This is a genomic window from Streptomyces sp. NPDC031426 (genome assembly GCF_055581585.1).
Window position 1 is genome coordinate 1 of the sequence record NZ_JBVIJE010000022.1, and the last position, 55182, is coordinate 55182.

52 protein-coding genes, 1 tRNA gene and 1 pseudogene (1 of these 54 only partly in view) are annotated in these 55182 nt (G+C 71.7%); 28 read left to right on the forward strand and 26 right to left on the reverse strand.

Going from position 1 to position 55182, the window contains the following annotated elements; all coding sequences use genetic code 11:
- Window positions 1-154: 154 nt before the first annotated feature.
- Window positions 155-622: a GatB/YqeY domain-containing protein gene (locus tag ACZ5NH_RS33255; protein ID WP_388623587.1), complete on the reverse strand. Its 468-nt coding sequence runs from the start codon at window positions 620-622 to the stop codon at window positions 155-157.
- Window positions 623-862: 240 nt separating this feature from the next.
- Between ACZ5NH_RS33255 and ACZ5NH_RS33260 the strand changes: the two genes are divergently transcribed.
- The 5 genes and pseudogenes from ACZ5NH_RS33260 (at window position 863) to ACZ5NH_RS33280 (ending at window position 3711) form a co-directional block, all read left to right on the forward strand.
- Entirely contained in the window at window positions 863-1786 is a 924-nt protein-coding gene (locus ACZ5NH_RS33260) for a metallophosphoesterase (RefSeq protein WP_468780577.1), read from the forward strand.
- 86 nt (window positions 1787-1872) lie between these two features.
- Window positions 1873-2631, forward strand: a complete 759-nt coding sequence (locus ACZ5NH_RS33265; protein WP_468780579.1) for a Pr6Pr family membrane protein — start codon at window positions 1873-1875, stop codon at window positions 2629-2631.
- Between the two features lie 74 nt (window positions 2632-2705).
- Window positions 2706-2779: transfer RNA gene (locus ACZ5NH_RS33270), tRNA-Pro, on the forward strand.
- Window positions 2780-3084: 305 nt separating this feature from the next.
- A pseudogene (locus tag ACZ5NH_RS33275) lies at window positions 3085-3266 on the forward strand (IS110 family transposase); the annotation flags it as partial.
- A 175-nt stretch (window positions 3267-3441) separates the two neighbouring features.
- Window positions 3442-3711 carry a DUF3761 domain-containing protein gene (locus ACZ5NH_RS33280; RefSeq protein WP_388623563.1) on the forward strand — a complete coding sequence of 90 codons (270 nt, stop codon included), beginning with the start codon at window positions 3442-3444 and terminating at the stop codon, window positions 3709-3711.
- Window positions 3712-3776: 65 nt separating this feature from the next.
- Here the strand turns inward: ACZ5NH_RS33280 and ACZ5NH_RS33285 are convergent, their stop codons facing one another.
- The gene (locus ACZ5NH_RS33285) at window positions 3777-4043 is read right to left on the reverse strand and encodes a hypothetical protein (RefSeq protein ID WP_468780581.1); all 267 of its coding nucleotides are present in this window, start codon (window positions 4041-4043) and stop codon (window positions 3777-3779) included.
- A 364-nt stretch (window positions 4044-4407) separates the two neighbouring features.
- Here ACZ5NH_RS33285 and ACZ5NH_RS33290 point away from each other — a divergent pair, with 364 nt between their 5' ends.
- Complete coding sequence (locus ACZ5NH_RS33290) at window positions 4408-7062, forward strand: WD40/YVTN/BNR-like repeat-containing protein (protein WP_468780583.1); 2655 nt, start codon at window positions 4408-4410, stop codon at window positions 7060-7062.
- A gap of 112 nt (window positions 7063-7174) precedes the next feature.
- On the opposite strand, the gene ACZ5NH_RS33295 is transcribed toward ACZ5NH_RS33290, so the two are convergent.
- Window positions 7175-8011 carry an undecaprenyl-diphosphate phosphatase gene (locus ACZ5NH_RS33295; RefSeq protein ID WP_451552811.1) on the reverse strand — a complete coding sequence of 279 codons (837 nt, stop codon included), beginning with the start codon at window positions 8009-8011 and terminating at the stop codon, window positions 7175-7177.
- Between the two features lie 150 nt (window positions 8012-8161).
- On the opposite strand from ACZ5NH_RS33295, the gene ACZ5NH_RS33300 reads away from it, so the two are divergent.
- From ACZ5NH_RS33300 to ACZ5NH_RS33315, 4 genes are all read left to right on the forward strand, one after another.
- Entirely contained in the window at window positions 8162-8551 is a 390-nt protein-coding gene (locus tag ACZ5NH_RS33300; RefSeq protein ID WP_468780585.1) for a BlaI/MecI/CopY family transcriptional regulator, read from the forward strand.
- 78 nt (window positions 8552-8629) lie between these two features.
- Complete coding sequence (locus ACZ5NH_RS33305; protein WP_468780587.1) at window positions 8630-9571, forward strand: M56 family metallopeptidase; 942 nt, start codon at window positions 8630-8632, stop codon at window positions 9569-9571.
- Between the two features lie 226 nt (window positions 9572-9797).
- Window positions 9798-10382, forward strand: coding sequence for a hypothetical protein (locus ACZ5NH_RS33310; protein WP_468780589.1), 585 nt, complete (start codon window positions 9798-9800; stop codon window positions 10380-10382).
- 96 nt (window positions 10383-10478) lie between these two features.
- Complete coding sequence (locus ACZ5NH_RS33315; protein ID WP_468780591.1) at window positions 10479-11390, forward strand: hypothetical protein; 912 nt, start codon at window positions 10479-10481, stop codon at window positions 11388-11390.
- A gap of 74 nt (window positions 11391-11464) precedes the next feature.
- Here ACZ5NH_RS33315 and ACZ5NH_RS33320 read toward each other — a convergent pair whose 3' ends face one another.
- The 3 genes from ACZ5NH_RS33320 to ACZ5NH_RS33330 are packed head-to-tail and all read right to left on the reverse strand — an operon-like array spanning window position 11465 to window position 13784.
- The gene (locus ACZ5NH_RS33320) at window positions 11465-12316 is read right to left on the reverse strand and encodes a phosphatase PAP2 family protein (protein WP_468780593.1); all 852 of its coding nucleotides are present in this window, start codon (window positions 12314-12316) and stop codon (window positions 11465-11467) included.
- Entirely contained in the window at window positions 12313-13134 is an 822-nt protein-coding gene (locus tag ACZ5NH_RS33325) for a polyphosphate polymerase domain-containing protein (RefSeq protein WP_468780595.1), read from the reverse strand. Before ACZ5NH_RS33325 ends, ACZ5NH_RS33320 begins: the two co-directional genes overlap by 4 nt.
- Entirely contained in the window at window positions 13131-13784 is a 654-nt protein-coding gene (locus ACZ5NH_RS33330) for a DUF4956 domain-containing protein (RefSeq protein ID WP_388623533.1), read from the reverse strand. The genes ACZ5NH_RS33325 and ACZ5NH_RS33330 overlap by 4 nt, the downstream gene beginning before the upstream one ends.
- A 152-nt stretch (window positions 13785-13936) precedes the next feature.
- Between ACZ5NH_RS33330 and ACZ5NH_RS33335 the strand changes: the two genes are divergently transcribed.
- Window positions 13937-14608, forward strand: coding sequence for a response regulator transcription factor (locus ACZ5NH_RS33335; protein WP_468780597.1), 672 nt, complete (start codon window positions 13937-13939; stop codon window positions 14606-14608).
- A complete protein-coding gene (locus ACZ5NH_RS33340) occupies window positions 14605-16011 on the forward strand; it encodes a sensor histidine kinase (RefSeq protein WP_468780599.1) in 1407 nt (468 codons plus the stop codon). Before ACZ5NH_RS33335 ends, ACZ5NH_RS33340 begins: the two co-directional genes overlap by 4 nt.
- A 44-nt stretch (window positions 16012-16055) precedes the next feature.
- Here the strand turns inward: ACZ5NH_RS33340 and ACZ5NH_RS33345 are convergent, their stop codons facing one another.
- Window positions 16056-16211: a hypothetical protein gene (locus ACZ5NH_RS33345; RefSeq protein ID WP_468780601.1), complete on the reverse strand. Its 156-nt coding sequence runs from the start codon at window positions 16209-16211 to the stop codon at window positions 16056-16058.
- Window positions 16212-16353: 142 nt separating this feature from the next.
- On the opposite strand from ACZ5NH_RS33345, the gene ACZ5NH_RS33350 reads away from it, so the two are divergent.
- From ACZ5NH_RS33350 to ACZ5NH_RS33365, 4 genes are all read left to right on the forward strand, one after another.
- Window positions 16354-17925 carry a Na+/H+ antiporter gene (locus ACZ5NH_RS33350; protein WP_468780603.1) on the forward strand — a complete coding sequence of 524 codons (1572 nt, stop codon included), beginning with the start codon at window positions 16354-16356 and terminating at the stop codon, window positions 17923-17925.
- 275 nt (window positions 17926-18200) lie between these two features.
- Complete coding sequence (locus tag ACZ5NH_RS33355; RefSeq protein ID WP_468780605.1) at window positions 18201-20159, forward strand: APC family permease; 1959 nt, start codon at window positions 18201-18203, stop codon at window positions 20157-20159.
- A 111-nt stretch (window positions 20160-20270) separates the two neighbouring features.
- On the forward strand, window positions 20271-20789 hold the full coding sequence (locus ACZ5NH_RS33360; protein WP_388623518.1) for a hypothetical protein: 519 nt from the start codon (window positions 20271-20273) through the stop codon (window positions 20787-20789).
- Window positions 20790-20808: 19 nt separating this feature from the next.
- The gene (locus ACZ5NH_RS33365; protein ID WP_468780607.1) at window positions 20809-23961 is read left to right on the forward strand and encodes an ATP-binding protein; all 3153 of its coding nucleotides are present in this window, start codon (window positions 20809-20811) and stop codon (window positions 23959-23961) included.
- Window positions 23962-24016: 55 nt separating this feature from the next.
- On the opposite strand, the gene ACZ5NH_RS33370 is transcribed toward ACZ5NH_RS33365, so the two are convergent.
- Window positions 24017-24811: an ABC transporter permease gene (locus tag ACZ5NH_RS33370; protein WP_468780609.1), complete on the reverse strand. Its 795-nt coding sequence runs from the start codon at window positions 24809-24811 to the stop codon at window positions 24017-24019.
- Complete coding sequence (locus ACZ5NH_RS33375; protein ID WP_388623509.1) at window positions 24808-25779, reverse strand: ATP-binding cassette domain-containing protein; 972 nt, start codon at window positions 25777-25779, stop codon at window positions 24808-24810. Before ACZ5NH_RS33375 ends, ACZ5NH_RS33370 begins: the two co-directional genes overlap by 4 nt.
- 159 nt (window positions 25780-25938) lie before the next feature.
- Here ACZ5NH_RS33375 and ACZ5NH_RS33380 point away from each other — a divergent pair, with 159 nt between their 5' ends.
- A complete protein-coding gene (locus ACZ5NH_RS33380; protein WP_468780611.1) occupies window positions 25939-27987 on the forward strand; it encodes an NAD(+) synthase in 2049 nt (682 codons plus the stop codon).
- 23 nt (window positions 27988-28010) lie between these two features.
- Here the strand turns inward: ACZ5NH_RS33380 and ACZ5NH_RS33385 are convergent, their stop codons facing one another.
- The 3 genes from ACZ5NH_RS33385 to ACZ5NH_RS33395 all read right to left on the reverse strand — a co-directional run bounded on the left by ACZ5NH_RS33385 (window position 28011) and on the right by ACZ5NH_RS33395 (window position 30842).
- On the reverse strand, window positions 28011-29027 hold the full coding sequence (locus tag ACZ5NH_RS33385) for a hypothetical protein (RefSeq protein ID WP_468780613.1): 1017 nt from the start codon (window positions 29025-29027) through the stop codon (window positions 28011-28013).
- Between the two features lie 85 nt (window positions 29028-29112).
- Window positions 29113-29835: a TIGR03943 family putative permease subunit gene (locus ACZ5NH_RS33390; RefSeq protein WP_388623501.1), complete on the reverse strand. Its 723-nt coding sequence runs from the start codon at window positions 29833-29835 to the stop codon at window positions 29113-29115.
- Entirely contained in the window at window positions 29832-30842 is a 1011-nt protein-coding gene (locus ACZ5NH_RS33395) for a permease (RefSeq protein WP_468780615.1), read from the reverse strand. Before ACZ5NH_RS33395 ends, ACZ5NH_RS33390 begins: the two co-directional genes overlap by 4 nt.
- A gap of 162 nt (window positions 30843-31004) precedes the next feature.
- Between ACZ5NH_RS33395 and ACZ5NH_RS33400 the strand changes: the two genes are divergently transcribed.
- Window positions 31005-32942, forward strand: coding sequence for an NAD-binding protein (locus ACZ5NH_RS33400; RefSeq protein WP_468780617.1), 1938 nt, complete (start codon window positions 31005-31007; stop codon window positions 32940-32942).
- A 7-nt stretch (window positions 32943-32949) separates the two neighbouring features.
- Here ACZ5NH_RS33400 and ACZ5NH_RS33405 read toward each other — a convergent pair whose 3' ends face one another.
- A complete protein-coding gene (locus ACZ5NH_RS33405; protein WP_468780619.1) occupies window positions 32950-34767 on the reverse strand; it encodes a S9 family peptidase in 1818 nt (605 codons plus the stop codon).
- An 83-nt stretch (window positions 34768-34850) separates the two neighbouring features.
- Between ACZ5NH_RS33405 and ACZ5NH_RS33410 the strand changes: the two genes are divergently transcribed.
- Together ACZ5NH_RS33410 and ACZ5NH_RS33415 are read left to right on the forward strand one after the other, a co-directional pair.
- Window positions 34851-35690, forward strand: coding sequence for a class I SAM-dependent methyltransferase (locus ACZ5NH_RS33410; protein WP_468780621.1), 840 nt, complete (start codon window positions 34851-34853; stop codon window positions 35688-35690).
- A 43-nt stretch (window positions 35691-35733) separates the two neighbouring features.
- Window positions 35734-36528, forward strand: a complete 795-nt coding sequence (locus tag ACZ5NH_RS33415; RefSeq protein WP_468780623.1) for an SURF1 family protein — start codon at window positions 35734-35736, stop codon at window positions 36526-36528.
- A gap of 69 nt (window positions 36529-36597) precedes the next feature.
- Here the strand turns inward: ACZ5NH_RS33415 and ACZ5NH_RS33420 are convergent, their stop codons facing one another.
- The 4 genes from ACZ5NH_RS33420 to ACZ5NH_RS33435 form a co-directional block, all read right to left on the reverse strand.
- Complete coding sequence (locus tag ACZ5NH_RS33420) at window positions 36598-37722, reverse strand: hypothetical protein (RefSeq protein ID WP_468780625.1); 1125 nt, start codon at window positions 37720-37722, stop codon at window positions 36598-36600.
- A gap of 128 nt (window positions 37723-37850) precedes the next feature.
- Window positions 37851-38531, reverse strand: a complete 681-nt coding sequence (locus ACZ5NH_RS33425; RefSeq protein WP_468780627.1) for a SigE family RNA polymerase sigma factor — start codon at window positions 38529-38531, stop codon at window positions 37851-37853.
- Between the two features lie 316 nt (window positions 38532-38847).
- The gene (locus ACZ5NH_RS33430) at window positions 38848-39906 is read right to left on the reverse strand and encodes an aspartate-semialdehyde dehydrogenase (RefSeq protein WP_388623479.1); all 1059 of its coding nucleotides are present in this window, start codon (window positions 39904-39906) and stop codon (window positions 38848-38850) included.
- Between the two features lie 31 nt (window positions 39907-39937).
- Window positions 39938-41209, reverse strand: coding sequence for an aspartate kinase (locus tag ACZ5NH_RS33435; RefSeq protein ID WP_351602530.1), 1272 nt, complete (start codon window positions 41207-41209; stop codon window positions 39938-39940).
- Window positions 41210-41412: 203 nt separating this feature from the next.
- On the opposite strand from ACZ5NH_RS33435, the gene ACZ5NH_RS33440 reads away from it, so the two are divergent.
- A complete protein-coding gene (locus tag ACZ5NH_RS33440) occupies window positions 41413-42141 on the forward strand; it encodes a sulfite exporter TauE/SafE family protein (protein WP_468780630.1) in 729 nt (242 codons plus the stop codon).
- On the opposite strand, the gene ACZ5NH_RS33445 is transcribed toward ACZ5NH_RS33440, so the two are convergent.
- The 4 genes from ACZ5NH_RS33445 to ACZ5NH_RS33460 all read right to left on the reverse strand — a co-directional run bounded on the left by ACZ5NH_RS33445 (window position 42131) and on the right by ACZ5NH_RS33460 (window position 45035).
- Entirely contained in the window at window positions 42131-42709 is a 579-nt protein-coding gene (locus ACZ5NH_RS33445; protein ID WP_468780631.1) for a Uma2 family endonuclease, read from the reverse strand. The two genes, ACZ5NH_RS33440 and ACZ5NH_RS33445, sit on opposite strands and share 11 nt — an antisense overlap.
- 50 nt (window positions 42710-42759) lie before the next feature.
- Window positions 42760-43734, reverse strand: coding sequence for a hypothetical protein (locus tag ACZ5NH_RS33450; protein WP_468780633.1), 975 nt, complete (start codon window positions 43732-43734; stop codon window positions 42760-42762).
- Between the two features lie 276 nt (window positions 43735-44010).
- Window positions 44011-44193 (reverse strand): DUF397 domain-containing protein, encoded by a 183-nt coding sequence (locus ACZ5NH_RS33455; protein WP_468780635.1) that lies wholly within the window; start codon window positions 44191-44193, stop codon window positions 44011-44013.
- Window positions 44190-45035, reverse strand: a complete 846-nt coding sequence (locus ACZ5NH_RS33460) for a helix-turn-helix domain-containing protein (protein WP_468780637.1) — start codon at window positions 45033-45035, stop codon at window positions 44190-44192. The genes ACZ5NH_RS33455 and ACZ5NH_RS33460 overlap by 4 nt, the downstream gene beginning before the upstream one ends.
- A 36-nt stretch (window positions 45036-45071) precedes the next feature.
- Between ACZ5NH_RS33460 and ACZ5NH_RS33465 the strand changes: the two genes are divergently transcribed.
- Entirely contained in the window at window positions 45072-45506 is a 435-nt protein-coding gene (locus tag ACZ5NH_RS33465; protein WP_451554034.1) for a hypothetical protein, read from the forward strand.
- On the opposite strand, the gene ACZ5NH_RS33470 is transcribed toward ACZ5NH_RS33465, so the two are convergent.
- From ACZ5NH_RS33470 to ACZ5NH_RS33480, 3 genes are read right to left on the reverse strand one after another with little or no spacing between them, the layout of a single operon-like run.
- Entirely contained in the window at window positions 45457-46119 is a 663-nt protein-coding gene (locus ACZ5NH_RS33470; RefSeq protein WP_388623460.1) for a DUF5063 domain-containing protein, read from the reverse strand. The genes ACZ5NH_RS33465 and ACZ5NH_RS33470 overlap by 50 nt on opposite strands.
- Window positions 46112-46711 (reverse strand): recombination mediator RecR, encoded by a 600-nt coding sequence (gene recR / locus ACZ5NH_RS33475; protein ID WP_468780639.1) that lies wholly within the window; start codon window positions 46709-46711, stop codon window positions 46112-46114. The genes ACZ5NH_RS33470 and recR overlap by 8 nt, the downstream gene beginning before the upstream one ends.
- A 51-nt stretch (window positions 46712-46762) precedes the next feature.
- A complete protein-coding gene (locus ACZ5NH_RS33480) occupies window positions 46763-47107 on the reverse strand; it encodes a YbaB/EbfC family nucleoid-associated protein (protein WP_055705749.1) in 345 nt (114 codons plus the stop codon).
- Window positions 47108-47372: 265 nt separating this feature from the next.
- On the opposite strand from ACZ5NH_RS33480, the gene ACZ5NH_RS33485 reads away from it, so the two are divergent.
- Complete coding sequence (locus ACZ5NH_RS33485) at window positions 47373-48122, forward strand: SLATT domain-containing protein (RefSeq protein WP_388623457.1); 750 nt, start codon at window positions 47373-47375, stop codon at window positions 48120-48122.
- A gap of 7 nt (window positions 48123-48129) precedes the next feature.
- Here the strand turns inward: ACZ5NH_RS33485 and ACZ5NH_RS33490 are convergent, their stop codons facing one another.
- Window positions 48130-50034, reverse strand: a complete 1905-nt coding sequence (locus ACZ5NH_RS33490) for a serine/threonine-protein kinase (RefSeq protein WP_468780641.1) — start codon at window positions 50032-50034, stop codon at window positions 48130-48132.
- A gap of 252 nt (window positions 50035-50286) precedes the next feature.
- Between ACZ5NH_RS33490 and ACZ5NH_RS33495 the strand changes: the two genes are divergently transcribed.
- From ACZ5NH_RS33495 to ACZ5NH_RS33515, 5 genes are all read left to right on the forward strand, one after another.
- On the forward strand, window positions 50287-51642 hold the full coding sequence (locus ACZ5NH_RS33495; protein ID WP_468780643.1) for an aminotransferase class III-fold pyridoxal phosphate-dependent enzyme: 1356 nt from the start codon (window positions 50287-50289) through the stop codon (window positions 51640-51642).
- Window positions 51643-51754: 112 nt separating this feature from the next.
- On the forward strand, window positions 51755-52450 hold the full coding sequence (locus tag ACZ5NH_RS33500; RefSeq protein WP_468780645.1) for a GntR family transcriptional regulator: 696 nt from the start codon (window positions 51755-51757) through the stop codon (window positions 52448-52450).
- Window positions 52451-52512: 62 nt separating this feature from the next.
- Complete coding sequence (locus tag ACZ5NH_RS33505) at window positions 52513-53163, forward strand: hypothetical protein (protein WP_388623446.1); 651 nt, start codon at window positions 52513-52515, stop codon at window positions 53161-53163.
- Between the two features lie 78 nt (window positions 53164-53241).
- Window positions 53242-53481, forward strand: a complete 240-nt coding sequence (locus ACZ5NH_RS33510; RefSeq protein WP_388623443.1) for a DUF6400 family protein — start codon at window positions 53242-53244, stop codon at window positions 53479-53481.
- The gene (locus ACZ5NH_RS33515; protein WP_388623440.1) at window positions 53468-53659 is read left to right on the forward strand and encodes a hypothetical protein; all 192 of its coding nucleotides are present in this window, start codon (window positions 53468-53470) and stop codon (window positions 53657-53659) included. Before ACZ5NH_RS33510 ends, ACZ5NH_RS33515 begins: the two co-directional genes overlap by 14 nt.
- Before the next feature lie 3 nt (window positions 53660-53662).
- Here the strand turns inward: ACZ5NH_RS33515 and ACZ5NH_RS33520 are convergent, their stop codons facing one another.
- Window positions 53663-55182: the 3' portion of a bifunctional metallophosphatase/5'-nucleotidase gene (locus ACZ5NH_RS33520; protein WP_468780648.1), read on the reverse strand. It continues 298 nt past the right edge of the window; the window shows 1520 of its 1818 coding nt (coding positions 299-1818); the start codon falls outside the window, past its right edge; its stop codon occupies window positions 53663-53665.

Here is a 55182-nt window from a genome sequence, read left to right on the forward strand (position 1 = left end):
CCCCCCCCCCCCCCCCCCCCCCCCCCCCCCCCCCCCCCCCCCCCCCCCCCCCCCCCCCCCCCCCCCCCCCCCCCCCCCCCCCCCCCCCCCCCCCCGCCGCCGTATCTGCCCGTTCGGTGTGCCCGCGATGCGCCGGCGCCCGTGGTGCCCGGGGTCAGCCCTGGAGGAGCTTCTTCACCGCGGCGGCCACCCGGCCGCCCTCGGCCTGGCCGGCCACCTTCGGGTTCACGATCTTCATGACGGCACCCATGGCCCGCGGCCCCTCGGCGCCGGCCGCCCTGGCCTCATCCACGGCCTGGGCGACGATCGCGTTCAGCTCGTCGTCGGACAGCTGCTTGGGCAGGTACTCGGCGAGCACCTCGCCCTCCGCCTTCTCCCGCTCGGCCGACTCGGCACGACCACCCTGCGCGAAGGCCTCGGCCGCCTCCCGGCGCTTCTTCGCCTCTCGGGTGATCACCTTGAGGATCTCGTCGTCGGAGAGCTCCCGCTTCTCCTTGCCCGCGACCTCCTCCTTGGTGATCGCGGCGAGCGTCAGCCGGAGCGTCGAGGAGCGGAGCTCGTCGCGCTCCTTGATCGCGGCGTTGAGGTCGTCGTGCAGCTTCGACTTGAGCGTGGTGGTCATGGGATCGATTGTCTCAGGTGTGCGGCCGTGAACGCCCGTTGATTTAGGGGGAACACCCGTCGAGTCAAGGGGAACGCCTGTCGGGTCAGGGGGAACACCCGTCGAGTCAAGGGGAACGCCTGTCGGGTCAGGGGGAACGCCCGTTGACTCACGGGGGACGTCTGTGGACTCAAGAGCGACGTCTGTTGATCGGGAGACGGCCGGTCTCGTCGGCGTCCGTGCGTCTGACACGATGGACGCATGCGCGCGCGATACGGAGTACCCCTGGGAATCATGGCGGCAGGCGCCGCCGGTCTGGCGTACGCGGCGGGCTTCGAGGCCCGCTCCTTCCGCCTCCGACGGGTGACGGTCCCGGTCCTCCCGCCGGGCATGCGTCCGCTGCGCGTGCTCCAGGTCTCCGACATCCACATGGTGAGCGGCCAGCGCAAGAAGCAGCGGTGGCTGCAGTCGCTGGCGGGCCTGCGCCCGGACTTCGTGATCAACACGGGCGACAACCTGTCGGACCCCGAGGGCGTGCCCATGGTGCTGGACGCCCTGGGCCCCCTGATGGAGTTCCCGGGCGCGTACGTCTTCGGATCCAACGACTACTACGGCCCCAAACTCCGCAACCCCGCCCGCTACTTGCTGGAGAAGGCGAGCGGCCGGCACGGCCTGAACGGCAACCCGCCGGCGGTCGGCGTCATCCACAACCCGTGGGAGGACCTGCGCGACGGCTTCGACGAGGCGGGCTGGCTGAACCTGACGAACACCCGGGGTGTCCTGAAGATCGAGGGCGTCTCGATCGAGCTGACGGGCCTCGACGACCCCCACATCAAGCGCGACCGCTACGCCCGGGTGGCCGGCGGTCCCTCGGCGCCGTACGACTTCTCGATGGGCGTGGTGCATGCGCCGTATCTGCGGGTGCTGGACGCGTACGCAGCGGACGGCTACCCCCTGATCCTGGCCGGCCACACGCACGGCGGCCAGCTGTGCATCCCGTTCCACGGCGCGCTGGTCACCAACTGCGACCTGGACACGGACCGCGTGAAGGGCCTGTCCACCCACACGGCGGACGGCCACACCTCCTACCTCCACGTCTCGGCGGGCTGCGGCACCAACCGCTACACCCCTGTCCGCTTCGCATGCCCACCGGAGGCGACGCTGCTGACGTTGGTGGGGCGGTAGCGGTCCGGCCGTAACCCGCCCGGGGTCGTAACCCACCCGGGCCAAGCCGAATGGCCGCACCCCTCCCCCGCTCCTAGCGTGAGGGCATGACCGCCCCGATACCCAGGGACATCCCGGACCTGCCCGCGGTGCCGGGCCCGCCCCTGCTGCTGCCCTCCCCGGTCCCGGCCACGGCTGTGGTGGCGCCGATCCGCCGCCCCATGGTCGCGCTCTTCCGCCTCCTGACCGCCCTGGTGGCGGCGGGAGGCGTGGCCCTGGAGCTCCTGCTCGGCGCCCCGGCCCGCATCCTGAGCTACTTCGGCGTCCAGGCCGCCCTCCTGCTGGCCATCGCCATGCTCATGTCGGCATCGAGGGCCTGGCGCGCCCGCCGCCCCCTGTCCTCCGCCGTGACAGGCGCCGCACTCCTCTACGTCGTGATCTCGGCGCTCGTCTACCACCTGCTGCTGGCCCACACGACGCCCCCGTTCTCCATGACCGGCGCGACGACGCTCCCGGAGCGCTGGCACGGCTCATGGGCGACCCTCCAGATCCTGCACACGCTGACACCGGTGGCGGCCGTGCTGGACTGGCTGCTGCTGACACCCGCCGCCCGTCTGCACCTCCGCCAGGCGGCCGGCTGGCTTCTCTACCCTCTGGCCTACCTGGCCTTCTACCTGATCCGAGCGGCCTTCCTCGCCCCCACGAACCCGGCCCGCTACCTCTATCCCTTCCTGGACGTGGCGACCCACGGCTACCGCAGCATCCTGGCCAACGCCCTCCTCCTGGGCCTCGCGATGTACGCCCTCGCCGTCCTCCTCGTGGCCCTGGACCACACCCGCCCCAGCCCGGTCCGCCGCCGCGTCTAAACCGGATTTCGTCTACAGCCACCGGTGGGCTAAAGTAAACGTCGTCGCCGCGAGAAGCAGGACTGCAGCGACGCCGGGGTGTAGCGCAGCTTGGCAGCGCGCTTCGTTCGGGACGAAGAGGTCGTGGGTTCAAATCCCGCCACCCCGACAGCCAAGTAGCAGGTCAGAGGGCCCTTACCGATTTGGTGAGGGTCCTCTGGCTTTGCTGCGTGTCCATCTGCGTGACTATCGATTTCTGAGGGATTCCCGCGTGGCTACGGCCGCTGTGGATCAGCGCCGAAGATCCCGTCCATGACCGACCGAGTCGCGAGACCTCTTCCAGCGGGATGCCCCCGGTCGGACAGCATGGCCGCGAAGCTGGGCCGCAACTCCCTCGCCCGTGTTCCTCCCACCTGTCCTCGGCGGCGAGCCGATCCCATCCCTGATCTTCGAACTGCTGTCGGCCACGGCGAACAGATCGTCTACGTGCCCGGCCGAACGGTCACCCGCATGTCCGCCGCCTACCGGGCGAGGCCAAGACCGACGCCCGCGACGCCTATGTCATCGCCGACGCCGCCCGTCCGCGACGGGACTTCGCCCCCGTCGACGTCCCCACACACCTGGCCGCTGAACTGGCACTGCTCACGACCCACCGCTGAGAGCTGACTGCCGGCCGGGTCCGTCTGCTCAATCGCCTGCAACGAGACGTGGACGCGCCTGGTCCAGACCCAGCGGCTCACCACTGTTGGATAGTCCGATAAGAGTCACTGATCAGTTGAAACCCGTATAGAGTCCCCTCTGCACTTGCTCGATTCAAAAGGGGGGGTCCCTTTGCGTGCTCGTCTTGCCGCCTCGGCTGTGGCTGTCGCCGTGGCCGGCGTCTTCTTCAGCGCACCCACCGCGTCTGCGGTGACGTTGCCGTCCACCAACACCGCCCACCACTGCGTCCACCACACCACGGGCGTGTGTGGCTGGACGCACCACCAAAAGCCCAAGGACAAGTACGAGACCGCGAAGTGCGTGGATGCCACGCTGTCCTACTCGCGGCACTCGCAGGGCACTTGCTCCCACCACCACGGCGTCCGCTACTGGTTCAAGTAGGCCGCCGCCCACACGGTGCGTAACACGAGGGCCCTGACTGGCGGTCAGGGCCCTCTCGTGGCCGACTACACCTCGTTGAAGCCACGCGAGGCGTCGTAGATGTCAGCCTCGATGATGACCACAAAGAAGCTGGTCACGACGTAGTGGACCATTACCTGGTCCTCCCAGGCCGCGCGCGTAACAGTGTCGGTCCTGTAGGCGAGGTGACTGTCGGCGCCTTCAGGATCGGCTGCGATCCTGTCGACGAGCCGCAGGAACTTCTCCCGATCTGCGGTCGGCATGTAGTCACGGAACCGCACCACCTGCTCGGTGAACTGCACGCGTCTCTTCATCGGGGCAGGATTCCATGGACACGGCGCGGGCACCTGCACGGAATCTCAGTCGAGGCCTGCCCGCCTGCACATCGTGCGGGGAACCACCGTGGACCCTGGTGATCGTCCACGACCACTCCGTGTCGGAGTAACGGAGAACCGGCCCCCTGCGCTGCAAGCAATGAGGCGTGCTCCCGCTCCGGAAGGGTGGAATGGCCAGCGGGGCGGTTTTTCACAATCGTTACGTTTGTTGGGCTATAAAGTCGCTGTAAACCCCTGTGGTTGGGGGAGGGCACAGGAGTAGCGTTCCGGCGCTCGGCAGTAGGAGATCAAGTGCGGCCGTAGGGGCGGCTGCCACTTACGCCGAAGAAGCCGGAGACAGTCCATGCGTGTGTATTCCGCACGGCGCAGATCGCGCCGCGGGACGGAGGGTGGTGGGCGGTCGGCTTTCGCCGTCGTCGCCGCCGCGCTTCTGATAGCGGGGACGGGACCCGTCGCCGCATACGGAGTGGACAGCGACTCGGGAACCGGCCGCCATGACGTGGCGGGCCAGGAGTCCCATGAACTGATGGAGTCCCTCGACTCGTTCAACGAGCCGAGGCTCTCACCCAGCGCGCAGATCGCGCCGGGCGCGTACGCCGGCGCCTGGGCGCACATCAAGAACATGCCGGTCGGGTCGGGCAGTTGGAGCGAGGTCACCACCTCGCCGTACAACGAGGACGCACTGCACTACCGCGACCGGTCCGCCTCCAACTCCGGGGGTGGCGCGGGGCATTCGGCCGGTCGTATCGCCGCCCTGGCCACCGATCCGACGCATCAGGGGGTCGTGTACGCGGGTGCCGCGGGCGGGGGTGTGTTCCGGTCCGCCGACAACGGCAAGACCTGGACGCCGATCGCCGACCGGCTGCCCGCCCTGTCCGTGGGCGCCCTCGCGGTCGCGCCCGACGGCTCGCTGTGGCTGGCCACCGGTGAGGCGACCACCGCCTCCGACAACTACCTCGGCAGCGGCGTCTACCGGCTCGCCGACCCGGTCAGCGGCAGCTTCAGCGAGAGCGACAAGGTGGGCGGCACCGAGCTGGACAGCAGCTCCGTCCACACCCTGACCTTCGACAAGGCCGCCGGTTACGTCTTCGCGGCCTCCTCGCACGGCGTCTTCCGGCGCCCGCTGTCGGCCGGGCAGGACGCCGCCTGGTCCAAGGTCCTCGCCCCGTGCGCGGGCGTCGGCATCAGCGGCGTGGCCTGCGGGGTGGACAGCCACTACGCGGACATCGCCAACGACATCGCCGTACAGCCCGGCAGCGACGGCAAGGAGCTGCTGGCCAACGTGGCCTGGCGCAGCGGCGCCGACTACAACGGCTTCTACTACTCCGACGACGCCGGCACCACCTGGAAGCGGTCCAACCCGACCGGCGCGATCAACCCCGCCGAGATCGGCAACGCCGCCTTCGCCTACGCGGCCGACGGCAGCAGGCTGTACGTCTCGATGGAGTCCCCCAAACTCCTCAACAAGACGTCCGGCTCCGGCGTGTACTCGGTGCTCGCCGGCGTGTACGTCAGCCGGAGCGGCAACGCCAGCGGCTCGTTCCAGCAGATCGCGACCTCCTCCTCGCTGTCGGCGAGTGGTTCCGCGATGAAGATCAACGCGATCGGCTCCGGCTACCAGCCCGGCTCCCAGGCCTGGTACGACCAGGTCATCGCGGTGGATCCGAGCGACCCGAACCATGTCTACCTGGGCCTTGAGGAGATGTTCGAGTCCCGGGACGGCGGCGCCACCTGGAAGGCGATCGGCCGGTACTGGAACTTCGGCATGAAGTGCTTCTCGTACGACCCGGCCGCGAACTCCTGCGACGGCGACGTGATGCACTCCGACCAGCACGCCCTCGCCTTCTCGCAGTGGAAGGGCAGCACGCCGGAGGTGTTCGTCGGCAACGACGGCGGTGCCTACGCCCGTCCGACCGCGCAGACGACCGCCGGCTGGCGCAACCTCAACGAGTCCGGCACCCTCCGCGACCTCCAGTACTACTCCGTGCGCGCGGGCAGGACGACCGACGGCAGCGGCGACGCCGTCTGGGGCGGCCTGCAGGACAACGGCGTCTCGCTGCTCGCGCCCAAGGGCGCCACGTACCAGGGGCAGCAGCTCAACCCGGACGGCGAGATGGTCTCCCCGTTCGGCGGTGACGGCGGCGACCAGCTGGTCAACCCGGACAACGGCTGCCAGGCGGTCGGCGAGTACGTCGACCTCGCGCTGCAGATCACGAACAACTGCGGCTACACCGCGAGCGTCGACGGCTCCGAGGACGTCATCACCGACATCGCACCCGGCGACCCGGGCGCCCGCTTCATCGCCCCGTTCAGCGCGGACGAGACCGACCCGAACGGCCTGTGGGTCGCGGGCGGCCAGTACGTCTGGGGCAACACCAGGACCTGGAACAGCACCTCCGGCGCCGACTGGACCAAGATGTACGACCTGGGCGCCGGCCACTCCGCCTCGGCGGTCGCCAGCCGCGACCATGTGACGTGGGCGGCCTGGTGCGGACCCTGCTCGAAGGTCGACGGCACCTTCGGTCGCGGTATCGCCACCAACTACGGCGGCACCTGGCACCAGGTGAGCCTGCCCGCCGCCTTCCCCAACCGGTACATCTCCGGTCTGGCCATCGACCCGTCCGACGCCTCCGGCAAGACGGTCTACGCGGTGATCAACGGCTTCTCGCGGCACTGGAACGAGGGCCCCGGCGCCGGCTACGGCCACGTCTGGAAGACCACCGACGGCGGCACGACCTGGACGGACGTCAGCGGTGACCCCGCGGCCTCGGACTCCTTCCCGGACGCCCCGGCCAACTCGGCGCTGATCACCGGCAAGGGCACCCTCGTGGTCGCCACCGACCTGGGCGTGTTCACCAGCACCTCGGCCGGCCACTGGACGCGCCTGGGCACGAACCTGCCCACCTCGCCGGCGGTCTACCTCTCGCCGAGCCCGGACGGCAGCCAGGTGTACGTGGCCACGCACGGCCGCGGCATCTGGAAGACCCGGACGCCGTAACACCGGCGACAGCGCAGGGGCCCCGGACCGCCGGCTCGGTCCGGGGCCCCTTGCTGTGACTGGCCCACCGAAGTCCGCCCGCTGACGGCCGTCGGGCCGGCGGCCCGTCCGGTCAGGCGCTCAGCACCCCGGTGGCCAGCAGGCCCAGCAGACCCACGCCGATGACGATGCGGTAGATCACGAAGGCGTTGAAGGAGTGCTTGGCGACGAACTTCAGCAGCCAGGCGATGGAGGCGTAGGCGACCACGAAGGAGACGGCGGTGCCCACGGCGAGCGGGACGACGCCGACTCCGGCGCCGACGGCGTCCTTCAGCTCGTACAGGCCCGCGCCGGTCAGGGCCGGGATGCCGAGGAAGAACGACAGCCGGGTGGCGGCGACGCGGTCGAGGTCCAGGACGAGCGCGGTGGACATAGTGGCGCCGGAGCGGGAGAAGCCGGGGAAGAGCAGGGCGAGGATCTGGGAGCAGCCGACCCACATCGCGTCCTTGAAGGTCGTGTCGTCCTCGCCGCGCTTGTGCCGGCCCATCTGGTCGGCCGCCCACATCACGGCCGAGCCGACGATCAGCGAGCCGGCCACCACCCACAGCGAGCCCAGCGGGCCCTCGACCAGCTTCTTGGCGGCCAGGCCGACCACGACGATCGGGATGGTGGCGTAGATGACCCACCAGGCGAACTTGTAGTCGTGGTGGTAGCGCTCCTCACGGTTGCGCAGTCCGCGCCCCCAGGCGGAGACGATCCGCACGATGTCCTTGAAGAAGTAGAACAGCACGGCGGCGATGGCGCCGACCTGGATGACGGCGGTGAACCCGACGACCGAGGTGTCCTCGACAGGGATGCCCATCAGCCCCTCGGTGATCTTCAGATGACCGGTCGAGGAGACGGGCAGGAACTCGGTCACCCCCTCGACGATGCCGAGAACAACGGCCTGACCGAGGCTTATGGCGCTCATCGGGGTCCTTTCGTGGCTCGCCGCCCCGCCGTCCGCCGTCCCGCCTGTCCCCGGGCCGGGGACACATGGCACACTCGGACGACGGCAGCATTTACACGGCCGTAGAAGTTCTACACGACTGTAGAAGATCAGCGGGAGAACGACAAACCCATGGGCGCCCACACACAGGGACGCGGCCCGAAGCGGGCCAACGGAGTGCGCGAGGCCGAACTCCTCGGCCTGCTGCAGCGGGCCGAGGGCGCGCTGACCCCCGGGGAGGTCGCCGAGCGGCTCGGGGGCGAGCTGACGTACAGCAGCGTGGTCACGATCCTCACCCGCATGCACACCAAGGGCCTGCTCGGCCGCACTCCCCGCGGCCGGGCCTACGCCTACGCCCCTGTCACCGACGACGCCGGGCTCGCCGCCCGCCGGATGCGCACCGTCCTGGAGGAGCGGCCCGACCGCGAGACCGTCCTCGCCCGGTTCGCCGACGAACTGTCCGACACGGACGCCGAGTTGCTGCGCCAGCTGCTCGGCCCCGACCAGCACCCCGGCCAGTAGGACCGGCAGGAACCGGTAGGACCGGCAGCAACCGGTAGGACCGGTAGGACCGGTAGGAACAGGAAGGGGCCGCTCGGAATGCATGTCGCCGTCTATCTGCCGCTGCTGCTCTCGCTCATCGCCCCGCTCGGCGCCCGCCCGCTCGCCGAACGCTGCGAACCCCGCCTCGCCACCTGGCTGCTCACCGCCTCGTCCCTGGTGCTGGGCGCGGCGAGCACGACATCCCTGGGCCTGCTGGCCGTGGCCGGACTGATCCGTGTCCCGCAACTCGCCGCCCTGGGCCACTGGTCGGCCGGCACCGCACAGCACGACGCCCCCGCCGCGCTGTCCGTCTCGCTGATCGCCGGCCTGCTGCTCGGCGGCGCCGTGCTCATGGCGGCACGGATGCTGTGGCGCCGGGCCCGTTCACTGGCCGCCGCCGCGTGGGATGCCGCCTGCATGCCCGCCCGGGACGGTCTGGTCGTCGTCCCCGACGACGCCCCCGACGCCTTCGCCATCCCCGGACTGCCCGGCCGGGTCGTCGTCTCCACCGGCATGCTGCACACCCTGGAGGAGTCCGAGCACGACATCCTGCTCGCCCATGAACGCGCCCATCTGACCGCCCACCACTACGCCTTCGTCGCCCTCGCCCAACTCGGCGCCGCCGCCAACCCGTTCCTGCGCCCCTTCGCCACCGCGGTCACCTACACCATCGAGCGCTGGGCCGACGAGAACGCGGCCGCCTCGACCGGTGACCGCAGGCGGGTCGCCCGCACCGTCGGCAAGGCGGCCCTCGCCGCGCACCGCACCCCCGCGCTCGCCCGGATCGCCGGTGCGGCCCTCGGCTTCCTCGGCCGCCGCAGCCCCCTCGCCAAGGCCGGGCCGGTACCCCGCCGCGTCGCCGCGCTGCTGGCTCCGCCGCTGGGCCGCCACCCAGTCCTTACGGCGGCGACGGCGGCGGTCCTGACGGCGGCGACGCTGGCCACGGCGGAGGCGGCCCATGACTTCCATCTGCTGCTGCGGACGGTTGGCGCGTCCTGACGGCCGGCTCATGCGGTGCGGCCGTTTGCGACGCAGCGCCGTTGGTGTGCGGGCCGTTCCCGGCTGCGGGTGTGTGGGTTGTTCGCGCCCGCGCGGCGGAGCCGCACATCGATACAGCCCGGCAGGGTGAAGCACGCCGGGCACAGGCACTGAGCACCGTCGAGCCCTCTCCCCCGTTCGGCCCGCTTCCCGCGTGCCCGCCCGTACGCCCCAGTAAGGTGGAGCCGTGATCCTCGCGCAGCCCGCCGCCGACACGGCCGGGGCCCGCATCCGCCAGGCGGTGCGGGCCTCCGTTCTGGTCGCCGTGCTGCTCGGGCTGTTCCTCATGCACGGCGGCCCGGCCGCGGCCGCGGGTGGCTGCCACGGGGCCATGCAGACAGCCGACACCGCCGTCATGGGATCGGCATCCACCCCGACGGCTGCGCACACGCACCCGATGCGCTCGGCACCCGCGACGCAAGCCGCGCACCCCGCCGACCACGTCAAAGCGGCAGGCGACAAGGCCACCGCGCCCACGGACAAGATGCACTCGGCACCCGCGACGCAGGCCGCGCGCGGCAGCGGCGGCCCCGCCACCACGGCCGCCAAGGCGGCCACCCCCCGCGTGGACGAGGCCATGCGGGGTGCGTTGTGTCTGGCCACGACGCCCCGGTCCGGGATCCCGGCGCCTGCGCTCGCGGCGGCCGCCCTCGTGTTCCCGGCCGCAGCCCTGCTGCCGTGCGCCCGGCCCGGTTCCGACGGAACCCGTCGCCGGGGTCCACCGGCCGGCGGGCGCCGACTCCTGCTCCAGGTGTGCATCGCGCGGACGTGACGAGACCCCCGGGATCCGGCTCGTCGCCGCGGTCCCGCACGACTCTCCCACGTTCGGCCGCGCCGCCTCACGGCGCCCGCCTGGAAAGACACATTTATGACCCAGCGTTTCCGCACATCCCGCCGCGCCCTCGCCGCGGCCGCCGCCACCGCGGCACTCACCCTGACCCTCGCCGCCTGCGGCTCGGACTCCGGCTCCGGCCACGGGTCCGGCATGGACCACAGCGCCACGCCGTCCCCGTCGGCGTCGGACGACGGCATGGCCTCGATGCCCGGCATGGAGCCCGTGTCCGCCGGCAACGGCCTGGCCGCCGCGAAGGACGGCTACAAGATGGTCTCCACGGCCGCCACCGTCCCCGCCGGCAAGGCGAGCGCGTACCGCTTCGCCATCACCGGGCCGGACGGCAAGCCGGTCACCGGGTTCGCCGTCGACCAGACCAAGCGGATGCACTTCTACGCCATCCGCTCCGACCTCACCGGCTTCCAGCACCTGCACCCCACCATGGCCGGGGACGGCACCTGGAGCGCGCCGCTGGCCACGCTGCAGCCGGGCACCTGGCGGCTGTACGCCTCCTTCGTCCCTGACGGCGGCGCCGGCAAGGGCAAGGACTTCGTCCTCAGCCGCACCGTGAAGGTGTCCGGCATGGCGATGCCCGACCCCCTGCCGAAGGCGTCCGGCACCGCCACCGTCGACGGTTACACCGTGACGGTGAAGGGCGATCCGATGGCGGGCATGGCGCACCAGCTGACCGCCACCGTCACCAAGGACGGCAAGCCGGTCACCGACCTCCAGCCGTATCTCGACACCTACGCCCACCTGACCGCGTTCCACCAGGGCGACCTCGCCTTCGCCCACCTCCACCCGGAGACTGAGGTCGACGGTGACCACGGCGGGCCGACGCTGAGCTTCCACGCCCAGTTCCCCCAGTCCGGAAACTGGCGGATGTTCCTCCAGTTCCAGACCGGCGGCAGGCTGCACACCGCCTCCCTCACCCTGCGCGTCGGCTGACCGAGCACGGCAACCGACCGAAGGGCGCCTTGGCCACCGCGGTGGCCAAGGCGCCCTTCGGCGGCTCAGGTGCGTCAGTGCCCGCTGATCGCGAGTTCGTAGTCACCGATCAGATCGCCCAGCAGCGTTCCGGCCGTCAGGTCGCTGGTGACGTGACCGGCCATGTAGAGGCGGGAGTAGAGGACCTGGGCCCGCATCCACTCGTACTCCCCGGCCCGGTGCGGGGAGAGGGCGCTGAGGAAGGTGACGGCCGCGGCGGAACGGGCCGCGTGCCGGGAGGGGTAGGAGTACGGGCCCTTGGCGCCGGGCTTGATGTGCTTGTCCGGGCGCAGGGTCGGGTCCAGGACGAACGGGGCCGGCTGCTTGTCCTTGGCCGCCAGCCGGTCGCTGATCGTCTTGGCCAGCCCCAGGGCCGCCTTGAGCTCCGCCTTCTCCGCCGTGCCCTTCGTGGCGGGGACGAGTTCGTTCTGGTCGTGGAGGTAGAGCTTCCAGACGTCCTTCTTGCCGTTGAGCTCCAGCCAGGTGGCCGCCTTCTTCCCGGCGGCCGTACGGGTCTTGGCGAGGGCCTGGACCTGGTGGAGTTCGGCGGTGCGCTGCTTCACGGTGGGGGGTGCGGGGATCTGCGCGGCGGCCCAGGCGGCGAACGCCTTGTCGTCGCGGGTGGTGCCGTGCGCCTTCCGCCACTGGGCGAAGAGGACGTCGGCCTTCGTCCGCTGGTCGGCGGCCAGCTTGCCGATCGGCGCGATCTCGGCGTCCTTGAAGAGGGCCGGGGGCGGGCTCTGCTTGATGCGGTCGGTCGCCGAGAGCTTCAGCCCGGGGAATCCGGCGGCGGCCAGCTGCGGTCGCAGCAGACCGAAGGAGGCGGCGGTCACGGCGACCACCGCGATGACGGCGTACGGCCATTTGATGCCGCGCAGGACGTTCATGCGGCGGAGGTCCTTTCGAGGAGCGGTGCGGGCTGCGGCTCGGCGGTGAGAGCGGTGAAGTGGGCGCGGGCGAGCCGGCGTACGTCGTTGTCGGGCAGGCCGGGGGTGAGCAGGGAGCGGCCGACGACGTACTTGCTGAGGGAGACGGGCCGGGCGCCCAGGCGCAGCAGGAGCCGGTCGGCGGGGGCGGGCCGGGTGCCGCCCTTGGTCTCCACGAGGACGTGCCCCGGGTCGAGAGCGGCGGTGCGGTCGCCGTGGTGGCAGGTGAGGGCGCCGTCGAGGGTGACGCGCGTGCCGTGGTCCAGGTCGGCGAGGGCCGCGCGGACATAGCGGATCTCGGCGGCCGGGGACAGGGCCGCGGTGGTGACGGGGATGTCCGCCGCGCGCAGCACCCCGTCGACGAACCCGGCGGCGGCGCCGTCCAGTCGCCCGTAGGCGTGATGGGGGATCCTCAGGGCGTGCTTGACGGTGGCCCCGCGGCCGTCCTTGGTCTTCACCTCCACCCGGCACAGTCCGTCCTCCGCGTACAGGCGGGTGCGGACCTTCCAGCGCCGGCGGCGGCCCTGGACGTGGGCCCGCCAGGCGCCGAGCTGCTCGGTGTCGAAGTAGGTGCTGAGGTAGCCGGTCGTACGACGGCCGGCCAGGTCGAGGACGTGGTGGCTGTCGGCGAGCCGGGCGACGAGGTCGCGGGCGCGGTCGAGGGGGACCAGGTACTTGCGGTCGGTGCGGTGCTGCAGCGCCGCCGCCGCGTCGACCTCGGCGAGCGTGGCGCCGCGCAGTGCGCTGAGGCCGAGGTCCGCCGCGAGGGAGGAGCTCATGCGACGGTCACCGGCTCGCGCGGCTCGCTGTCCTGGGCAAGGGCCGCCTCGCCCGCTGCGACGGGGTACTGGGCGGAGACCCGGGTGGTCTCGCGGACGTAGTCGACCTCGTCGACCTCGACCGAGAGCGGAGCCCGGCCGAAGCGGAAGGCGACGTCCTGGGAGATCAGGGCGGGGTCGTCGTAGATCCGGTCCAGGGTCAGCTTCACCGTGCGGGTCGGCGGCTGGTAGGCGCGGGGGTCGTCCACCAGCAGGACCGCCAGCAGCACCACCGCGTCCAGCGCGATCACGAGCCAGCTGTCGCGCTGCGGAAGTCCGGTGCACAGGGCGATGACCAGGGCCACGAAGGTGTAGGCGACATCGCGCAGGGTGAAGGCGGCGCTGCGCAGCCGGACCAGGGAGAGGATGCCGAACAGTCCGAAGCCCACCCCGGCGGGGAACTTGCCCGCGCTGATGGTGCTCATCGCCGCGAACAGCCCGATGTTCAGCGCGGCCAGGACCAGCGGCATCGCCGGTGCGCTGGGGCGGCGCCGGTACAGCCAGCCGACCAGGACCAGCAGGGCGACGACGTCGAGGCCGCCACGCGTGAGGAGGTCGACGGGGGCGATGTGGTGGGTGATGCCCTTGGCGGCGAGCACCAGTGCGTCCATGACTGTCCCTTCCGTCCCGGCACGTCGGACGGCGGACCGGTCGCGGTCCGCGGAGCACCGCGACGTGAAGGAAGGTAGGGATGTCACATGAACAGACCATGAAGGCTTCCGGGCGTCCGGAGCCCGGAACTCCGGCGGTTAGCCTGACCGCCATGCGCTACCTGGTCGTCGACGACGAGACCCGCCTCACCGACCTCGTCGTCCGCTACCTCACCGAGTCCGGACACACCGCCGAGGGCCGTTACGACGGCCCCTCGGGGCTGACCGCCGCCCGTGACCCCCGCCTGGACGGGGTCCTGCTGGATGTGATGCTGCCCGGGATGGACGGGGTCGAGGTGTGCCGGACGCTGCGCGGCGAGGGCGTCGACGTGCCCGTGATCCTGCTGACGGCGCGCGGCGCGATCAGCGAACGGGTCGCCGGTCTCGACGCGGGCGCCGACGACTACGTGGTCAAGCCGTTCGCCCTGGAGGAGCTGCTGGCGCGGCTGCGGGCGATCTCCCGGCGCCGCCCCGACGGCTCGGGCCGCCTGAAGGTCGGCGACCTCGTCCTCGACCCCGGGCAGCAGCGGGCCTGGCGGGCGGACACCGAACTCGACCTGTCCCGGCGGGAGTTCGACGTCCTGCGGGTGCTGATGGCGAACGCCGGATGCCTGGTGACCCGGCTGCAGCTGCTCGACGAGGTCTGGGACGGCGAGACCGACCTGCGCAGCAACGCCATCGACGTACACGTCTCCAAGGTGCGCGCGAAGGTCGACCGGGCCTTCGACCGTACGACGATCACGACCCTGCGCGGACGCGGCTACCGCCTGGAGACCGCCCCGTGACCCAGCCGGGCGGGCTGCGCGCGTGGTGCGAGCGGCTGCCCTCCCGGTTGCGCGCGTGGTTCGGCCGGCTGCCCGTCGTCACCCGGCTCGTGCTGGCCGTCGCCGTCACCATGTCCCTCGTACTGACCGGTACTGCCTGGCTGGTCTACTGGCGGGTGCAGAGCGCCCTCGACCGTCAGCTCCACGACGACCTGGCCACGTACCAGCACAGCCTCGACCGGGCCGTCCGCGCCGGCACCGCACCGCCTCCGGGCCCCAGCGGCAGTCTCTACCAGGTCCTCGACGGCCGAGGCCGGGTCCTCGCCGCCGACGACGCCGTGGGCGACCGGTCGCTGCTCACCCCCGCCGAACTCCGGGCGGCCGGGCACGGGCGCGCGGTACGCCGTGACGTCGGCTCGCTGCTGCCGATCACCCCGGACACGCTGCGCCTGCAGGCCGAGCGGGTCCGGGCCGGCGGGGCGACGCGGGTCGTCGTCACCGCCGTCCGCCGCGGCCATCGCGACGAGGCCCTGCGGGAACTCCTCGCCCAGCTCGCCCTCGCCTCCGGACTGACCCTGATCGCCGCCTCGTACGTCGGCTACCGCACCGCCCGCGCCGCACTGCGCCCCGTCGAGCGCTACCGCACCGCTGCCGCCGCCCTCGCCGACGGCGGGCCGAACCTGCGCCTGGACGTGCCCGCCGACCGCGACGACGAGATCACCCGGCTCGGGCACACCCTCAACCGCATGCTCGACCGTCTGGAGGCGTCCGCCGTCCGCGAGCGCCGCTTCGTCGCGGACGCCAGCCATGAGCTGCGCACCCCGCTGTCCCTGCTGCGGGCAGAGGTCGACGTGGCACTGCACCGCCCCCGCTCGGCCGAGGAACTCAACCAGACCCTGCGCTCCGTGGACGCGGAGGTCCAGCGCCTGATCGACCTCTCCAACGCCCTGCTGGACCTGGAGGAACTCGGCAGCACCGGCCACATCACCCGGGCACCGGTACGACTCGCCGATCTGGTCGGCACCGCCGTGGCCCCGCATCTGCGCACCGCCGAACGGGCCGGGCGCGGCGTTTCCGCCGACGCGGCGGACACCGTCGTCGACGTCGACGCCCGCTGGCTGGTGCCCGCGATCGGCAACCTCGTCGCCAACGCGCTGCGGCACGGCGACGGGGCGGTCCGTGTCGCGGCCATCGTCCACGAGGACCGGCTGCGGCTGTCCGTCACGGACGAGGGGCCGGGCTTCCCACCCGAGTTTCTGCCCCGCGCCTTCGACCGTTTCGCCCGCGCGGAGGCCAGCCGGACGAGCGAGGGATCGGGGCTGGGGCTCGCGTTCGTACAGGCGGTGGCCGTGGCTCATGGGGGTGGGGTGCGGGCGGAGAACTCGCCGGGCGGGGCGGCTGTCACCGTCGATGTGCCGTGCTGACGATGCCGTCGGGCGGGTGCGGCGCCGTCGTGGGGCGCCGCCCCTCAGCCCCTTCGGATGAACGCCACCAACGCTCCCGCCGCCACGAGAATCCCCAGCGCGCCGAAGCCGTGGCTCAGGCCGGCTCCGGAGGCGACCGCCGCCACCAGCAACGGGCCGCCCGCGTCGCCCAGTTCACGCCCGAGTTCCGCCGCGCCCATGGTCTGCCCCAGCCGTTCCCGTGTCCGTGACGCACCTTGACACTGTCTTGACGTGACCTGGCCCGATAGGGTGAGTGCAGGTGTGCCGGGAAGTCTGGTCGGCCGGGAGTCAGAGTGGCTTCCGCAATTCCAGGGGGACGGCATGCGCAGCGTCGGCACGGTTCTCGCCCTCGTGGTCCTCGCCACGGTGGTCGCCACCTTCGCGCGCCGCTGGCGCATCCCCGCCCCCTCCCTGCTCGTGGTCGCCGGTCTCGCGGTGGCCCTGCTCCCGGGCACCCCGCAGATCCAGATCAGCCCGCAGATCATCGGCCTGGTCGTCCTCCCGCCGCTGCTGTACGCGAGCGCGGAGGACATGCCATGGCGGGAGCTACGGGCGGTGTGGAAGCCGGTCGGGATCCTCGCCATCGGCCTGGTGCTCGCCTCCGCGGCGGCCGTCGCGGCCGTGGCCGCCCTGGTCACCCCCCTGTCCTGGGAGATGGCGTTCGTCCTGGGCGCGGTGCTGGCCAGCACCGACCCCGTGGCGGTGACCGCGCTCGGCCGCCGGCTCGCCCTGCCGCCGAGAGTGCAGGTCCTCGTGCAGGCGGAGAGCCTGTTCAACGACGCGACGTCCCTGGTGCTGGTCCGGGTGGCGGCGGGCATCGCCATCGCCTCGGCCGCCGCGAGCTGGGGCGCCGCGAGCGGCCAGTTCTTTCTGCTCGCGGGCGGCGGCACGGTGATCGGGACGGCGGTGGCCGGAGTGGTCACCCTGATCCGGCGCCGCACCGAGGACCCGGTGCTGGAGACGGTGATCGCCCTGGTCACCCCGTACGCCGCCTACCTGCTGGCCGAGGTCGCGCACACCTCCGGAGTGACGTCCTGCGTGGTGGCCGGGGTAGTGCTGGGCGGCCGCGGCGACCGCCTGACCAACGCCCGCATACGGCTACAGCTGCACGCGGTGTACGGCACGGTGGTGTTCCTGCTGGAGAGTGTGGTCTTCAGCCTGATCGGCCTGGCCCTGCCCTCCCAGGTACGGGCCCTGGCGGACGGCGACCGGCCCTGGCCGCTGTACGCCCTCGCCGTCGCCGTCACGCTCGTCGCCGTACGGCTGCTGTGGCTGGCGCCGCTGTCGGCAGTCGTGCAGCGCGAGGGCGGGGTCGGCCGGCTGAACTGGCGGGTCCCGATGGTGCTGACCTGGGCGGGCACGCGCGGCGTGATGCCGCTGGCCGCCGCGCTGTCCATACCCGAGGTCGCCAAGGACGGCAGCCCGCTGACCGACCGCCCCCTGGTGCTGGTCCTGACCACGTCCGTCGTGGTCGTCACCCTCGTCGTCCAGGGCTTCACCCTCGCCCCGGTCGTCCGCGCCTCCGGCATCGCCCTGGAGCCCGCCCACACCGCGCGCGAGGAGGCCGAGGCCCGCTCCCACCTCGCCCATGCCGGCCTCGCCCGCCTGGAGGAGCTCGCGGAGCTGGAGGTCGTGCCCGAGGTCGTCCTGGACCGGCTCCGCAGGGGCCTGACCGCCCGCCTCGACGACGCCCGCGACCGCCTCGCCGAGAGCAGGGGCGGCGTGGCCACCGAGTCCGCCGACCGGGTCTACCGCCAGCTGCGGCGCGATCTGATCGCCGTCGAGACGGGTGAACTTCAGCGGCTGTACGACGCGCATGCCATCAGCGACACGACGCGGCGGCGGTTGCAGCGGGCTTTGGACCTTGAGGAGGCCCGGCTGTCGGACACCTGAGCCGCCGCAGTGCCGTCGGCCGTCACAGTGCCCCCGGCGCAGTCCACCGTGTGCTCCGCCGCCGCCCGCTCCCCCGTACGGCGCAACCGCTCCCCGCACAGGGGAAAACCTCGCACTGTATGTCCGGCCAGCGCTCGCCACGCCGGCCTTGACGCAAGCTTGACGCCCCCGGCGGAACGAGCCATGGGCCCGTGCGTCACCGTCTGCCTACGCTGGTGTCGCCGTATGCGTGATGGCCGGAACCCCACGCTGAGCCGCACATCAGGAGCACGCCGATGGCGACGATCGAACACCCTCCGCATACCGGTCGGCTGCGCGCCTGGATGCTGCAGGGCCTGTCCGACATGGGCAAGCACGGCGGCCACACCGGCCCGCACGCCGAGCCGGAAGCCCCGCACAAGGGTCAGCGCTGGTACCGGGTGATGTGCCTGACCGGTGTCGACTACTTCTCCACCCTCGGCTACCAGCCCGGTATCGCGGCCCTGGCGGCCGGTCTGCTCTCCCCGGTCGCCACCCTGGTCCTCGTCGCCGTCACCCTGGCGGGCGCCCTCCCGGTGTACCGCCGCGTGGCGGAGGAGAGCCCGCACGGCGAGGGCTCCATCGCCATGCTGGAACGGCTGCTGTCCTTCTGGAAGGGCAAGCTGTTCGTCCTGACACTGCTGGGCTTCGCCGCCACCGACTTCCTGATCACCATCACCCTGTCGGCCGCCGACGCCTCCACCCACCTGATCGAGAACCCGCACCTGACGAGCACGCTGCACGGCGGGCAGATGCTGATCACCCTGATCCTGGTGGCGCTGCTGGGCGCGGTCTTCCTCAAGGGCTTCCTTGAGGCGATCGGCGTCGCGTTCGCCCTGGTGGTGGTCTATCTCGCCCTGAACGCCGTGGTCGTGGTGGTGGGGCTGGGGCACGTACTCACCGCAGGGCACGTGGTCACCGACTGGACCAGCGCCCTGACCGCCGCGCACGGCAACGTCTTCGCCATGATCGGGGTGTCCCTGCTGGTCTTCCCCAAGCTCGCGCTCGGCCTGTCCGGCTTCGAGACCGGCGTCGCCGTCATGCCGCACGTCCGGGGCGACCCGGACGACACCGAGGAGAAGCCGACCGGCCGGATCCGGGACACGAAGAAGCTGCTCACCACGGCCGCGCTGATCATGAGCGCCTTCCTGATCACCACCAGCTTCATCACCACCGTGCTGATCCCGGCGAACGAGTTCAAGCCCGGCGGCAAGGCCAACGGCCGTGCGCTGGCGTACCTGGCGCACGATTACCTCGGCGGCGCCTTCGGCACGGTCTACGACATCTCGACCATCGCCATCCTGTGGTTCGCCGGCGCCTCCGCGATGGCCGGTCTGCTGAACCTGATGCCGCGCTATCTGCCCCGCTACGGCATGGCCCCGCACTGGGCCCGCGCCGTGCGCCCGATGGTCATCGTCTTCACCCTCATCGCCTTCCTGGTCACCTGGCTCTTCGACGCCAACGTCGACAAGCAGGGCGGCGCCTACGCCACCGGTGTGCTGGTGCTCATCAGCTCCGCGGCGATCGCGGTGACCATCGCCGCGCGCAAGGCGGGGCAGCGCAAGTGGACCATCGGGTTCGCCGTGATCTCCGCCGTGTTCCTCTACACGACCGTGGTGAACGTGATCGAGCGCCCGGACGGTGTGAAGATCGGCGCCTGCTTCATCGTCGGCATCATGCTCGTCTCCTTCCTCTCCCGGCTGGCCCGCGCCTTCGAGCTGCGCGTCACGCATGTCGAGCTGGACGCCATGGCGGAACGATTCATCCGGGACATGTCGCACCGCCGTATCCGCTTCATCGCGAACAAGCCCGGCCGCCGTGACAAGGCCGAGTACCGCGACAAGGCCGAGCAGATCCGGGCCGACAACGACCTGCCGGAGCAGGAGGACTTCGTCTTCGTCGAGGTCACGGTCACCGACCCCTCCGAGTTCGAGGCGGGCCTCACCGTACGCGGCGAGGTCCTGCACAACCGCTACCGCGTCCTGACCCTGGAGCACTCCTCCATCTCCAACGCCCTGGCGGCCCTCCTCCTGCACGCCCGGGACATGACGGGCTGCACCCCGCACATCTACTTCGAGTGGACCGAGGGCACCCCCTTCGCCAACTTCCTGCGCTTCTTCCTCTTCGGCCAGGGCGAGGTCGCCCCGGTCACCCGCGAGGTCCTGCGCGAGGCGGAACCGAACCGGCCCCAGCGCCCCCGCGTGCACACCGGCTGAGGACCGGCCGCGCCGACCGGCGTCAGGATTCCGTCAAGATGCACCCGTACCGCGCCAGGACCCCGTAAGCAGCGGCTGCCGCACCCCGCACGGCCGCCTAGCGTCGACGCCATGCGACGGAGCGGACCGCCAGGCTCGGCCGGCGACCGCCACTGGCGCGGCAGCGCCCGGCTCGCGCTCACCTGCGCCCTGCTCTTCTGCGCCCTGAGCCTCCTCGTCGACTGGGACGCCGGGAGCCTGACCCCCGTGCGCGCCCTGCTCTGGGTCGCCCTGTCGGCCGCGGTGTGCACCGTCCTGCTCCCCCAGCGGGTGAGCGCGGGCCCCGGCTGGCTCGCGGTCCGCACACCCTGGCGCCGGCGCCTGGTCCGCACCGACGCGCTGGTCTCCGTACGGCAGTACGACGGCGTCTCCTCCCACCTGGTCCTGCGGGACGTCCACGGCCACCGCCTGGAACTCGACCCCCGCGTCCTGGCCGCCAACCCCCTGCTCTGGCACGAACTCGACACCGGTGTCCGCCGTTCCCTGGAGCGCGGAACGCTGCTGCGCGGTGCGGACGTCGTGCACCGCCTGGGCCACCGCATCGACGACGAGACCGTGCAGGCGGTGCTCCGGGCTTCGGGGCTCTCCTGACTCTGGCTAACCTGCACGGGTGACCACCGAGTTGACACTGCTGTCCCGCGTCGCCTGTCGTGGGCGGGAGATCACGGCACCCCGGCTGCGCGGGCTGCTGGCCCTGCTCGCGGAGGATCTGCGCACCGGCTGCAGCACGGGCCGGCTCGTGGAGGGCCTGTGGGCGGAGGACGAGCTGCCCGAGCGGCCCGGCAAGGCGGTGCAGATCCTGGTGTCACGGCTGCGGGCGCAGCTGGGTGCCGAGCTGATCGTGAGCACGCCGACGGGCTATCGGCTGGCGCTGGACGAGCCGCGGGTGGACAGCTCCGCGCTGCTGCTGCACGAGTCGGCGGCCGCCGCGCGCGCCCGGTCCGGGGACCACGAGGGCGCGCTGGCCGAGGCGGAGGCCGGGCTGGCCCTGTGGGACGGGAACGTGGGCGCCGGAGCGGGCGAGGACCTGCACGACCCGGTGGTGGCGCTGCGCGCCGGGCGGGTCCGGGCGCACCGCGCGCTGGTCCGCTCCCGGGCGCTCGCGCTCGCCCGGCTGGGGCGGCGGGAGGAGGCCGCAGCCGCCCTGGCCGAGCTGGCGCAGGAGCTGCCACGGGACGAGGAGCTGCTGGCGGAGCTGCTGCGCTGCGAGGCCGCCACCGCCGGCCGGGCCGCCGCGCTGACCCGCTACGACACCTATCGCCGCGGGCTGCGGGACGAGCTGGGGACCGATCCCGGCACCGGCCTCAAGGCCGTGTACCAGGAGCTGCTGCGCGCGGACGCGGCGCCGGTGCGCCACGGCGTGCCGCACGACCCGAACCCGCTGCTGGGCCGGGACGCCGACCTCGCCGCCGTGACCGGGCTGCTGCGCGAGGTCCGGGTGGTCACCGTCGTCGGCCCCGGCGGACTGGGCAAGACCCGGCTCTCCCACGCGGTGAGCCGGGCGGCCGAGCAGCCCGTGGTGCACTTCGTGCCGCTGGCCGGTGTCACCGCCGACGACGACGTGCCCGGCGAGGTGGCCACGGCGGTCGGCGCCGGGGAGGGCCGGCAGTTCACCGGCGGCACCGACCTGGTGAGCGGCATCGTCGCCGCGCTGGGTGCCGGGCCGGTGCTGCTGGTGCTGGACAACTGCGAGCAGGTCATCGCCGGTGCGGCCGCCCTCGTCCAGGCGCTGGTGTCGCGGACGGGCAAGGTGCGGGTGCTGGCCACCAGCCGGGCCCCGCTGGGGCTGAGCTCGGAGTCCGTGTACGCCCTGCCGGAGCTGTCCCAGGCGACCTCGGTGGAACTCTTCACCCAGCGGGCCCGCGCCGCCCGGCCCGGCGTGGAACTGCCCCCGGGCCCGGTCGCCGAGATCTGCCGGCACCTGGACGGGCTGCCGCTCGCCGTGGAGCTCGCCGCGGCCCGGGTGCGGGTGCTCTCCGTGGCCGACATCTCCAGCCGGCTGAGGGACCGGTTCGCGCTGCTGCGCGGCGGCGCCCGCGACGCACCCGAGCGGCACCGCACCCTGCGGGCCGTGGTCGACTGGAGCTGGAACCTCCTGGAGCCCGACGGACAGGCCGCCCTGCGCGCCCTGTCCGTGTTCCCCGGGGGCTTCACCGAGGACGCGGCGGAGTACGTCCTCGGCGAGACCGGGGACGCACTGGTCCTGCTGGAACAGCTGGCCGGGCAGTCCCTGATCAAGGTCGACGACAGCCCCTCCGGAGTGCGCTTCCGCATGCTGGAGACACTGCGGGAGTTCGGCGCCGCCAAGCGTGCCGAGGCAGGCGAGGAGGAGGCGGTGACCGGCCGGTTCCTCGCCTGGGCGCGGGACTTCGGCCGCGCCCACCACGACCTGCTGTTCAGCCACGAACCGGTGCCCGCCTGGTCCCGCATCCGCGCCGAGCAGGACAACCTCGTCCTCGCCGTGCGGCACGCGCTGGCCCGCGGCGACGGGCCCGCCACCGCGGCCGTCACCGCCGTACTGTCCTCCCTGTGGTCCACCGGCTCCACCTACGGCCGGCTGGCCGCGCTGGCCGCCGACACCGCCGGCCCCCTGTCCCACTTCCGGCCCGAGGACCCCGAGGACGTGGAACCGGCCCGCAGCGCGGCGGCGGTGTGCGCGGCGAGCCTCTTCATGGGCCACGGCCCGCACGCCGTACGCCAGTTGGTGACCCTGCGCCGGCTGCCGCCCGCCCCGCCGGACACCGTGCTGCGGGCCCTGTCCGTCGTGCTGTGCGCCGTACCGGAGATGCGGCCGCCGGAGTTCGCCCGGCTCCGGCAGCTGTGCGAGGCCGACGAGCCGTTGCTGGCGGGCATCGCCGCGGCCGTCGCGAGCTACGTCTGGGAGGCGGGGCACGACGTGGAGCGGGCGCTGGCGAGCGCCCGCCGGATGGTCGACGCGCTCGCCCCGCTGAACAACCCGGCCATGCACCTGCTCAGCCACGGCCGGGTCAGCGAGCTGTGCCTGCAGACCGAGCGGGGCGCGGAGGCGTACGACCATCTGCGCGCCGCCCTGAGCGCACTGGACGCGTTCGGCGACACGTCGGACTCGCTCGGCGTCCGCTGGGGGCTGGCGCTGGCCTGTCTGCACAAGGGCGACATCGAAGAGGCCGAGTACTGGCTGGACCGCGCCGCCCTGGACCAGCCGCCGGACTCGGACGGGATGTTCAGCCCCGAGCTGCCGGCCAGGGCGGAGATCGCGCTGGCCCGGGGACTGACCGAGCTCGGGCTCGGGCTGTGGCGCCGGGCAGCGGAGCGGGTACGGCAGATCAGTGCCCTGTACGCCGCCGACGATCCCTTCGTGGACCCGTGGGCGCTGCAGCTGCAGTCGGCCGCCGTGGCCGCGCACGCGCTGCACGGCCGGCCGGACCCGGTCGCCGGGCTCACCGAGGAGTTGCGGGCGCGGCTGCTCGGGCTGCTGTCCAGTGCCCTGGCCGACGGCTCGCCGGCCGACCGGGCCCCGGTGGAACTGCCGGTGTACGGCACGTTGTTGCTGGCCCTCGGACACACCCGGCTGGCCCAGGGCGACCCGGTCGCCGTACGGCTGGTGGCGCTGGCCGAACGGATGCCGGTGGTACGGGAGTTCCCCACCCTGTCCCTGACCCGCTCCCGGGAAGCGGCCGAGAACGCCGACAGGGCGGCGTACGCCGACGCGAGGTCGAGGTACGCCGCCCTGGGGCGGGAGGGACTGCGGGCGGAGGCACTGCGGGAGCTGACGGCGGACTGACGGGGGCTCACCCGCATCCGCCGGTTGGCCTCGCGGCCCCGCCCCTTCCGCGTCGTCACCGCTTCGGCTCGCGATTGAACTGCGCCTTGGACCACAGATAGCCCAGCACTGTCAGCCCCACGCACCACGCCAGAGCCAGCACGGCGTTCTTCGTGCCGATCCCGCTGCCCAGCAGCAGCCCCCGCAGCGTCTCGATGAAGGGCGAGAAGGGCTGGTACTCGGCGAACCAGCGGAACCAGCCCGGCATGGCGTTCACCGGCACGAACGCGCTGGACAGGAACGGCAGCATGACCAGCGGGGTCCCGATGTTGCTGGCGCCCTCGGGGTTGGGGCTCACCAGGCCCATGCCGACCGCGATCCAGGTCAGCGCGAGGCTGACCAGCGCCATCAGTCCGGCCGCCGCGAGCCACTCCACCGGCGTCGCGTTCGGCCGGAAGCCGATGGCCAGTCCGATACCGAGGACGAGCACCAGAGCCATCAGCGTCTTGATCACACTGCCGATCACATGGCCGATCAGCACGGAGGCGCGGGAGATCGCCATGGTGCGGAACCGGGCCATGATGCCCTCGGTCATGTCGGTGCACACGGACACCGCGGTGCCGAGCGAGGTCATGGCCACGGTCAGGAACAGGATGCCGGGGACGAGGTAGGCGACGTAGTCGGCCCGGTTCGCGTGGCCGCCGTTGATGCCGGCGCTCATCACGTCGCCGAAGACGTAGACGAAGAGCAGCAGCAGGATGACCGGGGTGAGCAGGAGGTTCAGGGTGAGGGAGGGATAGCGGCGCGCGTGCAGGAGGTTGCGCCGCAGCATGGTGAGGTTGTCGCGGAAGGCGTAGCCGGCGGTGCTCATCGGACGGTCTCCTTGTCGGTGGTCTGGGCGGGTACGGAACTGCCGGTCAGGGCGAAGAACACGTCGTCCAGGTCCGGGGTGTGCACGGACAGCTCGTCGGCCTCGATGCCGGCGGCGTCCAGCCAGTCGAGGACGGCGCGCAGCTCGCGCTGGCTTCCGTCGCTGGGGATCTGCAGGGTGAGCGCCTCGTCGTCGCGGGTGGTCTCGCGCAGCGCGGTCGCCGCCCGCTCGTACGTCACCGGGTCGGAGAACCGCAGCCGCACATGGCCGCCGGGCACCAGCCGCTTGAGCTCGGCGGCGCTGCCCTCGGCGACGATCCGGCCGCCGTTGAGCACCGCGATGCGGTCGGCGAGCTGGTCGGCCTCCTCCAGGTACTGGGTGGTGAGGAAGACGGTCGTACCGCCGGAGACCAGCTCGCGGATGATCTGCCACATGGTGTGGCGGGAGCGCGGGTCAAGGCCGGTGGTCGGCTCGTCGAGGAAGATGATCCGCGGGTTGCCGACCAGGGTCATGGCGATGTCGAGGCGGCGCTTCATGCCGCCGGAGTAGGTGGAGGCGGGCTTCTTCGCGGCCTCGACCAGGTCGAAGCGCTCCAGCAGCTCGGCCACGACCTGCCGTCCCTCCCGGCGGGAGAGGTGCTGCAGGTCGGCCATGAGCAGCATGTTCTCCTCGCCGGTGATCAGCCCGTCCACGGCGGAGAACTGCCCGGTGACCCCGATGGCCGCCCGGACCGCCTGGGCCTGGGCGGTGAGGTCGTGCCCGGCGATCCGGGCCTGGCCGCCGTCGGCGGAGATCAGCGTGGACAGGATGCTGACCACCGTGGTCTTGCCCGCGCCGTTCGGCCCGAGCAGGGAGAAGATCGTGCCGGCGGGCACCTGGATGTCGATGCCGTCGAGGACGGTCTTGTCCCCGTAGGCCTTGCGCAGCCCGGTGGCCGCGATCGCGAGTTCTTGTCCGGTCGTCGTCATGCCCCAGAGCGTGCGGCCGGCGCGGTTCAGGGCGGCTTCACCGGGGTTTCAGCCGGGCGAGAAGGGCCTCGGAGCGCTGAAACCCGCAGGTGAGCGATGGGCGGCGGCCCGCCCTTTAGGCTTCCTCTTGTAGGAAAGTCGCTTCGGAAAGAGGTCCCGTTGAGCTTCTGGTCGATCTACCAGCACGGCTTCGCGCGCGTCGCCGCGTGCACGGGCCACACCGTCATCGCCGACCCGCCAGCCAACGCCGAGGCGGTCCTGCGCCATGCGCGCCGGTGCGCCGAGGAGGGTGTCGCCGTCGCCGTGTTCCCGGAGCTGTGCCTGTCCGGGTACGCGATCGACGACCTGCTGCTGCAGGACGCGCTGCTCGACGACGTCGAGACGGCGCTCGCCACGATCGTCGCCGAGTCGGCGGACCTGCTGCCGGTGCTGGTCGTCGGCGCCCCGCTGCGCCACCGCGACCGCATCTTCAACTGCGCGGTGCTCGTGCACCGCGGCCGGATCCTCGGCGTCGTACCGAAGTCGTACCCGCCGAACTACCGGGAGTTCTACGAGCGCCGGCAGATCGCCGGGGGAGACGGCGAACGCGGCGGAACGATCCGGCTCGGCGGCGCGGACGTGCCCTTCGGCGTGGACCTGCTCTTCGCGGCGACGGATCTGCCCGGGCTGGTCCTGCACGCCGAGGTCTGCGAGGACATGTGGGTGCCGGTGCCGCCGAGCGCGGAGGCCGCGCTGGCCGGTGCGACCGTCCTCGTCAACCTGTCGGGCAGCCCGATCACGGTCGGCCGCGCCGAGGACCGCAAGCTGCTGTGCCGCTCCGCGTCCTCGCGCTGCCTCGCCGCGTACGTCTACGCCGCGGCCGGCCTGGGTGAGTCGACCACCGACCTGTCCTGGGACGGCCAGACCCTGATCTACGAGAACGGGGAACTGCTCGCCGAGACCGAGCGCTTCCCGCTCGGCGAGCAGTACGCGGTGGCCGACGTCGACCTCGACCTGCTGCGGCAGGAACGGCAGCGGATGGGCACCTTCGGCGACAACCGCCGCACCCACGCGGCACGGACCGACGACTTCCGCACGGTGTCCTTCGCACTCGCCCCGCCCACCACCACCGACCTCGGCCTGCGCCGCCGCGTCGAACGCTTCCCGTTCGTGCCCGCCGACGCCGACCGCCTCGCCCTGGACTGCTACGAGGCCTACAACATCCAGGTCGCGGGGTTGCAGCAGCGCCTCGCCTCGATCGGCGGCCCCAAGGTCGTCATCGGCGTCTCGGGCGGCCTGGACTCCACGCACGCGCTGATCGTCGCCGCCCGGGCGATGGACCGCGCCGGCCGCCCGCGCAGCGACATTCTGGCCTTCACCCTGCCCGGCTTCGCCACCAGCGACCACACCAAGGACAACGCCCACCGGCTGATGCGCGCCCTCGGCGTCACCGCGGCCGAGCTGGACATCACGCCCACCGCCCGGCTGATGCTGAAGGAGATCGGCCACCCCTTCGCCGCCGGCGAGCCGGTGTACGACGTCACCTTCGAGAACGTCCAGGCGGGCCTGCGCACCGACTACCTGTTCCGCCTCGCCAACCAGCGCGGTGGCATCGTGCTCGGCACCGGCGACCTCTCCGAGCTGGCGCTCGGCTGGTCGACGTACGGCGTCGGCGACCAGATGAGCCACTACAACGTCAACTCCGGTGTCCCCAAGACACTGATCCAGCACCTCATCCGCTGGGTCGTCGGCAGCGAGCAGTTCGACGAGGAGACCGGCAAGATCCTCACCGCGATCCTCGACACGGAGATCAGCCCCGAACTCGTACCGGGCGAGGAGATGCAGTCCACCGAGTCCAAGATCGGCCCGTACGCGCTGCACGACTTCACCCTCTTCCACGTGCTGCGCTACGGCTTCCGCCCCGCCAAGATCGCCTTCCTCGCCTGGCACGCCTGGCACGACCGCGAGAACGGCGCCTGGCCCCCCGGCTTCCCGGAGGACGAGCGGGGCACGTACGACCTCGCCGCCATCCGCCACTGGCTGGAGGTCTTCATCCGCCGCTTCTTCGCCTTCTCCCAGTTCAAGCGCTCGGCCATGCCGAACGGCCCGAAGGTCTCGGCAGGCGGTTCACTCTCCCCGCGCGGCGACTGGCGGGCCCCGTCGGACGGGACGGCGCAGGCGTGGTTGCGGGACCTGGAGCGGGTCGACCTGAAGGAGACCGGGGCGTAGGCGCCCGGAGCTGCTGGGCGGATTCACGCGCGCACGCCGGAAAGCACACGCAGGACGAGCGCGAGGTCGTCGGGGTCGGCCGCGAGCCGGACCGGCGTACCCGCGTCGTCAAGGTCGGCGATGTGCCAGTGGTGCGGAACGAGGTCGCCTTCCTCGCCCCGCGGCCGCCGCACGCGCTGAACGGTGAGCCGTCCCACCGGGATCCGCCGCGCCGCGAACCGCCCCGGCCCGGGGTGCGGCGTCACGGCGGGTCCGTCGGCGCCGAGCACGATGTGGGTACCGAAGCCGTGCGGGTTGTAGTCGGTGTCCTCCAGGAAACGCGCGGGCAGGAACACCTCGCCGTCGGTGGGGAGTTCGGGTGCCTCGGAGTCACCGGGCGTGCGGATCCGGGTCGCCCGCCACGCCCAGCCGGACAGCGCCACGCTGACCGGCGTGCCCACTGCCCACCAGGCGATCGTCCCCGGCGAGCCGAACAGGGACACGGGGTGCCGGTAGCACAGCGGGAAGAGCCACACCGCCGTGCCGAGGAGGGGGACGAGGAACGGCAGCGGTGACGGCTGGACCTCGTCCTTCGGTCGCCGGCGCCCGCGCGCCCGCAGCAGCAGCCGGGCCCCTGGCCAGCCGGCGGCCAGCACGCACCCGGCCGCGATGACGGCCTGGCTGCCCCCGGTGGGCACGTGCTCGTGCCAGACGTACCGATCCCCGGCGACCTTCATCACCTGACCCCGCCACACGGTCAGCCGCACCAGGTCACCGGCCGCGAAGGTCTCGGCCGCGTCGTACGACACCCAGAGCCGGTCCAGCGGACGGCCGTCGGTGAAGTACAGGCGGCCGCCCTGCTTGGGCGAATGCGGATCGGTCCGCTCGATCACGGCCGGGAGGGTGCGCAGGCAGTCGTTCCCGCGCGTACCGGCGGCGCAGGGCCGGGCCGCGCGCCAGGCCCGCTCGTCCGCGGTGACGGCCGGCACGAACCATGCGGCCACCCCCGCGCACGCCAGCAGCAGCGCACAGACCACGAGTTGACCGACCTTGCTGTTCATGCCTCGGATTGTCACCGCGCCGGGCCGAACGGTCTTGTACCGGATCCGGCAACGAGGAGACGGCCGGCACTGCCGTGATCGCGCGTCAGGTGTTCCACGTCTCGTCGTACGGATCGTGCGGCACCGGGACCGGCTTCGCCGAGGCGACCTTCAGGTAGGGGATGGGACCGTTGTTGACGGGGTCTTGCATGAGCCTGGGCGTGTACGTGCCGGTCACCTCCAGCCAGGCGTCGGGGCGCAGGACCGGGGGCAGGCTGCCGGTGAGGGCGATCTTGATCGGCTGGGCGTCCGCGGCACAGCAGTTGAGGGCCATCCGGACCAGGTACGGCGCGCCCGAGTGGTCGAGGGCGAGGAACCCGGTGACGCGGACCGTACGGCCCCGCAGGGAACGGCCGTGGCCGTAGGCCGCGCGGGAGGCGTAGTCGATCACGGACAGCGGGGCCGGGTCGGCGGCGGGCAGCCTGCCGTAGGTGAACGGCTTCTGCAGGGCCGTACCGGAGCGCAGGGCGCTGTAGGAGCCGAGGGCGGGCGGGGCGATGAGGATCAAGGCGAGGAGGGGGAGCAACAGGAGCCAGGAGACCCGGGGTTCGGGGTGGTGGTGGTCGTGGGTTTCGGTGGCGGCGGCCCTGGCGCGTCGGCGTTCGTACCAGACCGTCGCCAGCGCCGCCGCGATCAGTACCGCGCCCGAGGCCAGCAGCAGCGGGCGCAGGCCCTCCTTGACGTACCGGAGGTAGAGGTCGGTGCTGCCCGCGTGGAGGAGGGCGGCGCCGAGCAGGAACATGACGGCGGCCTGGGACTGGCGGTTCACAGGAGCACCGTCCCGGTCACGAGAGCGCCCGCGATCGCCAGCGCGAAGGTGGCGGGGGCGAAGCGGAGGGCGAAGGTACGGCCGAAGGTGCCGGCCTGCATCGCGAACAACTTGAGGTCGATCATCGGGCCCACCACCAGGAACACCAGCTTGGCCGTCAGGGAGAACTGGGTGAGGGAGGCCGCGACGAACGCGTCCGCCTCCGAGCAGATGGACAGGAGTACGGCGAGGACGGCCAGGGCGAGCACGGAGAAGACGGGGTTTCCGGCCGCCGTGCGCAGCCAGTCCGCCGGGGTCGCCGCCTTCAGCGTGGCCGCGGCCATCGCCCCGAGCACCAGGAAGCCGCCCGCGTGCATGGTGTCGTGCCGTACCGAGTTCCAGAACGCCTCCCCCTTGGTCGCGCCCTCGTGCGCCCCGTGGACCGGCGGGCGCAGCCAGTCGGTGCGGCCCAGCCGCTGCCACAGCCAGCCCATCGCGCACGCCACCAGCAGGCTCGCCAGGAACCGGGCCAGCACCATCTCGGGGTTGCGCGGGAAGGCGACGGCGGTGGCGGTCAGCACGATCGGGTTGATCGCGGGGGCGGAGAGGAGGAAGGCGAGCGCGGCGGCCGGGGTGACTCCCCTGCGGACGAGGGCGCCCGCCACCGGCACCGAGGCGCACTCGCAGCCCGGCAGCACCGCGCCCGCGATCCCGGCGACCGGGACGGCCAGGGCGGGGCGGCGCGGGAGGGCGCGGGCGAAGATGGACGGCGGCACGAACACCGCGATCGCCGCCGAGAGCAGCACGCCGAGGACGAGGAAGGGCAGCGCCTGGACCGTCACCGCGACGAACACCGTCATCCAGCTCTGCATCAGCGGGGTGCCGAGCAGGCCGCGGATCGGGGACTGGGCGAGCACCGCGAGGAGGAGAGTCAGCGTCAGTACGAGGGGGGAGCTGAGCCGGCGGCCCTCCGGACCGGGCGGGGGGCTGACCTCCGCGCTGGGCGGGGCGTCTTCCGTGATGGCCACGTGCGGTTACCTCCGGCTGGCTGTCCTCGTTCGCTCCCTCCCCTTCGGTACGCGAGTCGCCCCCGGGGTGTTCACACCGTTGCTGGAACCACTCCTCTCCTTGGGGCAGTCTTTTCCCTCGTGGGGAGCGTTCCGTATCAAGGTGGGCCCAGGGCCCCGCACATGGTGGTGTGCGGCGACGACGGACTCGCGCACCGGCTGGCCGCCGAGTTGCGCGGAGTCTACGGCGAGCAGGTCACCCTTGTGGTACCGCCGAACGAGCGCACCGCCAGACCTCCCGTGGTCGGACGGGCCCGGTCCGCTTCGGCCGCGCTGTTCGACCGAGTGGTCAGCGCCACGGTCGGCCGCGGCGGCACCGGATCAGGTTCCGGGTCCGGCTCCGGATCAGGGTCCGGACCGGGTTCCGGATCGGGTTCCGGGTCCGGATCGGGTTCCGGGTCCAGGTCCGGCTCCGGGTCCGGCTCGACCGCTGCGGCTGCCGGCACGGGCAGCACCGGCGGCACGGGCAGCACCGGCGGCACGGGCAGCACCGCCGGCGGCGGCAACGGCGGTGAGGCCGCACGGGTGCTGGAAGCCGCCGAGATCACCGAGTCCGTGCTCGCCCAGGCCGGAGTGGAACGGGCCGCCGCGCTCGCCCTCGTCTTCGACGACGACGAGACCAACATCCGGGCCGCACTGACCGCCCGCCGGCTCAACCCCCGGCTGCGGCTCGTCCTCCGGCTCTACAACCGGCGGTTGGGCCAGCACATCGAGGAACTCCTCGACCAAGCCGCCGCGTTGGCCGCCGGCAACGGCGAGGGCGGCTCGGACGCGTCCACCACCGTGCTGTCCGACGCCGACACCGCCGCACCCGCGCTGGCCGCCACCGCCGTCGCCGGCACCAGCAAGGTCGTCCAGACCGAGGGGCTGCTGCTGCGGGCCGTCGAACGGCCGTCGGCCGGCACCGGACTGTGCACCCTCGCCCTGCTCTCCCCGCCGGGCACGGATCCCGAGGCCGTGGACCAGGAGCCCCGGCTGCTGCCGGACGACGACGAGGTACGACAGGCCGCGGGGCGGGCGGCCGTGGTGCTGGAGCAGGTGTCCTCGGCAAACGGCGGGGAGTCGGCGGCGCCCGGCCGTGGCGGGGTGCCGCCGCTCGCCTCGCTGTTCTCCCGGCGGCTGCGCTGGTCGCTGGCCGGCATGATGGCCTGCGTGGTGGCGCTCGCCGTCGCGCTGTGGGTGGTCACCGGGATGCATCCCCTCAGTGCCTTCTATCTGACCCTGCTGGACCTCTTCGCGATCGACAACCCGGCCATCGGCGCGCCCTTGGGCCGGCAGATCCTGCAACTCCTCTCCGGACTGGTCGGTCTGCTGCTGCTTCCGGTGCTGCTGGCGGCGGTGCTGGAGGCGCTGGGCACCTTCCGCACCGCCTCCGCCCTGCGCAAACCGCCGCGCGGGCTCGGCGGGCATGTGGTGCTGCTCGGGCTGGGGAAGATCGGCACCCGGGTGCTGACCCGGCTGCGCGAGCTGAACATCCCCGTGGTGTGCGTCGAGTCCGACCCGGAGGCACGGGGCCTGGCGACCGCCCGGCGGCTGCGGGTGCCCGTGGTGCTCGGGGACGTCACCCAGGAAGGGGTGTTGGAGTCCGCCAAGATCCACCGGGCGTACGCGCTGCTCGCGGTGACCAGCGCGGACACCACGAACCTGGAGGCCGTACTGTACGCGCGGAGCGTACGGCCCGATCTGCGGGTGGTGCTGCGGCTGTACGACGACGACTTCGCCACCGCGGTGTACCGCACCCTGCGCGCCGCCTACCCGCACGCCCTCACCCGGAGCCGGAGCGTCACGCATCTGGCCGCGCCCGCGTTCGCCGGGGCGATGCTGGGGCGGCAGGTGCTGGGCGCCATCGCGGTGGAGCGGCGGGTGCTGCTGTTCGCCGCAGTGGACGTCGCCGGGCATCCCCAGCTGGAGGGGCGGACCGTACGGGACGCTTTCCGGGCCGGGTCCTGGCGGGTGCTGGCACTGGAGGGGCGGGCGGACACGGCACCGGACCATGTGCTGGTCAAGGGGGACCGGGTGGTGGTCGCCGCCACCCGCCGAGGCCTCGCGGAGCTGCGCTGACCCCCGCTCAGACAGCGCCCAGGTGCCGGGCCGCGAAGTCCGTCTCCAGTCTCACCTGCTTGATCCGCTCGTCCACCACCAGGGAGCCGTGCCCGGCGTCGTAGCGGTACACCTCGTGGATGGCGCCTCTGGCCTCCAGACGCTTGACGTAGTTGTCGATCTGGCGGATCGGGCAGCGCGGGTCGTTGACGCCCGCCGAGATGTAGACCGGGGCCTTGACCGCGTCGACGTACGTGAGCGGGGACGAGGCCTCGAAGCGCTCGGGGACCTCCTCGGGGGTGCCGCCCAGCAGGGTGCGGTCCATGGCCTTCAGGGCCTCCATCTCGTCGTGGTACGCGGTGACGTAGTCCGCGACGGGAACGACCGCGATGCCCACCGTCCACGCCTCGGGCTGGGTGCCGAGGCCGAGCAGGGTGAGATAGCCGCCCCAGGAGGCGCCGGTGAGGATCAGCCGGGCGGGGTCGGCGAGGCCGGAGGAGACCGCCCAGTCGCGGACCGCGGCCACGTCCTCCAGCTCGATCAGGCCGACCCGGTGCTTCAGGGCGTCGGTCCAGGCGCGGCCGTACCCGGTGGAGCCGCGGTAGTTGATGCGGATCACCGCGTACCCCTGGTCGACCCAGGCGGCCGGGCCCGCGGCGAAGGAGTCGCTGTCGTGCCAGGTCGGGCCGCCGTGCAGGTCGAAGACCGTGGGCAGCGGGCCGGTGGCGCCCGCCGGCTTCTGGATCAGGGCGTGGATGCGGCCGCCGGGGCCCTGCACCCACACGTCCTCCACCGGCACCGACGGCGGACAGGCCATACCGGGCGGGTCCAGGACCACACCGCCGGAGGTGGACCGCACCGCCGGCGGCTCGGCGGCCGACGACCACAGGTACTCGACACTCCCGTCCGGGCGGGCGGTGGCGCCGGAGACCGTGCCGGGCGGGGTGGGGATGCGGGTCAGCTCACGGCTCGCCAGGTCGTAGCGGAACAGCTCGCTGCGGGCCTCGAAGCCATGGACGATCAGCAGGGCCGAGCCGTCCGGGTACCACTCGGCGCTGACGTCGCCCGGCAGGTCCAGGGCGAGGTCGGTCTCCTCGCCCGTCGCCACGTCCCACACCAGCGGCTCCCAGCGGCCCCGGCGCTGATGGCCGATGAGCAGCCGGGTGTCGCCGTCGACCGGTGCGAAGCCCAGCACCTCCAGGCCCAGTTCCTCGGTGCCGCCCTTGGTGTCGTCCAGCTCGGCGACCGGCGTGCCGTCCGGGCGGAGCACGCGCAGCGCCGCGTGCATGGCGTCGCCGTGCTCGGTGTGCTCGACGGCGATCAGCGAGCCGTCGTGCGAGAGGTCGCCGACGCCCGCCGACTCGCGGTGCCGGTAGATCTCGACCGGGTCCTCGCCCTCGCGTGCGAGGTGGATCGTCGTGCCGTCGTCGTCCGTGGAGCGGCCGACGACCGCCGTGCGCCCGTCCCGGGACAGGGCGAGCCCGGCCGGATAGGACGGATCGAGGCCCGGGACGGCAGGCTCGTCCTCACCTCCCCCGAAGGGCTGGCGGCGCCAGATGCCGAACTCGTCGCCGTCCTTGTCGTCGAACCACCAGATCCAGGCGCCGTCCGGGGAGAGCGCGCCGTCCGTCGTGCCGTTCGGCCGGTGCGTCGCCTGCCGCTGCCCGCCCGTCGCGCGGTCCCACGCGTACAGCTCGTACGTGCCCGTCGCGTTCGACACGAACAGGGAGCGGTCCGGTGCGTCCTCCGCCCAGTCGGGCAGGGACACCCGCGGCGCCCGGAAGCGCTTCTCCCAGTCCGGCATGCCGGCCGTGTCCCGCACGCCCGGCTCGTTGCTCTCACTCATCGCCCCAGTCATGCGCCCATACTGCCTGGCCGCGCCGACAATTGGGTGGCGGGTGTGCGCAGCCTGTGGATAACTTTCCGATCATGAGCACCCAGGTCGACCATCACTCCGCCCCCGACGGCTGGCGCGAGGACAACCGGGCCATGTGGGACGAGCGCGTCCCCGTGCACGTCGCCGGTGAGTACTACGACCTCGACGGCTTCCGCGCCCACCCGGACGCCCTGCGCGACTTCGAGACCGCCGAGGTCGGCGACGTCACCGGCAAGACGCTGCTCCACCTCCAGTGCCACATCGGGACCGACACCCTCTCCTGGGCCCACCGGGGCGCCGCCCGGGTCGTCGGCCTGGACTTCTCCGCCCCGGCCGTCGAGGCCGCCCGCTCCCTCGCCGCCGAACTGGGCCACTGCCCGGAGCGCGCCGCCTTCGTCACCAGTGACGTGTACGACGCGGCCGACACCGTGCCCGAGGCCGCGTACGACATCGTCTACACCGGGCTCGGCGCGCTGTGCTGGCTGCCGGACATCCGCCGCTGGGCGGAGACGGCCGCCTCCCTCGTCGCGCCCGGCGGGTTCCTGTACCTCGCCGAGTTCCACCCGATCACCGAGGCGCTGGACGACGCGACCGGCACGCAGATCGTGCGGGACTACTTCCGCCCCGACGCCCAGGTCTGGGAGGAGCCCGGCACCTACGCCGACCCGGACGCCGTCACCGTCCACAACCGCAGTGTGGAGTGGCAGCACACCCTCGGCGACGTGGTCTCCGCGCTCGCCGCGACCGGGCTGCGGATCGAGTTCCTGCACGAGCACGACGTCTCCCTCTTCCCGCGCTTCGAGAACTTCGAGGTCCGCGACGGCTACCACCGCTTCCCGGCGGACCACCCGCGCATCCCGCTGATCTACTCCCTCAAGGCGAGCAAGGGCTGACCCGCGGGCAGGCGCCCGGCGGCGGCGCCGTACCGTGGGAGGCGTGTACCGGTTTCTGCTGACTCCCCGCTGGTGGGGCATCAACGTCTTCGTGCTGCTCGCCATCCCGTTCTGCGTCTTCATGGGGTCCTGGCAGCTGAGCCGGTTCGAGGGGCGGGTGCAGGAGCACCGCAGCGCGACCGAGCAGGCGGCGTCGGACAAGCAGGAGACCGCGCGCCCGCTGGAGTCGATGCTGCCCGTCGACAAGGCCACCTCGGGCCGCCGGGTCACCGCGAGCGGGCACTACGGCACCCAGCTGCTGGTGCCCAGTCGGCAGCTGGACGGCAGGAACGGCTTCTACGTCCTCACCCTGCTGCGCACCGACTCCGGCAAGGCACTGCCGGTCGTACGAGGCTGGCTGCCGGGCAAGGCGGACCCGGCGAAGGCGCCCGCGCCGCCGAGCGGTGAGATCACCGTCACCGGTGCGCTGCAGGCGTCCGAGACTCCCGGGGACAACGGGGTCAGCGCGGCCGGCGGACTGCCGGCCGGGCAGACGGCGGCGATCAGCTCGGCCTCCCTGGTGAACCTGGTGCCGTACAAGCTGTACGACGCCTGGGTGACCCTCGACAAGGCCGACGCCGGGATGAAGGCCGTGCCCGCGACGGCGCCGGACGGCACCGGGCTGGACCTGAAGGCGTTCCAGAACCTCGGCTACACCGGGGAGTGGTTCGTCTTCGCCGGCTTTGTGGTGTTCATGTGGTTCCGGCTGGTACGCCGAGAGGCCGAGGCCGCGCGGGACGCCGCGCTGGGCTTGGTGCCGGAGGAGACGCCGGAGCCGACGGCAAGTGCAGCTCCCTAGGGGCGCGGGGAACTGCGCGACCAGCCCCACCGGCCCGCACTCGAACGACGGCCCGAAGCCGCCCCATCTCTACACCCCAGCCAGCACGCCGGTGTAAATCACCGTCCCCGAGCACTCCCCCGCCACCGTAGCCGTGGCCGCAGGCGAGCCACCCTGCGCCGTGTGGGTGATCTGTACGCTGCCGTCCGCAGTACTGTCCCCGGTCATCAGCTGGGTGGTCGTACCGGCTGACCCCGCGCTGTCGGTCGAACCGCCGGAGGCAGTCGGCGTCGGGTCCGGCGTGGCGCCACCGGTGCCCGAGCCGCCGGTGGTGCTGGTGCCGCCGCCGGTGGTGGGGCAGGTCTCGGAGGGTACGAAGGCGAACTTCTCCTCGTAGGCCGCGCCCGGCTGCAGGACCAGCCCGGAGACCTCCAGCGAGGGGTCGGGCAGATCGGTCGCCGCGTCCCCGGCCACATGCCGCGCCGTGCTGATCTTGGTCTGGTCGGCCGCGCCCATCGCGGTCGGGGTGATGGTGCCCGCGCCCGCGACGGTGCAGGCGGCGGAGGAGATGTTGACGACCCGGAACGTGCCGTAGACCACGCCCGCGGAGTTGGGGGCGCCGGTGGTCCCGGTGGCCGAGCCCAGCTGGGCCGTCGTGCACAGCGGGACGCCGCTGGCCGCGACGGTGGAGGACGGGTTGGCGCCCCCGGTGGAGCCACCGCCGCTGCCGGCACCGTCCTTGCCCTTCTCCCCGGGCCTGCCGGGCCCCTTGCCGGGGCTGACGGTCGTACTGCCGGCGTCCTTGCTGCCGCCCTTGTCACCGCCCTTGTCCTTGCCCTGCCCGGTGCCGCCCTGGGCCTGGGAGGACTGGCCGGCCATGGCGGTGTTGGGGTCGGTGCCGCCGGACTCGGAGACGTGCACCAGGGCGGGGATAGCGGTCCCGAAGAACAGGGCCGCGGCGGCCATGCCGACGGCGGCCTGCCGCTTGCGGGCCCGCCGCGCGGGCACGGCCCGGCGCAGATGCTCCAGCGTGCCGGTGCGCGGCTCGATGCCGTCGACGGCGGAGTGCAGCATCCGGCGCAGGGCCAGCTCGTCGGCACCGAGGCCGTCGAGATCGGCACCGAGGCCGTCCGCACCGGCGCCGGACCCCTGCTTCAGGCCCTCGGGACCCTGGTCGAGGCCCTTGGGGCCCTTCTCGTCGGGGCCGTGGTTCACAGTTCCGTTCCCAGCGTGCGACTGCGTGTGCTCTTGCCCGTCCCGCCCCATCGGCTCGTGCCCGGCGAAGGGCTCGTGACGTTCATGGGAAAGGCGTTCATCGGAATCGCCCCCTTGGGCGCGCTCGCTCATGCCGACGCCTCCATGGCCACCCGCAGCGCGGCGATGCCCCGCGAGCCGTACGCCTTCACCGAGCCCAGCGAGATCCCGAGGGTCTCGGCGACCTGGGCCTCGGTCATGTCCGCGAAGTAGCGCAGGACCAGCACCTCGCGCTGGCGGCGCTGCAGGCCCTTCATCGCCTTGATGAGGTCGCGGCGCTCCAGCTGGTCGTAGGCACCCTCCTCCGCGCTCGCCATGTCCGGCATCGGCTTGGAGAGCAGCTTCAGGCCGAGGATGCGGCGGCGCAGGGTCGAGCGGGAGAGGTTGACGACCGTCTGTCTGAGGTAGGCGAGGGTCTTCTCGGGGTCGCGGACGCGTTTGCGGGCCGAGTGCACGCGGATGAAGGCCTCCTGGACCACGTCCTCGCAGGAGGCGGTGTCGTCCAGGAGCAGCGCGGCGAGGCCGAGCAGCGAGCGGTAGTGCGCCCGGTAGGTCTCGGTGAGGTGGTCGACGGTCGTGCCGACGGCCGCGGTCGCCGCGGTCGCCGCGGTCTCCTCGGAGCCGTCACGCTGACTGGGTATGCGGGTGGGCCGCGCTGCGGGCATGGGCGCGATCACCGGCATGCCGCCGGGCGTGCGCCGGAGCGCCGCACGGGGCGGCCGGAGAACCGCCGCGCCGCGGGCCGCGCTGAGTTCGAGTACCTCTGCCACGCCAATTGGACACGTCCGACCCCGCCAGGGTTGTACGTGCCGGGCGTCACATGTGCGACAACCGGCCGAGCCTCAAGTGCCGTCATGCGTCCCGCTCTTCCCCTATGTCTGGTGTGGGCGGGTATCCCCACACCCGGCCCGATCACGGCATCCCCGCGCCCGAAGAGTGACCGCAAAGACGCTCCCCGCCCTCCGCACGGTTGCGGGGACGGGGAGAGAAATCATCTGTTGCCTTGAGCAATGGTTCAAGTGGTTTGGACCAAGCTCCCAGCCACGTCCTCTTACTGAGATCCTATAAACCTCTTGCCGAAGCCGGTCACCGGTCGGCCCACTCCGCCGCGACCAGCTCCGCGATCTGCGCGGTGTTCAGCGCGGCACCCTTGCGGAGATTGTCGCCGCACACGAAGAGTTCGAGCGCGGTCGGGTCGTCCAGGGCCCGCCGCAGCCGGCCCACCCAGGTCGGGTCGGTGCCCACGACGTCCGCCGGGGTGGGGTACTCGCCCGCGGCCGGGTCGTCGCACAGCACCACTCCGGGCGCGGTCGCGAGGATCTCCCGGGCCCGGTCGACCGTGACCTCGCCCTGGAAGCGGGCGTGCACGGTCAGGGAGTGGGTGGTGATCACCGGGACCCGTACGCAGGTCACCGCGACCGGCAGGCGCGGCAGTCCGAGGATCTTGCGGGACTCGTCGCGGACCTTCATCTCCTCCGAGGACCAGCCGTCCTCCCGGAGCGACCCGGCCCACGGCACGACGTTCAGCGCGACCGGCTCCGGGAACGGCCCGGTGTCCTCCCCGACCGCCCGCCGTACGTCACCGGGCTTGGTGCCCAGCTCGGTCCCGGCCACCAGGGACAGCTGGGCCCGCAGTGCGTCCACCCCGGCCCGCCCGGCCCCGCTCACCGCCTGGTACGACGACACCACCAGCTCGCGCAGCCCGAACTCGGCGTGCAGCGCACCCAGGGCGACGATCATCGTCAGTGTCGTGCAGTTGGGGTTGGCGACGATCCCGCGCGGCCGGGTCCGTACGGCGTGCGGGTTGACCTCGGGCACCACCAGCGGCACCTCGGGGTCCAGCCGGAAGGCGGCGGAGTTGTCGACGACCACCGCACCGCGCGCGGCGGCGATCGGCGCCCAGTGCGCGGCCACCTCGTCCGGGACGTCGAACATGGCGATGTCGACCCCGTCGAAGGCCTCCTCGCTCAGGGCCGCGACCTCGACCTCCTCCCCGCGCACGGCCAGCTTCCGGCCGGCCGAGCGGGGGGAGGCGAGCAGGCGGATCTCGCCCCAGACGTCCGCGCGCTGGGACAGGATCTGGAGCATGACCGCGCCGACGGCCCCGGTCGCTCCCACGACCGCGAGCGTCGGCTTGCCGGTCATCGTCGTACGCCTCCGTACGTCAGGGAGACGGTCATCGGCCGGTGCCGCCGTAGACGACGGCCTCGTCGGTGTCGGAGTCGAGCCCGAAGGCGGTGTGCACGGCGCGCACGGCCTCGTTGACGTCGTCGGCGCGGGTGACGACCGAGATACGGATCTCGGAGGTCGAGATCAGCTCGATGTTCACGCCCGCGTCGCTCAGCGCCTCGAAGAAGGAGGCGGTGACGCCCGGGTTGGTCTTCATACCCGCACCGACCAGCGAGATCTTGCCGATCTGGTCGTCGTAGCGCAGCGAGTCGAAGCCGATGCCCGACCGGCTCTTCTCCAGTGCGTCGATCGCCTTGCGGCCCTCGGTCTTCGGCAGCGTGAAGGAGATGTCCGTCAGGCCCGTGGAGGCGGCGGACACGTTCTGCACGACCATGTCGATGTTGATCTCGGCATCGGCGATGGCCCGGAAGATCGCGGCGGCCTCACCCGGCTTGTCCGGCACGCCGACGACCGTGATCTTGGCCTCGGAGGTGTCGTGCGCGACACCGGAGATGATGGCCTGCTCCACCTGCTTGTCCCCAATCGGCTCACTGCTGACCCAGGTGCCCTGCAGCCCGCTGAAGCTGGACCGGACATGGATCGGGATGTTGTAGCGGCGGGCGTACTCCACACAGCGGTGGAGCAGCACCTTGGAGCCGGAGGCCGCGAGCTCCAGCATGTCCTCGAAGGAGATCCAGTCGATCTTCTTCGCCTTCTTCACCACACGCGGGTCGGCGGTGAACACGCCGTCGACGTCGGTGTAGATCTCGCAGACCTCGGCGTCGAGCGCGGCGGCGAGGGCAACGGCGGTGGTGTCGGACCCGCCACGCCCCAGCGTGGTGATGTCCTTCTTGTCGGCGCTGACGCCCTGGAACCCGGCGACGATCGCGATGTTGCCCTTGTCCAGCGAGTCCCGGATCCGGCCCGGGGTGACGTCGATGATCCGGGCTTTGTTGTGGACCGAGTCGGTGATGACGCCTGCCTGGCTGCCGGTGAAGGACTGGGCCTCGTGACCCAGGTTTTTGATCGCCATCGCCAGCAGGGCCATGGAGATCCGCTCTCCGGCGGTCAGCAGCATGTCGAATTCACGCCCGGCAGGCATCGGAGAAACCTGCTCGGCGAGATCGATCAGCTCGTCCGTCGTGTCGCCCATCGCGGAAACGACGACGACAACCTGGTTGCCGTTCTTCTTCGCTTCCACGATCCGCTTGGCGACGCGCTTGATGCCCTCGGCATCGGCTACGGAGGAGCCTCCGTACTTCTGCACGACAAGGCCCACGTGCGCTCCTCGCTCGGTTCGTTTGTGTCGGCTCAGTCTAACGAGCGCCCGAATTCCACCACCGTGCTCCCGCATGGTGAGACATCCGGTCGTCCGTGTCCGGCACCTGCCCAGCCTCTGCCGGACCACGCGGGAAAGTGCCCCGGGTCACAGTCGCCACTGCACTAGTTTTCCACCACAGGGGTGTGACACACGGGGGCGACATGACGGAGACGCTGCTCGCGGCGATCGTCCTGCTCGGCGGCTGCGTGCAGTGGCTGACCGGAATGGGCTTCGCCCTGGTCGCCGTACCGGCGCTGGTCCTGCTGCTCGGCCCCGCCGACGGGGTGGTGCTCGCCAACTGCGCCGCCGGCGCGATCAGCGTCGTGGGGCTGGCGGGCGGCTGGCGCCGGGTCCGCCCCGCGGCGATGGTGCCCCTGTGCGCCGCGGCGGCCTGCACGGTACCTGCGGGCGCCTGGATGACCCGCCAACTCCCCCGCCCCGTCCTGCTGTTGGTGATGGGCGCCCTGGTGACGGCGGCGGTCTTCCTGGTCATGCGCGGCGCCCGGATACCGTCCCTGCGGGGCGGCAAGGGAGCGGTGACGGCCGGCGCGCTGGGCGGCTTCATGAACGCGGCGGCGGGCGTGGGCGGCCCACCGGTGTCCCTGTACGCCCTCAACGCGGGATGGACGGTACGGGAGTTCGTGCCCAACGCGCAGTTCTACGGCGTCGCCGTCAACGCCTTCTCGATAGCGGCGAACGGCACACCCCACCTGACCGGCGCGCAGTGGGCGGCCGTCTGCACCGCGATGACGACCGGCGCGGTGATCGGCCACACCATCGCCGGCCGCATCCCGGAGCACCGGGCCCGCCACCTGGTCCTGCTGCTGGCCCTGGCGGGCGGGGGGACGGCGATGACGAAGGGACTGTGGGGGGTGTGGCTCAGTCGCTGAACTCCTTCAGCGGCTCGGTGTCCAGGGTGATGTTCACGGGGTCGGGGAGCTTGACGGAGGCGCCGAAGGGCAGCTTCTCCTCATGCCGGTAGCGGCCGTCCTCGGGCTGGTTGAACACCACGACCGAGCAGTCGTCACGGTCGATGAGGAGGTAGACGGGGATACCGGCGGCGGCGTAGCCGTCGGGCTTCTCGACGCGGTCCCCGCGTGCCGTGTCGGAATCCCAGGAGGTGATCTCCACGGCCATCAGCACGCCGGTGGCCTCCGACCACTCGCCCTTGCCCTTGAGGCTGCCCTTGGGCACCAGTACGCCATCGGCGCGGGCCCGCCCCTTGCGATACGCCTCGGTCTTGAGTCCCCGCTCGGGATGGAGCCGCAGGTCCGGTCGCAGCTGCATGCAGCGTTCCAGGAGCCACATGTAGATCTCGCTGTGGTTGCCGGCCGGCATGGGCTTTACGACGACCTTCCCGTTCACGAACTCCAGCCACACGGTCTCCGGGGCATGGCGTTCCAGCTCCTCGAACTCCTCGGCAGTCATCTGCGGCCGGTCCTCGGTCCTGCGGCTCATGGCGTCGCCTCCTCGACTCCATGGTGCCCTGACCGGCGCGTCCTGCACGCTCATACGCCGCCCTTCCGCAGCGCCAAGCCACCGGGAGAGCGCAGACCGCCCGCAGCACGGACCCGGGCGGCCCACTCATGCACTTCCTCGGCGCTGGGAAGCGGCCTCCCCAGAAACGTCTCCGGCAGCTGCGGGATGCGTTCGCCCTCTGGCGTCTCCAGACCCAGCTCCACGCGGCACTCCCGGCACAGTCCCTGGATGATCTCCGCGGTCCGCTCGTCCGCGTCACAGGTGCCGCAGACCCGGACCACCCGGTCGATGCGGGCGCGGAGCGGCGCCTTCTTCTGGCGCACCTTCGCCTTCTTCGGAGGCATGCAGTTCTCCAATCGCTTGCGAGCGAATCCGCCCGGGTTGGTCACTTCGGGCGGAAGTCCTTCAGTGAGGGCACGGGTGATGTCCTCCGGCGTCGAGCCACGCGACAGCCACTCCGCGGCAAGCGCTTCGAGAGACCGGCAGTCCCGTTCGGACAGCGGCATACGGCGGTCAGCGTCGCGAAGTCCGGCGAGGGTGCGGTAGGCGTCGCTGTGCTGTGGCTCAGCCGGCTCCACCGGCTCCCTCTCGTGGATCTCCTCCTCGGCCTCCTCGGGCCGGGCCAGTCCAGACCGGTAGCCGTCGGTCACGATCCTGCCGTTGCGCGACCGTGCGAACTCTTCCCACCAGGTGGCCGACCTGGGCGTACGCGACCAGTACGTACGCGTCACCCAGCGCATGGCGCCGTCTTCGACAGTGATGTGCTCCCGGATCCGGTGCAGGTGTCCGGCATCGGTCAGCAGCGCCATCGCAGCGCGCGTCGCCTGCTGGCCGTACCGCGGGTGTTCGGCGGCGATCGCCTTGTAACCCATCGCGTGGCCGTCTTGGAGGTGGTCGATGAAGACCGCGAGGTCGCGTTCACGGCCGTCCAGATGTGCGAAGTCCGCGTCCGCGTGCGGGTCTTCGTCACCGGCGGAGCGTTTGCCGTAACCCGTTTTGGCCATGGGATGGTCCGGGGACGGCAGGGCAGGGCTAAGGTGGGCGTAAGCCACGATCGAAACTCGCATTCGATCCGTAGGGCCAGGCCCCGGAGCCGGTGTTGGCGCACCGACCGGGGCCGATCTATTTGCCGCGAACCTAGAGGCGCTTTACGTTCCGGCGCAAGCTGATCACGGAACGTCACCCGTTCGAGGTAGGTCGCCCTAACTCACGTACAGGCTTGGTTGGTTGGGAAGTTCCCACCAGCCCAAAACCCAAGAGAAGGGCTCGAAGCCCGAGGCTCAAGCTCCGGGCTGAAGTGCGGAGATGAACGCCGACCAGGCGGGGGCGGGGAGGTGGAGCTCCGGGCCGGTGGGGTTCTTGGAGTCGCGGATGTGGATGCGGGTGGCGAACGCGACTTCGACGCAGGCGCCACCTTCGTCATCGCTGTAGCTGGACTTGAACCACTGCTGCGGCTCGCTCATCGGTGCTTCACCATCTCCTCTATGAAACCGGCGGACTCAGCGGGGCTGAGTGCCAGCGCGCGGATCATGCTCATCCGCTCGGTCACGTTACTGATGGTCGCCGGGTCGGCGGAGAGTTCACTCGCGAACTGTCCCTCCGTGAAGGCGAAACGCTCGTGGTCCCGGGTCTCCAGTAGCACCATGGGGCCCATCAACGCCGCAGGGAAGGTGGCCCGTTCGAACGGAAGCACCTGGATGTGGACGTTCGGCTGACGGGATTCCGAGAGCAGCCGGTCCAACTGCTCAGCGTTCACGAACGGGCTGCGCAGGACCGCCTCGTAGAAGACAAAACACAGGCCGACCGGCGGTTTGCGTGCCGCCATGGCCGCCTGCCGCTCCATGCGCCCCTCGATCCGCGTCGCGATCGTCTCGTCGTCCAGCGGCGGGTACCGGTTCTCGATCAGCCTGCGCGCGTATTCCTCTGTTTGCAGGAGGCCCGGCACCAAGGTGGTCTCATACCACCACATGGTGATCGCGTCCCTCTCCCGCTCCATGAACTCCTGCGCCCTCGGCGGGAACTTCTCCCTGCTCAAGTAGTCCTTCGCCGCGCTGAGCATCCCGTCCGCCCGGCACAAGTCGTCCGCCACGTCGAGGACTCGGGGCGTCGGCATGCGGACCCCCTGCTCCATCGCCTTGATGGTGTCCGGGGAGTAGTTCGACGCGGCGGCCAACTCCTCCCGAGAGACGTTGGCCTTCGTGCGCCAGCGTTTCAATTGGTTGCCGCTGAAGCGCCACATGGGCGGCGACTGGGTCACCGTACGCACCTCCGACCGGTACACCCCGCCGTGTATCACCTGGGTCACTACCGAGGGTAGCCACGTCAACGCCACCGTGTGACCATGACGAACGGAATTCACCGGCCCGCCTGGGTCCCCCTCCGTGGGCACCGGCTGCGCGTGGCCGGCGTGCACTTCGACGCCGTGCGGATCGAGGGGAGATGGGGCGAGGCCGTCGCCGACTGTCTGATCGAGCGGGGCGATGGCGACGCGGGGCCCGTCGTGTGCGCGGGCGGCAGCGGGACGCGGTGGGTGTACTTCCTGCTGGCGCCCGGCGTCGTACACCGCTACGACTGGCCGCTCGGCGTGCAGTACTTCGGGCGGCGCGCCGAGCGGGCCGTCACGTACGTCGGCGTTCCGGCGCTGGACGGCGACACCTGGCCGCTGCGCTGGTACAGCGAGCCGACGCCGACCGCGCCGTATGTCGACGCGGCGGCGCTGCTCGCGGTCACTTCGCCGACCGCAACCCCAGTTGTCCGCCGATCTCCTCGGCCATGACCCGGCCCGCCTCGAACTCCAGGGTCTCGTCGCCCATCGTGGCCTGGTCGGTGTCGAGGCCGTCCAGTTCCTCCAAGGGCTGGTTGAGGCGGACGTGGATGAGGACCGACTGCAGGGCGCGCAGGACGGCGGAGGACGTGGGGCCCCAGTTGGAGAAGTAGGAGAACTGCCACCACCACAGGGCCTCCGTGGTGCGACCCGCGCGGTAGTGGGCCATGCCGTGGCGGAGGTCGGTGATGACGTCGGCGAGGTCGTCGGAGATCCGGGCCGGCACCGGGGCCTTGCGGGGCTCGTACGGGTCGAAGACCTCGGAGTAGACGTCGACCGGCTCCAGGAGGCGGGCCAGGTTCTCGCGGAGGCCGTCCACGTCCGGGTCCGGGCCCGTGTCCGGCTCGTAGCGCTCGTCGGGCACGATGTCCTCGTGGGCGCCCAGGCGGCCGCCGGCCAGCAGCAGCTGGGAGACCTCCAGGAGGAGGAAGGGCACGGTCGAGCCGGGCTCGTCGCCCCTCGCCACCTCCGTGACGGCCACCAGGAAGCTCTCGATCTGGTCCGCGATCTGGACCGCGAAGTCGTCCGGGTCCCGACCGGTCGCGTGCAGTGTGGCGTCAGACATCTAGGAGTCGTCTCCCCTCGAAGGCGCGGCCGAGGGTGACCTCGTCCGCGTATTCCAGGTCGCCACCCACCGGGAGGCCGCTGGCCAGGCGGGTGACCTTCAGGCCCATGGGCTTGATCATGCGGGCGAGGTAGGTGGCCGTGGCCTCGCCCTCCAGATTGGGGTCCGTCGCAAGGATCAGCTCCGTGACCGTCCCGTCGGCCAACCGCGCGAGAAGTTCTCGTATACGCAGGTCGTCTGGACCGACACCCTCGATCGGGCTGATGGCGCCGCCTAGCACGTGGTAGCGGCCGCGGAACTCACGGGTGCGCTCGATGGCGACGACGTCCTTGGGCTCCTCCACCACACAGATGACGGAGAGATCCCGACGCGGGTCGCGGCAGATGTTGCACAGCTCCTCCTGTGCCACATTGCCGCAGGTCGCGCAGAAGCGGACCTTCGCCTTGACCTCCAGGAGCGCCTGCGCGAGCCGCTTCACGTCCGCCGGCTCGGCCTGCAGGATGTGGAAGGCGATCCGCTGCGCGCTCTTGGGACCGACGCCGGGCAGCCGCCCCAACTCGTCGATGAGGTCCTGGACCACGCCTTCGTACACCGGACTGCCCTTCCTTAAGACCTTTCGGTACGTACCGTAGTTGGCCCGGCCTCAGAAAGGCAGACCGGGGATGCCCGTGCCGCCGCCGAGGCCCTGGGCCAGCGGGCCGAGCTTCTGCTGCTGCAGCGTCTGCGCGTTCTCGTTGGCCGCCTGTACGGCCGCCACGATCAGGTCGGCGAGGGTCTCGGTGTCCTCAGGGTCGACCGCCTTCGGGTCGATCTTCAGCGCGCGCAGCTCTCCGGCACCGGTCACGGTGGCCCTCACCAGACCGCCGCCCGCCTGGCCGTCGACCTCCGTGTTCGCCAGTTCCTCCTGCGCCCGCTGGAGATCCTGCTGCATCTTCTGGGCCTGCTGGAGCAACTGCTGCATGTTGGGCTGGCCACCACCGGGGATCACGATCAGCTCCTCTACGTTCTTCTCCTTGAGCATGAGCCTACGTGGTCCACGCCCGCGTCGCCCCGCCACTCTTTCGAGTGAGAAGCGCGACGGCCCTATACCTGATCAAGACCCTCTTCTGGGCGGAAAAGCCGGGAAAGCTGCTTCTTCGCCACCCATTGGGCGGTAGGAAGGGTGCCGCGCGTCGGCATGGAATGCGGCATTGGGACGTCACGCGATGTGACGGGGCCGCGACAGGTGATCGAAGATCAGTAGGGAGTGCCGGGTGGGTCAGCCGGAGATGCAGCCCGAGGGTCCGCCTCAGGACGGGCGGGGCGAGGGCGCGGCCGGGCTGCGGCCGGGCGATCTGACCGGGCGGGCCTTCCCGCTCGGGGACTGGGGCGAGCCCGCCGAGCGGCTCGACGAGCTCTACCAGTGGGTGGAGCGCGGGGCACTGCAGACGGTGTCCTGGTATCTGCGGGACCGGGTCTGGAAGCGGCGCGGTGCCCGGATCCTGCGCTCGGGTGCGGCGGCGGGCGCGGTGGCCGGGGCGGCGCTCCCCCTGCTGGACCTCACCGGGACGGCCCACGGGGTCGCGCCCTGGGGCTGCCTGGCGCTCCTGCTCGGGGTCGCCTGCGTCGGCATCGACCGGTTCTTCGGCGTGACGTCCGGCTGGATAAGGGACGTGGCCACCGCGCAGGCCGTGCAGCGGCGGCTACAGGCGTTGCAGTTCGACTGGGCCTCCGAGAGCATCCGGGAGGTGCTGGGCCCGGCGGAGGGCACGGCGAGCGAGGCGGCCGAGCGCTGCCTGGGGGTCCTGCGGCGTTTCGCGGAGGACGTCACGGAGCTGGTCCGCACGGAGACGACCGACTGGATGGTCGAGTTCCGCACCGGTTCCGCACCGCTGGGCATGCAGGCGGCGGTCGCGTATGTGCCACGGCAGGAGGCCGGCGGGCCGCTGGGCCGCTTGCCGATGCCGCCCGCGAACGGCACCCGCCCGAACATGCCACGCCAGCGCCCACCGGAGCCGCGCTGAGCGCTCCTCACTGCTTGGTGTACGTCAGGCTCTCCCCGCCGCCCACCTGGGACCGCTTCAGCCTGCCGTCCGACAGCAGGGTGACCTCGGTGGCATTGCCCGGAGTGCAGGAGGAGGCGGGCTCACCACTGGTGACGTTGGACGGCCCGATCTCCAACGACCCGTCAGCACCGGGCTGTTGGGCGAGCTTGGCGTCGAAGACGCAGTGGTACGAGCCACCGCCGGTCGTCGGCCCGTCCGCGACCAGCGTCAGCACGCTGTCGCCCACCGCGCCCTGCCGGATGGTCAGTTGGCGGGTGCCGCTCCCGTTGGCGTTGTCGATGGTCGTCTCCCAGGTGCCCAGATAGCCGGCCGGAACCACCCCGTCCGAGGAGGCGGAGGCGGAGGCGGACGGCGTGGGCCCGGCCGTGCTGGGCGACCCCGTGGTGCCGGAACTGCTGACCGTGGGCCTCGGGCTCACGACCCCTCCCCCCTTGTCGTCCCCACCGCTCTTCCTCATCAGCGCGTACACCGAGCCACCCGCGCCCAGCGCCACCACCAGCGCGACCACGACGAGCAGCGCGGTCGACCGCCCACCGCGCCGCTCCCGCTCCGGCACCCCGCCGGCGGGCGGCGGCCCGTACGGCGGCGTCCCGCCCCACGAGCCATACGGCTGAGGCTGAGGCTGCGGATGCTGTTGGGGATACCCGTACGCCCCCGGTGCGGCCCCGAACCCCGGTGCCGCCCCGAACCCCGGTGCCGCCCCGAACCCCGGCGTGCCCCCCGGCGGCGGCGTCTGCCCCACCACAACGGTGGGCAGACGACTCACACCACCCCCGCCCCCAGGCTCCCCGACCGCCTCCGCTCCGCTCCCGTCGTCGGCAGCGGCAGCATGCTCAGGCGAACCACCCCCACCGGCACCACCCGCACCCGCTGACGGCAAGTCCGCCCCACCAGGGCCACCCGCACCCGACACCGACCCCGCTGCCGCCCCGGGCCCGTCCCCCTCCGGATCCTCGACCTCCAGCAACTGCACGGCATGCCGACCGAGTTGCGCGACCAGCGCCCCCGGCAGCCAGGGATCCCGGGACCGCCCCCCGGTCACGGTGTCCTCCGCCCCCGTCCGCTCCAGAACCGCGTCGAGCGAAGGCCGAGCCGCCGGATCCTTGCGCAAGCAGTCCCGCACCAGGTCCGCGATCCCCTCCGGCACCCCCGCCAGATCCGGCTCCTCCTGAGCGATCCGGAACATCAGCGCGTGCACCCCGCTGTTGGCGGTCCCGAACGGCAGCGCCCCGGTCGCCGCGTACGCCAGCACCGACCCCAGGCAGAAGACGTCGCAGGCCGGCGTGATCCGGTCCCCGCGCACCTGCTCGGGCGCCATAAACCCCGGCGACCCGACCAGCGACCCGGTCCGGGTCAGCCCCTCGCCGCCCAGCGAGGTCGTCTCCAGCGCCCGCGCGATCCCGAAGTCGATGACACGCGGGCCGTCGATCGTGACGAGCACGTTCGAGGGCTTCAGATCGCGGTGCACGATCCCCGCCGCGTGGATGTCCTTCAGCGCGTGTGCGAGCCCCGCCGCGAGGATCCGTACCGACCGCTCGGGCAGCGCCCCGTGATCGTGCCCGACCACCTGTTGCAGGCTCGGCCCGGCCACGTACCCGGTGGCCACCCACGGCACCGCCGCCTCGGTGTCCGCGTCCAGTACGGGCGCGGTCCAGTACCCGCCGACCCGCCGCGCGGCCTGCACCTCCTGCCGGAACCGCGCCCGGAACTCCTCCTGCGCGGCAAGCTCCTCGCGGACCAGTTTCACCGCGACGGTACGGCCCCGGTCCGACCGGGCCAGATACACGTGCCCCATGCCGCCCGCACCCAGCCGCGCCAGCAGCCGATAGCCCCCGATGTGCTGCGGATCCCCCGCCCCCAGCTTGTCCATGGCCGCCCGCCTTCCCCCGATCCGCCCCGTACACCCCATACACGCAACGCATACGACTACGACGCATACGTGTGCGACGGACCGAGAATAGTGCGGCCCTACCGGTGAGTCGCGCGGCCCGCTGTCTACGGTTCCGTAACGGGCCCGGTGCCCCGGGCCCCCGTCCCTTTGACAACCTGTCGCTAAAAGCCCCCGTCCACGGAACAAGACGCCGATAGGCCTTCCGCATCGCGGACATTTACGCTCGCGGGCATGACCCCTCAGCCCAACCCCCAGGCCGGCGCCGCAGTGAAGGCCGCGGACCGCGCGCACGTCTTCCACTCCTGGTCAGCCCAGGACCTCATCGACCCGCTCGCCGTCGCAGGCGCCGAGGGGTCGTACTTCTGGGACTACGACGGCAAGCGGTACCTGGACTTCACCAGCGGGCTCGTCTACACGAACATCGGCTACCAGCACCCGAAGGTCGTCGCGGCCATCCAGGAGCAGGCGGCGAAGCTGACGACCTTCGCACCCGCCTTCGCGATCGAGGCACGCTCGGAGGCGGCCCGGCTGATCGCCGAGCGGACCCCCGGCGACCTGGACAAGATCTTCTTCACCAACGGCGGCGCCGACGCCGTGGAGCACGCGGTGCGCATGGCCCGGCTGCACACCGGCCGCCCCAAGGTGCTCTCGGCGTACCGCTCGTACCACGGCGGCACCCAGCAGGCCATCAACCTCACCGGCGACCCGCGCCGCTGGGCGAGCGACAGCGCCACCAACGGCGTCGTCCACTTCTGGGCGCCGTTCCTCTACCGCTCCCGCTTCTACGCCGAGAACGAGGAGCAGGAGACCGCGCGCGCCCTGGAGCACCTGGAGACCACGATCGCCTTCGAGGGGCCGGGCACGGTCGCGGCGATCATCCTGGAGACCATCCCCGGCACGGCCGGAATCATGGTTCCGCCGCCCGGCTATCTGGCCGGGGTCCGCGAGATCTGCGACCGCCACGGCATCGTCTTCATCCTGGACGAGGTCATGGCCGGCTTCGGACGCACGGGTGAGTGGTTCGCCGCCGATCTCTTCGGTGTCGTACCCGACCTGATGACCTTCGCCAAGGGCGTGAACTCCGGCTATGTCCCGCTGGGCGGTGTCGCCGTCTCGGGCGCGATCGCCGAGACCTTCGGCAAGCGGCCGTACCCGGGCGGTCTCACCTACTCCGGGCACCCACTGGCCTGCGCCGCCGCGGTCGCCACGATCAACGTGATGGCGGAGGAGGGCGTCGTCGAGAACGCGCGGCGCCTCGGCGAGACGGTCCTCGCCCCGGCCCTCGCCGAGCTGGCCGAGCGCCACCCGAGCGTCGGCGAGGTGCGCGGCGTCGGCATGTTCTGGGCGCTGGACCTCGTGAAGAACCGCGAGACCCGCGAGCCGCTGGTGCCGTACAACGCCGCAGGCGAGGCGAACGCCCCGATGGCCGCGTTCACGGCCGCCGCCAAGCAGCACGGCGTGTGGCCGTTCGTGAACATGAACCGCACCCATGTGGTCCCGCCGTGCAATGTCACGGAGGCCGAGCTGAAGGAGGGCCTCGCCGCCCTGGACGCCGCGCTGAGCGTGGCGGACGAGTACACGGCGTAACCGAACCACGCCTGCCCCCGGGGAGGCCCGAACGCGTAAGGTGACGTGCTCGTAAGCAATCTCGTGAGAGATGCGCGAGCACGTCGTCTACGCGTGAGGAGTGACCCCGACCATGCCCGGCAGCGGCGCCGTGACACGCAGCACCCTGCGCCAGCAGATCGCGGACGCGCTCCGTGACGAGGTGCTGGCGGGGCGGCTGCGACCGGGCCGGGCGTTCACGGTCAAGGAGATCGCCGAGCAGTACGGCGTCTCCGCCACCCCCGTGCGCGAGGCGCTGGTCGACCTGTCCGCGCAGGGCATCCTGGAGGCCGACCAGCACCGCGGCTTCCGGGTGCCGGAGTACTCCGTCACCGACTACCGGAACATGATCGAGGCCCGCAGCCTGGTCACCGACGGCATGTTCCAGGCCCTCACCGTCGACCACCCCGCCTTCCGCACCGCGGCCGAGGACCCCCGTACGAAGGCCGCGCTGACCACGGTGCGCCGCCGCGGCGAGGAGGCCGCGCGGGCCGCCGCGGCCGGCGACCTGACGATTCTCATCGGCTACGACCTCCGTTTCTGGCGTGAGCTCAGCGCCCTCTTCGGCAACCCCTACCTCGGCGACTTCCTGCACCGTCTGCGCGTGCAGTCCTGGGTCTGCGCGGTGCAGCACCTGCTCCGCCTGCCCGACCTGCGCGGCCGCCTGTGGTCCGGGCACACGGATCTGGTCGACGCGCTGGCCCGGCGCGAGACCGACACCGCCCGCTCGATCATCGCCGAGTCCAACGCCCACTCGCTGGCGCTGCTGGAACGCCTGACCAACGGGTAAATGACCAGTACCCTTCCCGAACCACCTCCTTGGTGACCCCTTCTGTGTGCGAGGAGCCCTCTTTGGCCTGTGACCTGTGGCTGGTACCGCTCGTGGACGTGTTGTGCCACACGCCCGACAACCCGTTCGCGGAGGAACTCGCGCAGTACAACAACGCCCTGGCGGCGGCCGGCCTCCCGCCGGTGCCGGTGTACCAGTACATGCCGGGCCTGTCCGGCGAGGTCGCACCCGTGGCCGGCTTCGACTACGACGCCCTGCACTTCCTGCGCCGGGCGTACTTGTTGCAGGTCTGCGGCCTGCCGGTGACTCCGGTCGGCGAACTCGGCGGCGACTACGAGCAGTTGCTGGAGATGTTCGAGTCCACGGCCCAGCAGTCCCATCTGGTCTGGCACTACGACCACGCGGGCGCGTACGTCCCGGTGGACTTCCCGCACCCGCTGTCGAACGACGAACTCCTTGCGGGCGGCGGCCCGTTGGGTTCCTCGCAGACCTTGCTTCGCGAGCTGGAGTACGTCGCCGGGTCCATCGGCATCGACCCGGCCAACCCGCCGGCCGCCCCGGCCCCGCCCACGGCCCCCACCGAACTGGAGGAACCGGCCGTCCCGGCGCCGTACGACCCGAGCCCCTTCGCCCGCGAGCGGCATGTGTGGCTGGGCCTGCACGCGGCGGCGACGCGCTCGCTGGCCCAGGGCTCGATGATCGTCTTCAGCTGAGGGTCCGCCTGGCGGACCTGGTGTGATTTCACCCACCTCTTCTTGCCGTGGGGGAAATGCCTGCCTACGTTCGGTGGCATGTCCCCCCACGGCCCCACCTTCGACTTCAGCGTCGACCTGAGCTCGCACGAGATGCTCCGGCGTACCCATGTCATGGCCGCCCTCGGCCCCGGCTGGGACCCCGCGGCGGCGCTCCGCGGCGAGGAGGAGGCGCGTGCGCTGCTGTACTCCGGCCTGGACGCCGAGCAGCAGCGCATCTACGACGAGCTGGTGGCGGCCGGTGTACTCCCGGCGGGGCCCAGTGATGCTGCCGCTTGATCCGCAGGCCGACACAGCTCGGCGTGCCTGGGGGGTGGACTGCCCGAACTGCGACGACCGGGGCGGGTGGCGCTACCTGCTGTCCAACACCGGCAGCCTGCTGCACCTGCAGTGTCCGTCGTGCCACCACATCTGGTCGCACGAGACGTACTTCGGCGCCACCCGCTCCACGCGCTGACGGTCAGAAGACCGGTGTCCCCGCCTGGGTCAGCTTCCAGTTGGTGACGGCGAAGTCGGCCGGGTCGAGGGTCTTCTTCGCGGTCACGTAGTCGATCATCAGCTGACGGATCTCGTTGGTCGAGCTGTAGGCGATGGGCGCCGAGGCGATGTGCGGGTAGCCCGAGCCGCCGTTGGCGCGGTAGTTGTTCACCGCCACGACGAACGTCTGGTCGTCGGCGATCGCCGCGCCGTTGTAGGTGAGGTTCTTGATCCTCGACCCCTCCGGCTGGGCGATGTCGATCTCGTAGTCGACGCCCGCCGCCGTGTCGTACATGTAGTCCCAGAACTTGTTGGCGTTGGTCAGCGTCGCCGTGTCGACCTTCGTGCCCGCCGGGACCTGGTGGTAGTACTTCGCCGCGTACTCCAGGTAGTCCTTGAGCTGGGCGCCGGTCAGCTTCTTGCCGTACAGGGTGTTGTCGTAGATGTAGAGGCCGGCGATGTCCTTGATGGTGACGTTGCCCTGGGGGATGTCGGCCGTGCGGGAGAAGGGGGCGGCGACCGAGATCAGCGGAAGCGCGGCGTCCGCCGCCGACAGGCCCGCCTTCACGCTCTCCATCTGCACCTTGTGGATGAAGTCCATGATCGGCACGTCCTTCCAGCAGGACTCCGTCGCCGAGAGGTCCGCCGTACACGTGCCGACCGCCGTGTTGACGTACTTCACCACCAGCTCGTGGTCGGCCTCCAGGAGCTTCTTGATCTCCGGGTCCTCGTCCACCGTGTTGGGGTTGAGGGTCTGCGCCGTCTTGCTCGTCACCTTCCACTGCCCGTGGTGGAGTTCGAGCTCGAAGTCGAAGACGCTCAGGCGGTAGCCCCAGCAGTACGGCTCCGACAGGAGCACCTCCTCGCCGGTCTCCGCGTTCTTGACCGTGTAGGACGGGACCTCGACGTGGGTGTGGCCGACAAGGATCGCGTCGATGCCGGGGACCTGCTCGGCCACCAGGTTCGACGCGTTCTCCACGTACGGGAGTGCGTCGCCGTAGGACGAGGAGCCGTCCAGGCCCGAGTGGTCCGTCAGGAAGACGACGTCACAGCCCAGCGCGCGCAGCCTCGGCACATACTTCTTCGCCTGCTCCACCAGGCCCGGGAACACCATCTTCCCGCTGACGTTGTCCTTGTCCCACAGCGCGATACCGGGGTTGGTGAGGCCGAGGATGCCGACCTTGATGTCCGGGGCGCCCGGAACGCAGATGCGCTTGACGGTGTACGGATGGAAGGCCGGGCGCAGCGTCTTCGCGTCGAGGGCGTTGGCGCCGAGCAGCGGGAAGTGGCACTGGCTCTCGAACTTGCGCAGCACCTCGATGCCGTAGTTGAACTCGTGGTTGCCGAGGGCGGCGGCGTCGTAGCGCATGTGGTTCATGGCCACGGCCATCGGGTGCCTGGGGCCCTTCTTGCCGTCGGTGCCCGTGATCGGGTCGACGCGCGCGAAGTAGTAGGCCAGGGAGGTGCCCTGGATGATGTCGCCGGCGTCGACGAGGAGGACAT

What these genes read in the sequence shown, in the direction of transcription:
- ACZ5NH_RS33255 (WP_388623587.1), bottom strand. Translation starts at nt 622, where the DNA reads ATGACCACCACGCTCAAGTCGAAGCTGCACGACGACCTCAACGCCGCG.
- ACZ5NH_RS33260 (WP_468780577.1), top strand. Translation starts at nt 863, where the DNA reads ATGCGCGCGCGATACGGAGTACCCCTGGGAATCATGGCGGCAGGCGCC.
- ACZ5NH_RS33265 (WP_468780579.1), top strand. Translation starts at nt 1,873, where the DNA reads ATGACCGCCCCGATACCCAGGGACATCCCGGACCTGCCCGCGGTGCCG.
- ACZ5NH_RS33285 (WP_468780581.1), bottom strand. Translation starts at nt 4,043, where the DNA reads ATGAAGAGACGCGTGCAGTTCACCGAGCAGGTGGTGCGGTTCCGTGAC.
- ACZ5NH_RS33290 (WP_468780583.1), top strand. Translation starts at nt 4,408, where the DNA reads ATGCGTGTGTATTCCGCACGGCGCAGATCGCGCCGCGGGACGGAGGGT.
- ACZ5NH_RS33295 (WP_451552811.1), bottom strand. Translation starts at nt 8,011, where the DNA reads ATGAGCGCCATAAGCCTCGGTCAGGCCGTTGTTCTCGGCATCGTCGAG.
- ACZ5NH_RS33300 (WP_468780585.1), top strand. Translation starts at nt 8,162, where the DNA reads ATGGGCGCCCACACACAGGGACGCGGCCCGAAGCGGGCCAACGGAGTG.
- ACZ5NH_RS33305 (WP_468780587.1), top strand. Translation starts at nt 8,630, where the DNA reads ATGCATGTCGCCGTCTATCTGCCGCTGCTGCTCTCGCTCATCGCCCCG.
- ACZ5NH_RS33315 (WP_468780591.1), top strand. Translation starts at nt 10,479, where the DNA reads ATGACCCAGCGTTTCCGCACATCCCGCCGCGCCCTCGCCGCGGCCGCC.
- ACZ5NH_RS33320 (WP_468780593.1), bottom strand. Translation starts at nt 12,316, where the DNA reads ATGAACGTCCTGCGCGGCATCAAATGGCCGTACGCCGTCATCGCGGTG.
- ACZ5NH_RS33325 (WP_468780595.1), bottom strand. Translation starts at nt 13,134, where the DNA reads ATGAGCTCCTCCCTCGCGGCGGACCTCGGCCTCAGCGCACTGCGCGGC.
- ACZ5NH_RS33330 (WP_388623533.1), bottom strand. Translation starts at nt 13,784, where the DNA reads ATGGACGCACTGGTGCTCGCCGCCAAGGGCATCACCCACCACATCGCC.
- ACZ5NH_RS33335 (WP_468780597.1), top strand. Translation starts at nt 13,937, where the DNA reads ATGCGCTACCTGGTCGTCGACGACGAGACCCGCCTCACCGACCTCGTC.
- ACZ5NH_RS33345 (WP_468780601.1), bottom strand. Translation starts at nt 16,211, where the DNA reads ATGGGCGCGGCGGAACTCGGGCGTGAACTGGGCGACGCGGGCGGCCCG.
- ACZ5NH_RS33350 (WP_468780603.1), top strand. Translation starts at nt 16,354, where the DNA reads ATGCGCAGCGTCGGCACGGTTCTCGCCCTCGTGGTCCTCGCCACGGTG.
- ACZ5NH_RS33355 (WP_468780605.1), top strand. Translation starts at nt 18,201, where the DNA reads ATGGCGACGATCGAACACCCTCCGCATACCGGTCGGCTGCGCGCCTGG.
- ACZ5NH_RS33360 (WP_388623518.1), top strand. Translation starts at nt 20,271, where the DNA reads ATGCGACGGAGCGGACCGCCAGGCTCGGCCGGCGACCGCCACTGGCGC.
- ACZ5NH_RS33370 (WP_468780609.1), bottom strand. Translation starts at nt 24,811, where the DNA reads ATGAGCACCGCCGGCTACGCCTTCCGCGACAACCTCACCATGCTGCGG.
- ACZ5NH_RS33375 (WP_388623509.1), bottom strand. Translation starts at nt 25,779, where the DNA reads ATGACGACGACCGGACAAGAACTCGCGATCGCGGCCACCGGGCTGCGC.
- ACZ5NH_RS33385 (WP_468780613.1), bottom strand. Translation starts at nt 29,027, where the DNA reads ATGAACAGCAAGGTCGGTCAACTCGTGGTCTGTGCGCTGCTGCTGGCG.
- ACZ5NH_RS33400 (WP_468780617.1), top strand. Translation starts at nt 31,005, where the DNA reads ATGGTGGTGTGCGGCGACGACGGACTCGCGCACCGGCTGGCCGCCGAG.
- ACZ5NH_RS33405 (WP_468780619.1), bottom strand. Translation starts at nt 34,767, where the DNA reads ATGAGTGAGAGCAACGAGCCGGGCGTGCGGGACACGGCCGGCATGCCG.
- ACZ5NH_RS33410 (WP_468780621.1), top strand. Translation starts at nt 34,851, where the DNA reads ATGAGCACCCAGGTCGACCATCACTCCGCCCCCGACGGCTGGCGCGAG.
- ACZ5NH_RS33430 (WP_388623479.1), bottom strand. Translation starts at nt 39,906, where the DNA reads ATGACCGGCAAGCCGACGCTCGCGGTCGTGGGAGCGACCGGGGCCGTC.
- ACZ5NH_RS33440 (WP_468780630.1), top strand. Translation starts at nt 41,413, where the DNA reads ATGACGGAGACGCTGCTCGCGGCGATCGTCCTGCTCGGCGGCTGCGTG.
- ACZ5NH_RS33445 (WP_468780631.1), bottom strand. Translation starts at nt 42,709, where the DNA reads ATGAGCCGCAGGACCGAGGACCGGCCGCAGATGACTGCCGAGGAGTTC.
- ACZ5NH_RS33450 (WP_468780633.1), bottom strand. Translation starts at nt 43,734, where the DNA reads ATGGCCAAAACGGGTTACGGCAAACGCTCCGCCGGTGACGAAGACCCG.
- ACZ5NH_RS33455 (WP_468780635.1), bottom strand. Translation starts at nt 44,193, where the DNA reads ATGAGCGAGCCGCAGCAGTGGTTCAAGTCCAGCTACAGCGATGACGAA.
- ACZ5NH_RS33465 (WP_451554034.1), top strand. Translation starts at nt 45,072, where the DNA reads ATGACGAACGGAATTCACCGGCCCGCCTGGGTCCCCCTCCGTGGGCAC.
- ACZ5NH_RS33470 (WP_388623460.1), bottom strand. Translation starts at nt 46,119, where the DNA reads ATGTCTGACGCCACACTGCACGCGACCGGTCGGGACCCGGACGACTTC.
- ACZ5NH_RS33490 (WP_468780641.1), bottom strand. Translation starts at nt 50,034, where the DNA reads ATGGACAAGCTGGGGGCGGGGGATCCGCAGCACATCGGGGGCTATCGG.
- ACZ5NH_RS33495 (WP_468780643.1), top strand. Translation starts at nt 50,287, where the DNA reads ATGACCCCTCAGCCCAACCCCCAGGCCGGCGCCGCAGTGAAGGCCGCG.
- ACZ5NH_RS33500 (WP_468780645.1), top strand. Translation starts at nt 51,755, where the DNA reads ATGCCCGGCAGCGGCGCCGTGACACGCAGCACCCTGCGCCAGCAGATC.
- ACZ5NH_RS33510 (WP_388623443.1), top strand. Translation starts at nt 53,242, where the DNA reads ATGTCCCCCCACGGCCCCACCTTCGACTTCAGCGTCGACCTGAGCTCG.
- ACZ5NH_RS33515 (WP_388623440.1), top strand. Translation starts at nt 53,468, where the DNA reads ATGCTGCCGCTTGATCCGCAGGCCGACACAGCTCGGCGTGCCTGGGGG.